The following is a 57,170-nucleotide window of genomic DNA, read 5'->3' on the forward strand; positions in this document are numbered from 1 at the left end:
ACGCTTCTCGAAGTAGCTGACCGCCTTACGGGTCAGCGGGGTGCCGGCGCGCCGGGACAACCGCACCTTCGGTCCGGTGTAGCGCATGCGAAGTCCTTTCAGGGTGAATCAGGGAATCCCAGGTAAGGCTGGCCTAGATCTGGGAGGCGCTCAGGGCGCCCGAGCCCCGGTGTCCCGCGGTGCGGGTCGGAGCGGGTTCCCCACCGCCGCGCGTGACCCGGCGCGAGCGGTTCGGGCGAATGACCCGGCACGCGTTTCGACGCACCGGGCGGGCACGGGAGTTCCCGTGCGGGTCACAGCCATCCACTTTACGGGCTCCGGGGTACCACCCCGACCAGAGCGCGTCCATTTGCGGCCGGGGCGGACACGGGTCACAGGAAGGGGCGGACCTCTGCGGCGGCCTCGGCACCGTAGGAGCGCTCCAGGCGCTCCAGCAGCGAGGCGCCGGTGAGCGTGTACTCCTGGGGCCCGTCGGCCTCCAGGCAGTGCACGGCGGTGGCGTTGCCGACCTGGGCCGCGCGCTCCAGGGGCAGGCCCCAGGAGTGGGCGGACAGGAAGCCCGCGCGGAAGGCGTCGCCCATGCCGGTGGGGTCGACGAGCTCGTCGACGGCGGCGGAGGGAACGTGGATGCTCGGCTCGTCCTTGCGGTCGATCCGGGCGCCCTTGGCCCCGAGGGTGGTGACGCGCGTCCCCACCCGGGACAGGACGTCGGCGTCGGACCAGCCGGTCTTCTGCTCGGCCAAGGCCTTCTCGTACTCGTTGGTGAACAGGAAGGCGGCGCCCTCGATCAGCGTGCGCACCTCCGGGCCCTCCATGCGGGCCAGCTGCTGGGAGGGGTCTGCGGCGAAGGGGATGGCGCGGGTGCGGCACTCCTCGCTGTGGCGGATCATGGCCGCGGGGTCGTCGGCGCCGATCAGGACGAGGTCGAGGCCGCCGACCCGCTCGGAGATCGGCTGGAGCTCGATGTTGCGGGCCTCGGCCATCGCGCCCGTGTAGAAGGACGCGATCTGGTTCTGGTCCAGGTCCGTGGTGCAGACGAACCGGGCGGTGTGGCGCAGCTCGGAGATGTGCACCGCCGAGGTGTCGACGCCGTGGCGGTCGAGCCAGGAACGGTACTCCTCGAAGTCCGCGCCGGCGGCACCGACCAGGACCGGGCTCAGACCGAAGCCGCCCATGCCGAAACAGATGTTGGCCGCGACGCCGCCACGGCGCACGTCCAGCTCGTCGATGAGGAAGGAGAGGGACAACTGCTGGATCTGCTCAGGGATGATCTGCTCGGCGAACCGACCCTGGAAGGTCATCAGGTGGTCTGTGGCGATGGATCCGGCAACCGCGATACGCACGGGACGTGGGCTCCTTGCTGGCGGGGTGGATCGCTCGAGGGCGATCCGACGAGCTGTTCAGGGCATGCGGGGGACGTGCCCGTTCGGACCAGCCAAGGGTACCCAGAGGGGGAGGGCGAACGCTCGTCCGCGTCCGCCCTCCCCCTGTGGTTCCGAGAACCTGAACGCTCCTCTGGGGAGCTCGGGACGCCTAGTTGAAGGAGTCACCGCAGGCGCAGGAGCCGGTCGCGTTGGGGTTGTCGATGGTGAACCCCTGCTTCTCGATGGTGTCCACGAAGTCGATGGTCGCGCCGATGAGGTAGGCGGCGCTGCGGCGGTCGGTGACGACCTCGACACCGTCGAAGTCGGCGACGACGTCGCCGTCGAGGTCGCGCTCGTCGAAGTAGAGCTGGTAACGCAGCCCCGAGCAACCACCGGGCTGAACGCCCACGCGCAGGCGCAGGTCGTCCCGGCCCTCCTGGTCAAGGAGCGCCCGAACCTTGTCGGCCGCACCATCGGTGAGGATGACTCCCTGCGCGGTGGCCTCGCTCTGAACCGTCATGTTGTAAAGCTCCTCTTGAAAGGGGTTGCGGCCGTCTGGCGACCCCGGTCGCTTACCGGATCGGCCCGCGTCGGCGGGTCCAGTCCTCTTCAACGGGTCCCAACGTCGGAGGCCGGTGTGGCATTCCGTCGCGTGGCCGCTGTGTTCGTGCTGGCACCCCGGCCGCACGGTGCACGTGTGGCTCAGGCGACGCACGGGTGTGCTCGTACCTCCAAGGGTAATTTGTCCGGGCCGAGGATGCCATCTCCGGACGGCCCCGCCTCACAGGCCCGGGGCGCCGTAGACCGGGAACCAGCGGGAGCGGTCCTTCTCCATCGGCAGGTCGTCCCCCACAGACGCCTCCACCTGGAGCTCCAGCGCGTTGTCGCGGCGCTGACCGCCCTCGGGGGCGAAGGGGTAGAAGGTGCCCCGCTTGTACAGGTAGACCAGGCCCACGGAACGGCCCCGCGTGTCGGTGAAGCCGACCAGCGAACACAGCAGGGAGGGTCCGTAGCCGTTGGCCTCCAGCGTCGAGTTGACCGCGTGCAGGTCGGTGACCAGGCCGGTGATGTCGGTGTCCACGAGCTCCCCGCCCGAGGGCTCGCCGCCGGTGGCGGCCCCCTGCGCGGCGCCCGGGCGCAGGACCAGCCAGGTGTAGCCGTAGTCGTCGGTGCTCTGCTCCACCGACGGCCCCTCCCCCGCGTTGAGCAGCTCGGTGACGTCGCGTTCGATGTCGGCGAAGGCGGCGCCCTCGGCTGCGCGGAAGGCCACCGACCCCGAACCCGTGGGGGTCAGGCCCACCCCGGCCCGCAGGGTGAGCGCGGCCGAGGGCAGGCCGAAGAGCGCGTCCAGGTCGGGCTTGGCCGGTTCCGAGCGGCCGAGCAGCGTGCGCCAGAAGCTCATGGTGGTGGGTTCCCCTCGTGGGTGGTTCGGTGGGGTCAGGCTCCGCGACCGAGCTGGCGGGAGATGTCGCCGAGCTGGGCCAGGCGCTGCTCGACCGGGGGGTGGGTGGCGATGAGCTGGTTCATGCTGAAGCCCTTCTTCGCGAAGGCCGGGGCGAAGAAGAACGCGTTGAACGGCTCGGCCTGGCGCAGGTCCCGGGTGGGGATCCGGGCCATGTCGCCGGTGATCTTGGACAGGGCGCTGCCCAGTACGGACGGCCGACCGGTCAGGTAGGCGGCGGCGCGGTCCGCGGCGAGCTCACGGTAGCGGGACAGGGCGCGGGTGAGCAGGAAGCTCAGGACCCAGGCGATGGCGCTGACCAGGACGACCAGGAGCGCGACGACCGCCGGGGCGGGGCCGTTGTTGTTGCCGCGTCCGCCGCCCGCTCCGGCGAACATGGCGAAGCGCAGACCGGCCTGGGTGAGGAATCCGGCGACGATGCCGAGGAACCCGGCGATCGTCATCACCATCACGTCGCGGTGGGCGATGTGCGAGAGCTCGTGGGCGACCACCGCCTCCAGCTCCGGGCCGTCCAGGCGGCGCGTCAGCCCGGTGGTGACGCAGATGACGGCCGACTTCTCGTTGTGTCCGGTGGCGAAGGCGTTGGGCACGTCGGTGTCGGCGATGCCCACGCGCGGCTTGGTCATGTCGGCCATGGCGCACAGGCGGTCGACGATGGCGTGCAGGTCGGGCGCCTGCTCGGGGGTGACCTCCTTGGCGCCCATCGCGAACATCGCGATCCTGTCGGAGGAGAAGTAGGAGAACAGGGCGAACGCCGCGACGAGGACCAGCACCAGCCAGACGTTGAGCCCCGCGAGGACCAACCCCACCACGAAGGCGACGTAGACCAGGAACAGCAGAACCATGGTCATGACCATCCGGGCCGTCAGCCCCCGGTCCGGACGGAACTTCGAACCAGCCACGCCGACTCCCTCCCCTGCGGATGTGTCGGAGTGTAGTTCGGGCAGGTGAGAAACGGGTTAAAGCGGGGCACCGAGTGTCCCCACAGCCGCATGACCCCGGACACACTCCGGCCGCCGTGACGAATCACGGCGGCCGGAGTGGAAGAACGCGCACGCGGGAACCGAGACGGGGAGGTCCCTAGCCCGGGATGAGCCCGTCGTCCTGGAGCATCTCCCGTACCTCGTCCATGCTGGCGTCGGCGGGGGGAAGGATGAACTGCGAGGGCTCCAGGGAGTCGGGAGGCAGCGGCTTGCTGTCCTCCCTGACCTTCGCCAGGAGGTCGTGCAGGGCCTTGCGGAACGTGGCCTCGTCACCGGACTCGATCGCTGCCTCCAGGGCGGCGTCGAAGTCGTTGAGCAGGCCCAGGTCTGCGTCGGTGAGGTCGAGCTGACCCTCACCCATGATGCGAACGATCACGAGCCCTCCCGGTTCCCGGCCCCGTTGCCGCCCTCGATCTGGGGGGTGGCGCCGCCACTGCCGCCGCCGAGTTCGAGCTTCATACGCTCCAGCTCGGCCTCGACACCGGTGGTGCTCGCCATCTGGTCGAGCTCGTACTGGATGTCGTCCTTCGGGCCGCTGCCCGTGACGTCGTCCAGCGCGCCGGAGGCGAGGAGCTCGTCCACCGCGCCCGCACGGGCCTGCATCTCGGCGGTCTTGTCCTCCGCCCGCTGCACGGCCATGCCGACGTCGCCCATCTCCTCGGAGATACCGGAGAAGGCCTCGCTGATCTGCGTCTGGGCCTGGGCGGCGGTGTAGGTCGCCTTGATGGTCTCCTTGCGCGTGCGGAAGGCGTCCACCTTCGCCTGCAGGCGCTGGGCGGCCATCGTGAGCTTCTGCTCTTCGTTCTGGAGGTTGGAGTGCTGCTCGCGCAGGCCCTCCATCTGGCTGGTGAGGCCGGAACGGCGGGTGAGCGCCTCGCGGGCGAGGTCCTCACGGCCCTGGGTCAGAGCGGCGCGGCTCTGGGTCTCCAGCTTGCCGGACTGCTGTTCGAGCTGCTGGATCTGGAGCTCTACCCGCTTGCGGGAGGTCGCGACGTCAGCGACACCGCGACGAACCTTCTGAAGCAGTTCGAGCTGTTTCTGGTACGAGTAGTCGAGGGTTTCCCTTGGGTCCTCGACAGAGTCCAGGGCCTTGTTGGCCTTGGACTTGAAGATCATCGAAAGTCGCTGAAACACGCTCATTGGCGTGGCCGTCCCCTTCTCGGTGCGTACATCGGCTGTTCCCAGCGGGCGCTTTGCCCAACCCTACGCGGTCTGGCCCGCGGTCGCCATAAAGCTATGACCGGCTACCCTGAGGGTGTGTTCCGACGTCGCTCCGCTTCCGCAGCCCCGGATTCGACCTCCGCCGAATCCGCCAGCCCTGAGGCCACTGAGGCCACCCAACCTAAGGGATATACGCCCAAGAAGGGTGTGCCCACCCCTAAGCGCAGGGAATCCGTAGGCACCCCGCGCCGACCGGTGAAGGCCCCTGAGACCCGCAAGGAGGCCTACCGCGCCTACCGGGACCGTCTCGAACGTCAACGCGGCACGACCGCCCGGCGTTCCGGTGCTCCCAAGGGAGACGAGAAGTACTTCCGGCAGCAGGACCTCGGCAAGGCCCGCGCGTACGCCCGGGACTTCATCGACTCGCGCCGCAGCGCGAGCGAGTTCTTCCTGCCGTTCTCGATCCTGATCATCGCGCTGCTGTTCATCAACAACCCGGTCTTCCAGGTGGGCGTCGCCTACGTGCTGTGGCCGCTGATGATGGTGACGATCATCGCCGAGGGCGTCATGATCGGCCGCACGGTCAAGCGCCGCGCCACCGAGTACTTCCCGGACGACCCGGCGATCAAGGGCATCGGCATGTACGCCGCGATGCGCCAGCTCCAGTTCCGGCGCCTGCGTCTGCCCAAGCCCCGTCTGAAGGTCGGCGACGACCCCACACCGAGCGGCGTCCGCTGAACCACCGGACGTCCCACATCCCCATCCCCGACGACGTGAGCGGGGCCGGTGACCGCACCGGCCCTTCACTTCGCTCCGAGCCCCGTAGCGCCGGCCGAGGCACCGCCAACTAGAGTGCTCGGCATGGAATTTCGGCATCTTGGCAACAGCGGTCTGATCATCAGCGAGATCGCCTACGGGAACTGGATCACCCACGGCTCCCAGGTCGAGGAGGACACGGCGGCCTCCTGCGTCCGCGCGGCGCTCGACGCGGGCATCACCACGTTCGACACCGCGGACGCCTACGCCCAGGGCAGGGCGGAGGAGGTGCTGGGCCGCGCGCTCAAGGGTCAGCGCCGAGACGGCCTGGAGATCTTCTCCAAGGTCTTCTGGCCGGTGGGCGAGGGCAGGAACGACCGGGGGCTGAACCGCAAGCACGTCATCCGCGGCTGCGAGGACTCCCTGCGCCGTCTGGGCACCGATTACCTGGACCTTTACCAGGCGCACCGTTACGACCACAGCACGCCGCTCGAAGAGACCATGCGGGCCTTCGAGGACCTGGTCCGTCAGGGCAAGGCCCTGTACATCGGCGTCTCCGAGTGGCGCGCCGACCAGATCGAGCGGGCGCTGAAGATCGCCGACGAGATGGGCTTCGACCGGATCGTCTCCAGCCAGCCGCAGTACAACATGATCTGGCGGGTCATCGAGTCCGAGGTCGTCCCGCTCTCCGAGCGCGAGGGCATCGGCCAGCTCGTCTGGTCGCCCATCGCGGGCGGTGTCCTCACCGGCAAGTACAAGCCGGGCCAGGAGCTCCCCAGCGGTTCGCGGGCCAGCGACCCCAAGAGCGAGCGCTTCCTGGCCGACAAGGTCGCGGACCAGGCCCTGCTGGAGCGGGTGCAGCGGCTGGAGCCGCTGGCGGCCGAGGCCGGGCTCACCCTGTCGCAGCTGGCCGTGGCCTGGGTCCTCCAGAACCCCAACGTGTCGGCCGCGATCATCGGCGCCTCCCGTCCCGAGCAGGTCGAGAGCAACGTGAAGGCAGCCGGGGTCAGGCTCGACGCCGCGCTGATGGCCCGGATCGACGAGGTCCTGGGCGACAGCGTGGAGCGCGACCCGGAGCTCACTAAGAGCCCGGACAACATCCGCGGCTAGTACCGCGTCACCGAGGGGCCCGGCGGCCGTGCGGACCGCCGGGCCCCTCGGCCGTCCCACGAACCGGACGCGGTCAGGCGGGTTGGCGCCGCGCGCGGCCGACCTACTCGGTGCCGAGGGGCATCGTGTAGACCTCGTGGTCCTCCTCCAGCAGGGCGACACTGGCCACGCCGCCCTCCGCGAGCTCCGCCCAGTTCTCACCGAGCCAGCTCTCGGCGTCGCCACGCGACGTGAACGACTCGGCCGGTAGTTCCTCCGCCCCCGTCCGGTCACCGTCGACCCCGATGTACCGCCACGTCCACGCCATCTTCGACCGCCCTTCGTCGCCGTTCCACGGTGGGTTCACCGCGATCCTGGTCCGAGCTTAACCAAGCCTTGGTCCACGATGCTGTTTACTTTTCTGGGTGCGTATCCGATTTCTGGGGACAGCGGGTCACACGGGCTGGCCAGCCCCGCAGTGCACCTGCTCGTCCTGCAACAAGGCCCATGCGGAACGCCGCCTACCGCTGCGGGTGACCGTCGACGACCGCTTCCGCCTACGTGAGGAGGGAGCGGTCGGACCGGTCCCGCCCGACTACACGGTGACGACCACACCGGACGGAGCCCTGGTGGAGGGAGCGGACGGCGGCCGTCTGCTGTTCGCCCGCTCCGGACCGGGTCCACTGCCGGGTGGACCGCCCGGCGACGGCCGTCCCTCGGGTTCGTCCGCGTACTCGTCAGCGCCGGCCCAACAGGTGGACATGGTGATCGTGGACGCCGCGCTGCGTCCGGAGGTCGTCGGTGAGCTGCGCCGGTCCGGGGTGATCGGGGTGACCACCGCCGTCGTGGCGGTCGGTGGCGACCACCGGATCCGGTCCCCCGAGGAGTTCGCCCGGCGGGCCCACCTGTGGGGCGTCATGGCCCCCGGGGACGGCACGGTCATGTCGTGTCCGCCCGCGGTCTGGCCGGAGTCCCGCCCGCACGGGCCGTACCGGACCCTGGTCACCGGCGGCGCCCGATCGGGCAAGTCCACCGAGGCCGAACTCCGTCTGCTGACCGAACCCCGGGTGGTCTACGCGGCCACGGGCCCCGTCCCCGACGAAGGGGACCCGGAGTGGGCCGAGCGGGTCGAGCGACACGCGCGTCGGCGCCCCTGGTGGTGGCGGACCGAGGAGACCACCGACCTCGCGTTGCTGCTCAGGCAGGCCAGGGGCGCGGTGCTGATCGACTGCCTGGGGACCTGGCTGACCTGGGTGATGGGCGAGTGCGGGCTCTGGGAGGACCAGCCGCCCGAGGACGCCGAGGAGCGACTGGAGACCGCGATCCACGAGCTGTTGGAGGCCTGGCGTTCGACGCGGGCCTACGTGGTGGCGGTGACCAACGAGGTGGGCTCGGGTGTGGTTCCGCCGACCCGCTCGGGCCGGATCTTCCGCGACCGGCTGGGCCTGTTGAACCAGTGGGTGGGCGCCGAGTCCGAAGCCGTGGTGCTGGCGACGGCGGGGCGCGTGGTGGAGCTCGGGTGAGCGGGGCCGACGCACTGGCCGGGGCGCGGATGGCCGTGGGCACCTTCACGGTGTGGCCGGTGCGTGTGGCGCGTGTGGACCGCGTGGTGGCCGGGTGGGCGATGGTCTGGGCACCCCTGTTGGGAGGGCTGCTCGGCGGGGTCGTCGGCGTCGTCGCGGTGGCGGGCGCGTTGTGGGGCTGGTCCGGGCCGTTGGCGGCGCTGCTCGCGGTGGGGCTGGGGGCACTGCTCACGCGGGGCCTGCACCTGGACGGGCTGGCCGACCTCGCCGACGGCCTGGGCAGCGGGCGCCCGGCGGAGGGCGCGCTGGAGGTGATGCGCCGCTCCGACATCGGCCCGTTCGGGGTGATCACCCTGCTGGTGGCGGTGGGCGCACAGGTCCTGGCGCTCGCGCAGCGGGTCGCGGCCTCGCCCTGGGCGGCCGTGGCCGGGGCCGTGGTCGCGGGCGCGACCGGACGGTTGGCGGTGACCCTGGCGTGCACGAGGACGCCCTCCGCGCGTCCCGACGGGCTGGGTGCGCTCGTGGCCGGGACGGTGCGTCCCCTGGGCGCGTCGGTGTGCGCGGCCGGGGTGCTGGCCGCGTGCCTGCTCGGGCTGGCGCACTCCCCCGGGTTCGCCGTGGCCTGCGCGGTGGGCGCGGTGGCCGGATTGGCGGCCGCCGGGGCTCTTCTGTTCCGGGCCGTCCGCCGGTTGGGCGGGGTGACCGGGGACGTCCTGGGCGCCCTGGTGGAGTCGGCCGTGACGGTGGTCCTGCTGGTGACGGCGGCGGCCGCGCGGGGCTGAGCCCTCGGTCAGAGTCCGCGCTGGCGGCGGTTCCACCGTTCCAGGCGGTCGCGCGCCTGTTCCGTGCGGTGGGCGGACGGAGAGGACGCCGTCGATGTCGTCCGCGCGTTGGTGGTCCTCCTTGAGCCGCTCGTACTCCCTCAGGTGGGTCTCGAACTCCGCCACGGGGTCGGTGACGGGCGCCTCGGCTTGGTGGTGACGCTCCCCGTGGCGGCGCGTTCCTCGGTGGCCACCACGTACAGGCCGGGTTCGCCGACGTCCAGCGCGGGTGTGCACGGCCCGCGGGGGCCACGCCTTCGAGGAGGGCGGCCGGGGCCGGGGTCGTGACGGAGACGGCGAACAGGGCCAACTCGACGGTGGCCAGACGGAAGGTCGAAGCGGCGGCGGGACGGAGGCGCCGGAATCCGGCATGTGTTCCTCCCGTGCAGGTCAAGGGCGAGTGAGGGCTCGCGGAAGCGGTCCTGGGACGGCACGGTCCCGCAGCGGCGGCCGGGGTGTCGGGCACTGGGTGGAGGGGCGGCGGCGCACCACTGTGAAGGGGCATGGGCTGCTTCACCTGCCGATTCGCGCGGTCTGGTAGTTTTCCGCGACGGCCGGATGTCGCCATCATCACATTTTTTCACACCGGGTTTCACGCGGTCAGGGCCGGGGAGAGCGCGTTCGGGCGCCGCCGACCGCGTGCGACACCTCCCACGAGGGACCAGAGCCCCCACATGGCGCGGACGGAGGCGCACCCACCCGGGGCCACCGGCGACACCGCGCGACGGCGGGGAGCGCCGCGTCAGGACCCCTGGGGCGTGGGACGCCGCGTCACCGTCGGGGGCGCGGGAGGACTAGCATCGAGGACGTGAGCACGACGTTGTCAGTAAACACGGAGTCCCCCAGTTCGCTCGACGCCGACGCGGTTGTCGTCGGTTACCACTCCGGAGGCGACGCCCCGGAGCCCGCATCGGGCGCTCATAGCGTCGAAGCCGCCTTCTCCGGCGGCCTCGGCTCGACCCTGTCGCTCCTGGGAGCGAGCGGCGCCCCTGAGGAGGTGCACACCATTGCCTCCCTCGGAGCCGTCAGCGCCCCGGTCGTCGTCGCGGTCGGGCTCGGCCCGGCGCCCGCCGACGGTGCCGTCGACCCCGACGTCCTCTCCCGCTCCGCCGGTGCCGCGCTGCGTGCGCTGAGCGCGCGCCCCGAGGGTGCGGGCCGCGTCGTCCTGGCCCTGCCCGCGACCACCGCCGAGCAGGCGGGTGCCGTCGCCCTGGGCGCCGAACTCGGCTGCTACAGCTTCGACCGCTACCGCACCGGCGAGAAGGCGCAGAAGAAGGCCGCGCGCGGCGCCGCCACCCTCACCGTGGTCAGCGAGGCCGACGGTGCCGCCGACGCCGTCGAGCGCGCCGCCGTCCTGGCCGAGGCCGTCTCCTTCACCCGCGACCTCGTCAACACCGCCCCCGCCGACCTCGTCCCCGAGGACCTGGCGTCGGCGGCCCAGGAGATCGCCCAGCAGGCCGAGCTGGAGATCGAGGTCCTGGACGAGCGCGCCCTGTCCGAGGGCGGCTACGGCGGCCTGACCGGCGTCGGTCAGGGCTCGGCCAACCCGCCCCGCCTGGTCCGTCTGGCCTACAGCCACCCCGAGGCCACCAGGAAGGTCGCCTTCGTCGGCAAGGGCATCACGTTCGACTCCGGCGGCCTCTCCCTCAAGCCCGCGGGCTCGATGGACTGGATGAAGTCCGACATGAGCGGCGCCGCCTCCGTGCTCGCCGCCATGCGCGCCATCTCCACCCTGGGCCTGAAGGTCAACGCGGTCGCCTACCTGACCGTGGCCGAGAACATGCCCAGCGGAACGGCCCAGCGCCCCTCCGACGTCCTGAGCATCTACGGCGGCCGGACCGTCGAGGTCCTCAACACCGACGCCGAGGGCCGCCTGGTCATGGCCGACGGCCTGGTCCGCGCCCACGAGGACGAGCCCGACCTCATCGTGGACATCGCCACGCTGACCGGCGCCCAGCTGGTCGCGCTCGGCACCCGCGTGTTCGCGGTCATGTCCAACGACGACGCCGTGCGTGACGAGATCGTCGCCGCCGCCACCGCCGAGGGCGAGGCCTCCTGGCCGATGCCGCTCCCGGCGGAGCTGCGCGCTGGGCTCGACTCCTCGGTGGCCGACATCGCCAACGTGGCGAGCGAGCGCTGGGGCGGCATGCTCTCCGCGGGCGTCTTCCTCCAGGAGTTCATCGAGGAGGGCACCAAGTGGGCCCACCTCGACATCGCCGGGCCCTCCTTCAACCAGGGCGGCCCGCACGGATACACCCCCAAGGGCGGCACGGGTGCGGGTACCCGCACCCTCGTCCGCATCGCCGAGGACTACGCCCGCAAGCAGTAGTCCGGAAGGGCGGGGTGGCGTTCCCGAGCCGGAGCGCCCCCGTCCCCGGCAGCCGGGGGTCCCCGATCGACACACCGCCAGCGGCGGCGGTGGGCCCACGGTCTTCCACCACCCATCACCAGCCACCACAACTAGGAGTTCGTTCCCGTGAGTGAGAGCGGCGGCACCTTCGACCTCGTCGTCCTTGGCGGCGGCAGCGGCGGCTACGCGGCGGCACTGCGCGCCGCGGAGCTGGACATGAGCGTCGTCCTGATCGAGAAGGACAAGCTCGGCGGCACCTGCCTGCACCGCGGCTGCATCCCCACCAAGGCCCTCCTGCACTCGGCCGAGGTGGCCGACACCGCCAAGGAGAGCGAGAACTTCGGTGTCCAGGCCACGTTCGAGGGCATCGACATCGACGCGGTGCACAAGTACAAGGACAAGGTGATCAACGGCCTGCACAAGGGCCTGAGCGGGCTGATCAAGTCCCGCAAGATCACCGTCGTCGAGGGTGAGGGCAAGCTCACCGGCAAGGACGAGGTCACGGTCGACGGCAAGGTCTACAAGGGGAAGAACATCCTCCTGGCGACCGGCTCCAAGCCCAAGACCCTGGGCCTGGAGATCGACGGCGACAAGGTCATGACCAGCGACCAGGCCCTGGGTCTGAACCGCGTCCCCGAGTCCGTCATCGTCCTGGGCGGCGGCGTGATCGGCGTGGAGTTCGCCAGCGTGTGGCGTTCCTACGGCGCCGACGTCACCATCGTCGAGGCCCTCAAGAACCTGGTCCCCGTCGAGGAGGAGTCCAGCTCCAAGCTGCTGGAGCGCGCCTTCCGCAAGCGGAAGATCAAGTCCGAGCTGGGCACCCCGTTCGAGTCGGTCAAGACCACCGACTCCGGCGTGGTCGTCACCCTCCAGGGCGGCAAGACCCTCGAGGCCGAGGTCCTGCTGGTCGCCATCGGCCGCGGCCCGGTCTCCGAGGGCCTGGGCTACGAGGAGCAGGGCGTCACCCTGGACCGCGGCTTCGTCAAGGTCGACGAGAACCTGCACACCGGCGTGGGCAACGTCTACGCGGTGGGCGACCTCATCCCGACCCTCCAGCTCGCGCACGTCGGGTTCGCCGAGGGCATCTTCGTCGCCGAGCACATCGCCGGGCAGAACCCGCCCGCGATCGACTACGACGGTGTTCCCCGTGTCACGTACTGTGAGCCTGAGGTCGCCTCCGTGGGTCTGACCACCAAGGTGGCCAAGGAGCGCGGTCACGACGTCGTCGAGATGAACTACAACCTGGCGGGCAACGGCAAGAGCCAGATCCTCCAGACCCAGGGCGCGGTCAAGGTCATCGCCGAGAAGGACGGCCCCGTGCTGGGCGTCCACATGGTCGGCAGCCGCGTCGGCGAGCTCATCGCCGAGGGCCAGCTGATCTACAACTGGGAGGCCCTGCCCTCCGAGGTGGCGCAGCTGATCCACCCGCACCCGAGCCAGTCGGAGGCGCTGGGCGAGGCGCACCTCGCGCTGGCGGGCAAGCCGCTGCACGTCCACGACTGACCGCTTCACCCCCGGGGGCGGGCCCTCACCGGCCCGCCCCCGCACACATCCGCGCTGCCCATCAAGGCCTGGGCAGGTACCGCGTCCAGATCCAACGAGGAATCCATGCCGACTTCCGTTTCCATGCCCGCCCTGGGTGAGAGCGTCACCGAGGGGACCGTCACCCAGTGGCTGAAGAACGTGGGCGACACCGTCGAGGTAGACGAGCCGCTCCTTGAGGTCTCCACCGACAAGGTGGACACCGAGATCCCGTCCCCGGTGGCCGGAGTGCTCACCAAGATCCTCGTCGACGAGGACGAGACCGTGGAGATCGGCGCGGAGATCGCGATCATCGGCGGCGACGGTGACGGCGCCGACGACGCGGCACCCGCGCCCGAGGCCGCTCAGCCCGAGGCCACCGAGCCTGAGCCTGAGCCCGCCGCCGAGGAGCCCGCCCCGGCTCCCGCCGCCGAGCCCGCCGCGCCGGCCGCCGACTCCGACGGCCCCGGCACCCCCGTGACCATCCCCGCCCTGGGTGAGAGCGTCACCGAGGGCACCATCACCCAGTGGCTGAAGAGCGTCGGCGACACCGTCGAGGAGGACGAGCCGCTCCTCGAGGTCTCCACCGACAAGGTGGACACCGAGATCCCGTCCCCGGTGGCCGGAGTGCTCACCAAGATCCTCGTCGACGAGGATCTTGGTGAGCACTCCGGCCACCGGGGACGGGATCTCGGTGTCCACCTTGTCGGTGGAGACCTCGAGGAGCGGCTCGTCCTCCTCGACGGTGTCGCCGACGCTCTTCAGCCACTGGGTGATGGTGCCCTCGGTGACGCTCTCACCCAGGGCGGGGATGGTCACGGGGGTGCCGGGGCCGTCGGAGTCGGCGGCCGGCGCGGCGGGCTCGGCGGCGGGAGCCGGGGCGGGCTCCTCGGCGGCGGGCTCAGGCTCAGGCTCGGTGGCCTCGGGCTGAGCGGCCTCGGGCGCGGGTGCCGCGTCGTCGGCGCCGTCACCGTCGCCGCCGATGATCGCGATCTCCGCGCCGATCTCCACGGTCTCGTCCTCGTCGACGAGGATCTTGGTGAGCACTCCGGCCACCGGGGACGGGATCTCGGTGTCCACCTTGTCGGTGGAGACCTCAAGGAGCGGCTCGTCTACCTCGACGGTGTCGCCCACGTTCTTCAGCCACTGGGTGACGGTCCCCTCGGTGACGCTCTCACCCAGGGCGGGCATGGAAACGGAAGTCGGCATGGATTCCTCGTTGGATCTGGACGCGGTACCTGCCCAGGCCTTGATGGGCAGCGCGGATGTGTGCGGGGGCGGGCCGGTGAGGGCCCGCCCCCGGGGGTGAAGCGGTCAGTCGTGGACGTGCAGCGGCTTGCCCGCCAGCGCGAGGTGCGCCTCGCCCAGCGCCTCCGACTGGCTCGGGTGCGGGTGGATCAGCTGCGCCACCTCGGAGGGCAGGGCCTCCCAGTTGTAGATCAGCTGGCCCTCGGCGATGAGCTCGCCGACGCGGCTGCCGACCATGTGGACGCCCAGCACGGGGCCGTCCTTCTCGGCGATGACCTTGACCGCGCCCTGGGTCTGGAGGATCTGGCTCTTGCCGTTGCCCGCCAGGTTGTAGTTCATCTCGACGACGTCGTGACCGCGCTCCTTGGCCACCTTGGTGGTCAGACCCACGGAGGCGACCTCAGGCTCACAGTACGTGACACGGGGAACACCGTCGTAGTCGATCGCGGGCGGGTTCTGCCCGGCGATGTGCTCGGCGACGAAGATGCCCTCGGCGAACCCGACGTGCGCGAGCTGGAGGGTCGGGATGAGGTCGCCCACCGCGTAGACGTTGCCCACGCCGGTGTGCAGGTTCTCGTCGACCTTGACGAAGCCGCGGTCCAGGGTGACGCCCTGCTCCTCGTAGCCCAGGCCCTCGGAGACCGGGCCGCGGCCGATGGCGACCAGCAGGACCTCGGCCTCGAGGGTCTTGCCGCCCTGGAGGGTGACGACCACGCCGGAGTCGGTGGTCTTGACCGACTCGAACGGGGTGCCCAGCTCGGACTTGATCTTCCGCTTGCGGAAGGCGCGCTCCAGCAGCTTGGAGCTGGACTCCTCCTCGACGGGGACCAGGTTCTTGAGGGCCTCGACGATGGTGACGTCGGCGCCGTAGGAACGCCACACGCTGGCGAACTCCACGCCGATCACGCCGCCGCCCAGGACGATGACGGACTCGGGGACGCGGTTCAGACCCAGGGCCTGGTCGCTGGTCATGACCTTGTCGCCGTCGATCTCCAGGCCCAGGGTCTTGGGCTTGGAGCCGGTCGCCAGGAGGATGTTCTTCCCCTTGTAGACCTTGCCGTCGACCGTGACCTCGTCCTTGCCGGTGAGCTTGCCCTCACCCTCGACGACGGTGATCTTGCGGGACTTGATCAGCCCGCTCAGGCCCTTGTGCAGGCCGTTGATCACCTTGTCCTTGTACTTGTGCACCGCGTCGATGTCGATGCCCTCGAACGTGGCCTGGACACCGAAGTTCTCGCTCTCCTTGGCGGTGTCGGCCACCTCGGCCGAGTGCAGGAGGGCCTTGGTGGGGATGCAGCCGCGGTGCAGGCAGGTGCCGCCGAGCTTGTCCTTCTCGATCAGGACGACGCTCATGTCCAGCTCCGCGGCGCGCAGTGCCGCCGCGTAGCCGCCGCTGCCGCCGCCAAGGACGACGAGGTCGAAGGTGCCGCCGCTCTCACTCACGGGAACGAACTCCTAGTTGTGGTGGCTGGTGATGGGTGGTGGAAGACCGTGGGCCCACCGCCGCCGCTGGCGGTGTGTCGATCGGGGACCCCCGGCTGCCGGGGACGGGGGCGCTCCGGCTCGGGAACGCCACCCCGCCCTTCCGGACTACTGCTTGCGGGCGTAGTCCTCGGCGATGCGGACGAGGGTGCGGGTACCCGCACCCGTGCCGCCCTTGGGGGTGTATCCGTGCGGGCCGCCCTGGTTGAAGGAGGGCCCGGCGATGTCGAGGTGGGCCCACTTGGTGCCCTCCTCGATGAACTCCTGGAGGAAGACGCCCGCGGAGAGCATGCCGCCCCAGCGCTCGCTCGCCACGTTGGCGATGTCGGCCACCGAGGAGTCGAGCCCAGCGCGCAGCTCCGCCGGGAGCGGCATCGGCCAGGAGGCCTCGCCCTCGGCGGTGGCGGCGGCGACGATCTCGTCACGCACGGCGTCGTCGTTGGACATGACCGCGAACACGCGGGTGCCGAGCGCGACCAGCTGGGCGCCGGTCAGCGTGGCGATGTCCACGATGAGGTCGGGCTCGTCCTCGTGGGCGCGGACCAGGCCGTCGGCCATGACCAGGCGGCCCTCGGCGTCGGTGTTGAGGACCTCGACGGTCCGGCCGCCGTAGATGCTCAGGACGTCGGAGGGGCGCTGGGCCGTTCCGCTGGGCATGTTCTCGGCCACGGTCAGGTAGGCGACCGCGTTGACCTTCAGGCCCAGGGTGGAGATGGCGCGCATGGCGGCGAGCACGGAGGCGGCGCCGCTCATGTCGGACTTCATCCAGTCCATCGAGCCCGCGGGCTTGAGGGAGAGGCCGCCGGAGTCGAACGTGATGCCCTTGCCGACGAAGGCGACCTTCCTGGTGGCCTCGGGGTGGCTGTAGGCCAGACGGACCAGGCGGGGCGGGTTGGCCGAGCCCTGACCGACGCCGGTCAGGCCGCCGTAGCCGCCCTCGGACAGGGCGCGCTCGTCCAGGACCTCGATCTCCAGCTCGGCCTGCTGGGCGATCTCCTGGGCCGCCGACGCCAGGTCCTCGGGGACGAGGTCGGCGGGGGCGGTGTTGACGAGGTCGCGGGTGAAGGAGACGGCCTCGGCCAGGACGGCGGCGCGCTCGACGGCGTCGGCGGCACCGTCGGCCTCGCTGACCACGGTGAGGGTGGCGGCGCCGCGCGCGGCCTTCTTCTGCGCCTTCTCGCCGGTGCGGTAGCGGTCGAAGCTGTAGCAGCCGAGTTCGGCGCCCAGGGCGACGGCACCCGCCTGCTCGGCGGTGGTCGCGGGCAGGGCCAGGACGACGCGGCCCGCACCCTCGGGGCGCGCGCTCAGCGCACGCAGCGCGGCACCGGCGGAGCGGGAGAGGACGTCGGGGTCGACGGCACCGTCGGCGGGCGCCGGGCCGAGCCCGACCGCGACGACGACCGGGGCGCTGACGGCTCCGAGGGAGGCAATGGTGTGCACCTCCTCAGGGGCGCCGCTCGCTCCCAGGAGCGACAGGGTCGAGCCGAGGCCGCCGGAGAAGGCGGCTTCGACGCTATGAGCGCCCGATGCGGGCTCCGGGGCGTCGCCTCCGGAGTGGTAACCGACGACAACCGCGTCGGCGTCGAGCGAACTGGGGGACTCCGTGTTTACTGACAACGTCGTGCTCACGTCCTCGATGCTAGTCCTCCCGCGCCCCCGACGGTGACGCGGCGTCCCACGCCCCAGGGGTCCTGACGCGGCGCTCCCCGCCGTCGCGCGGTGTCGCCGGTGGCCCCGGGTGGGTGCGCCTCCGTCCGCGCCATGTGGGGGCTCTGGTCCCTCGTGGGAGGTGTCGCACGCGGTCGGCGGCGCCCGAACGCGCTCTCCCCGGCCCTGACCGCGTGAAACCCGGTGTGAAAAAATGTGATGATGGCGACATCCGGCCGTCGCGGAAAACTACCAGACCGCGCGAATCGGCAGGTGAAGCAGCCCATGCCCCTTCACAGTGGTGCGCCGCCGCCCCTCCACCCAGTGCCCGACACCCCGGCCGCCGCTGCGGGACCGTGCCGTCCCAGGACCGCTTCCGCGAGCCCTCACTCGCCCTTGACCTGCACGGGAGGAACACATGCCGGATTCCGGCGCCTCCGTCCCGCCGCCGCTTCGACCTTCCGTCTGGCCACCGTCGAGTTGGCCCTGTTCGCCGTCTCCGTCACGACCCCGGCCCCGGCCGCCCTCCTCGAAGGCGTGGCCCCCGCGGGCCGTGCACACCCGCGCTGGACGTCGGCGAACCCGGCCTGTACGTGGTGGCCACCGAGGAACGCGCCGCCACGGGGAGCGTCACCACCAAGCCGAGGCGCCCGTCACCGACCCCGTGGCGGAGTTCGAGACCCACCTGAGGGAGTACGAGCGGCTCAAGGAGGACCACCAACGCGCGGACGACATCGACGGCGTCCTCTCCGTCCGCCCACCGCACGGAACAGGCGCGCGACCGCCTGGAACGGTGGAACCGCCGCCAGCGCGGACTCTGACCGAGGGCTCAGCCCCGCGCGGCCGCCGCCGTCACCAGCAGGACCACCGTCACGGCCGACTCCACCAGGGCGCCCAGGACGTCCCCGGTCACCCCGCCCAACCGGCGGACGGCCCGGAACAGAAGAGCCCCGGCGGCCGCCAATCCGGCCACCGCGCCCACCGCGCAGGCCACGGCGAACCCGGGGGAGTGCGCCAGCCCGAGCAGGCACGCGGCCAGCACCCCGGCCGCGCACACCGACGCGCCCAGGGGACGCACCGTCCCGGCCACGAGCGCACCCAGCCCGTCGGGACGCGCGGAGGGCGTCCTCGTGCACGCCAGGGTCACCGCCAACCGTCCGGTCGCGCCCGCGACCACGGCCCCGGCCACGGCCGCCCAGGGCGAGGCCGCGACCAGCTGCGCGAGCGCCAGGACGTGTGCGCCCACCGCCACCAGCAGGGTGATCACCCCGAACGGGCCGATGTCGGAGCGGCGCATCACCTCCAGCGCGCCCTCCGCCGGGCGCCCGCTGCCCAGGCCGTCGGCGAGGTCGGCCAGCCCGTCCAGGTGCAGGCCCCGCGTGAGCAGTGCCCCCAGCCCCACCGCGAGCAGCGCCGCCAACGGCCCGGACCAGCCCCACAACGCGCCCGCCACCGCGACGACGCCGACGACCCCGCCGAGCAGCCCTCCCAACAGGGGTGCCCAGACCATCGCCCACCCGGCCACCACGCGGTCCACACGCGCCACACGCACCGGCCACACCGTGAAGGTGCCCACGGCCATCCGCGCCCCGGCCAGTGCGTCGGCCCCGCTCACCCGAGCTCCACCACGCGCCCCGCCGTCGCCAGCACCACGGCTTCGGACTCGGCGCCCACCCACTGGTTCAACAGGCCCAGCCGGTCGCGGAAGATCCGGCCCGAGCGGGTCGGCGGAACCACACCCGAGCCCACCTCGTTGGTCACCGCCACCACGTAGGCCCGCGTCGAACGCCAGGCCTCCAACAGCTCGTGGATCGCGGTCTCCAGTCGCTCCTCGGCGTCCTCGGGCGGCTGGTCCTCCCAGAGCCCGCACTCGCCCATCACCCAGGTCAGCCAGGTCCCCAGGCAGTCGATCAGCACCGCGCCCCTGGCCTGCCTGAGCAGCAACGCGAGGTCGGTGGTCTCCTCGGTCCGCCACCACCAGGGGCGCCGACGCGCGTGTCGCTCGACCCGCTCGGCCCACTCCGGGTCCCCTTCGTCGGGGACGGGGCCCGTGGCCGCGTAGACCACCCGGGGTTCGGTCAGCAGACGGAGTTCGGCCTCGGTGGACTTGCCCGATCGGGCGCCGCCGGTGACCAGGGTCCGGTACGGCCCGTGCGGGCGGGACTCCGGCCAGACCGCGGGCGGACACGACATGACCGTGCCGTCCCCGGGGGCCATGACGCCCCACAGGTGGGCCCGCCGGGCGAACTCCTCGGGGGACCGGATCCGGTGGTCGCCACCGACCGCCACGACGGCGGTGGTCACCCCGATCACCCCGGACCGGCGCAGCTCACCGACGACCTCCGGACGCAGCGCGGCGTCCACGATCACCATGTCCACCTGTTGGGCCGGCGCTGACGAGTACGCGGACGAACCCGAGGGACGGCCGTCGCCGGGCGGTCCACCCGGCAGTGGACCCGGTCCGGAGCGGGCGAACAGCAGACGGCCGCCGTCCGCTCCCTCCACCAGGGCTCCGTCCGGTGTGGTCGTCACCGTGTAGTCGGGCGGGACCGGTCCGACCGCTCCCTCCTCACGTAGGCGGAAGCGGTCGTCGACGGTCACCCGCAGCGGTAGGCGGCGTTCCGCATGGGCCTTGTTGCAGGACGAGCAGGTGCACTGCGGGGCTGGCCAGCCCGTGTGACCCGCTGTCCCCAGAAATCGGATACGCACCCAGAAAAGTAAACAGCATCGTGGACCAAGGCTTGGTTAAGCTCGGACCAGGATCGCGGTGAACCCACCGTGGAACGGCGACGAAGGGCGGTCGAAGATGGCGTGGACGTGGCGGTACATCGGGGTCGACGGTGACCGGACGGGGGCGGAGGAACTACCGGCCGAGTCGTTCACGTCGCGTGGCGACGCCGAGAGCTGGCTCGGTGAGAACTGGGCGGAGCTCGCGGAGGGCGGCGTGGCCAGTGTCGCCCTGCTGGAGGAGGACCACGAGGTCTACACGATGCCCCTCGGCACCGAGTAGGTCGGCCGCGCGCGGCGCCAACCCGCCTGACCGCGTCCGGTTCGTGGGACGGCCGAGGGGCCCGGCGGTCCGCACGGCCGCCGGGCCCCTCGGTGACGCGGTACTAGCCGCGGATGTTGTCCGGGCTCTTAGTGAGCTCCGGGTCGCGCTCCACGCTGTCGCCCAGGACCTCGTCGATCCGGGCCATCAGCGCGGCGTCGAGCCTGACCCCGGCTGCCTTCACGTTGCTCTCGACCTGCTCGGGACGGGAGGCGCCGATGATCGCGGCCGACACGTTGGGGTTCTGGAGGACCCAGGCCACGGCCAGCTGCGACAGGGTGAGCCCGGCCTCGGCCGCCAGCGGCTCCAGCCGCTGCACCCGCTCCAGCAGGGCCTGGTCCGCGACCTTGTCGGCCAGGAAGCGCTCGCTCTTGGGGTCGCTGGCCCGCGAACCGCTGGGGAGCTCCTGGCCCGGCTTGTACTTGCCGGTGAGGACACCGCCCGCGATGGGCGACCAGACGAGCTGGCCGATGCCCTCGCGCTCGGAGAGCGGGACGACCTCGGACTCGATGACCCGCCAGATCATGTTGTACTGCGGCTGGCTGGAGACGATCCGGTCGAAGCCCATCTCGTCGGCGATCTTCAGCGCCCGCTCGATCTGGTCGGCGCGCCACTCGGAGACGCCGATGTACAGGGCCTTGCCCTGACGGACCAGGTCCTCGAAGGCCCGCATGGTCTCTTCGAGCGGCGTGCTGTGGTCGTAACGGTGCGCCTGGTAAAGGTCCAGGTAATCGGTGCCCAGACGGCGCAGGGAGTCCTCGCAGCCGCGGATGACGTGCTTGCGGTTCAGCCCCCGGTCGTTCCTGCCCTCGCCCACCGGCCAGAAGACCTTGGAGAAGATCTCCAGGCCGTCTCGGCGCTGACCCTTGAGCGCGCGGCCCAGCACCTCCTCCGCCCTGCCCTGGGCGTAGGCGTCCGCGGTGTCGAACGTGGTGATGCCCGCGTCGAGCGCCGCGCGGACGCAGGAGGCCGCCGTGTCCTCCTCGACCTGGGAGCCGTGGGTGATCCAGTTCCCGTAGGCGATCTCGCTGATGATCAGACCGCTGTTGCCAAGATGCCGAAATTCCATGCCGAGCACTCTAGTTGGCGGTGCCTCGGCCGGCGCTACGGGGCTCGGAGCGAAGTGAAGGGCCGGTGCGGTCACCGGCCCCGCTCACGTCGTCGGGGATGGGGATGTGGGACGTCCGGTGGTTCAGCGGACGCCGCTCGGTGTGGGGTCGTCGCCGACCTTCAGACGGGGCTTGGGCAGACGCAGGCGCCGGAACTGGAGCTGGCGCATCGCGGCGTACATGCCGATGCCCTTGATCGCCGGGTCGTCCGGGAAGTACTCGGTGGCGCGGCGCTTGACCGTGCGGCCGATCATGACGCCCTCGGCGATGATCGTCACCATCATCAGCGGCCACAGCACGTAGGCGACGCCCACCTGGAAGACCGGGTTGTTGATGAACAGCAGCGCGATGATCAGGATCGAGAACGGCAGGAAGAACTCGCTCGCGCTGCGGCGCGAGTCGATGAAGTCCCGGGCGTACGCGCGGGCCTTGCCGAGGTCCTGCTGCCGGAAGTACTTCTCGTCTCCCTTGGGAGCACCGGAACGCCGGGCGGTCGTGCCGCGTTGACGTTCGAGACGGTCCCGGTAGGCGCGGTAGGCCTCCTTGCGGGTCTCAGGGGCCTTCACCGGTCGGCGCGGGGTGCCTACGGATTCCCTGCGCTTAGGGGTGGGCACACCCTTCTTGGGCGTATATCCCTTAGGTTGGGTGGCCTCAGTGGCCTCAGGGCTGGCGGATTCGGCGGAGGTCGAATCCGGGGCTGCGGAAGCGGAGCGACGTCGGAACACACCCTCAGGGTAGCCGGTCATAGCTTTATGGCGACCGCGGGCCAGACCGCGTAGGGTTGGGCAAAGCGCCCGCTGGGAACAGCCGATGTACGCACCGAGAAGGGGACGGCCACGCCAATGAGCGTGTTTCAGCGACTTTCGATGATCTTCAAGTCCAAGGCCAACAAGGCCCTGGACTCTGTCGAGGACCCAAGGGAAACCCTCGACTACTCGTACCAGAAACAGCTCGAACTGCTTCAGAAGGTTCGTCGCGGTGTCGCTGACGTCGCGACCTCCCGCAAGCGGGTAGAGCTCCAGATCCAGCAGCTCGAACAGCAGTCCGGCAAGCTGGAGACCCAGAGCCGCGCCGCTCTGACCCAGGGCCGTGAGGACCTCGCCCGCGAGGCGCTCACCCGCCGTTCCGGCCTCACCAGCCAGATGGAGGGCCTGCGCGAGCAGCACTCCAACCTCCAGAACGAAGAGCAGAAGCTCACGATGGCCGCCCAGCGCCTGCAGGCGAAGGTGGACGCCTTCCGCACGCGCAAGGAGACCATCAAGGCGACCTACACCGCCGCCCAGGCCCAGACGCAGATCAGCGAGGCCTTCTCCGGTATCTCCGAGGAGATGGGCGACGTCGGCATGGCCGTGCAGCGGGCGGAGGACAAGACCGCCGAGATGCAGGCCCGTGCGGGCGCGGTGGACGAGCTCCTCGCCTCCGGCGCGCTGGACGACGTCACGGGCAGCGGCCCGAAGGACGACATCCAGTACGAGCTCGACCAGATGGCGAGCACCACCGGTGTCGAGGCCGAGCTGGAGCGTATGAAGCTCGAACTCGGCGGCGGCAGTGGCGGCGCCACCCCCCAGATCGAGGGCGGCAACGGGGCCGGGAACCGGGAGGGCTCGTGATCGTTCGCATCATGGGTGAGGGTCAGCTCGACCTCACCGACGCAGACCTGGGCCTGCTCAACGACTTCGACGCCGCCCTGGAGGCAGCGATCGAGTCCGGTGACGAGGCCACGTTCCGCAAGGCCCTGCACGACCTCCTGGCGAAGGTCAGGGAGGACAGCAAGCCGCTGCCTCCCGACTCCCTGGAGCCCTCGCAGTTCATCCTTCCCCCCGCCGACGCCAGCATGGACGAGGTACGGGAGATGCTCCAGGACGACGGGCTCATCCCGGGCTAGGGACCTCCCCGTCTCGGTTCCCGCGTGCGCGTTCTTCCACTCCGGCCGCCGTGATTCGTCACGGCGGCCGGAGTGTGTCCGGGGTCATGCGGCTGTGGGGACACTCGGTGCCCCGCTTTAACCCGTTTCTCACCTGCCCGAACTACACTCCGACACATCCGCAGGGGAGGGAGTCGGCGTGGCTGGTTCGAAGTTCCGTCCGGACCGGGGGCTGACGGCCCGGATGGTCATGACCATGGTTCTGCTGTTCCTGGTCTACGTCGCCTTCGTGGTGGGGTTGGTCCTCGCGGGGCTCAACGTCTGGCTGGTGCTGGTCCTCGTCGCGGCGTTCGCCCTGTTCTCCTACTTCTCCTCCGACAGGATCGCGATGTTCGCGATGGGCGCCAAGGAGGTCACCCCCGAGCAGGCGCCCGACCTGCACGCCATCGTCGACCGCCTGTGCGCCATGGCCGACATGACCAAGCCGCGCGTGGGCATCGCCGACACCGACGTGCCCAACGCCTTCGCCACCGGACACAACGAGAAGTCGGCCGTCATCTGCGTCACCACCGGGCTGACGCGCCGCCTGGACGGCCCGGAGCTGGAGGCGGTGGTCGCCCACGAGCTCTCGCACATCGCCCACCGCGACGTGATGGTGATGACGATCGCCGGGTTCCTCGGCATCGTCGCCGGATTCCTCACCCAGGCCGGTCTGCGCTTCGCCATGTTCGCCGGAGCGGGCGGCGGACGCGGCAACAACAACGGCCCCGCCCCGGCGGTCGTCGCGCTCCTGGTCGTCCTGGTCAGCGCCATCGCCTGGGTCCTGAGCTTCCTGCTCACCCGCGCCCTGTCCCGCTACCGTGAGCTCGCCGCGGACCGCGCCGCCGCCTACCTGACCGGTCGGCCGTCCGTACTGGGCAGCGCCCTGTCCAAGATCACCGGCGACATGGCCCGGATCCCCACCCGGGACCTGCGCCAGGCCGAGCCGTTCAACGCGTTCTTCTTCGCCCCGGCCTTCGCGAAGAAGGGCTTCAGCATGAACCAGCTCATCGCCACCCACCCCCCGGTCGAGCAGCGCCTGGCCCAGCTCGGCGACATCTCCCGCCAGCTCGGTCGCGGAGCCTGACCCCACCGAACCACCCACGAGGGGAACCCACCACCATGAGCTTCTGGCGCACGCTGCTCGGCCGCTCGGAACCGGCCAAGCCCGACCTGGACGCGCTCTTCGGCCTGCCCTCGGCCGCGCTCACCCTGCGGGCCGGGGTGGGCCTGACCCCCACGGGTTCGGGGTCGGTGGCCTTCCGCGCAGCCGAGGGCGCCGCCTTCGCCGACATCGAACGCGACGTCACCGAGCTGCTCAACGCGGGGGAGGGGCCGTCGGTGGAGCAGAGCACCGACGACTACGGCTACACCTGGCTGGTCCTGCGCCCGGGCGCCGCGCAGGGGGCCGCCACCGGCGGCGAGCCCTCGGGCGGGGAGCTCGTGGACACCGACATCACCGGCCTGGTCACCGACCTGCACGCGGTCAACTCGACGCTGGAGGCCAACGGCTACGGACCCTCCCTGCTGTGTTCGCTGGTCGGCTTCACCGACACGCGGGGCCGTTCCGTGGGCCTGGTCTACCTGTACAAGCGGGGCACCTTCTACCCCTTCGCCCCCGAGGGCGGTCAGCGCCGCGACAACGCGCTGGAGCTCCAGGTGGAGGCGTCTGTGGGGGACGACCTGCCGATGGAGAAGGACCGCTCCCGCTGGTTCCCGGTCTACGGCGCCCCGGGCCTGTGAGGCGGGGCCGTCCGGAGATGGCATCCTCGGCCCGGACAAATTACCCTTGGAGGTACGAGCACACCCGTGCGTCGCCTGAGCCACACGTGCACCGTGCGGCCGGGGTGCCAGCACGAACACAGCGGCCACGCGACGGAATGCCACACCGGCCTCCGACGTTGGGACCCGTTGAAGAGGACTGGACCCGCCGACGCGGGCCGATCCGGTAAGCGACCGGGGTCGCCAGACGGCCGCAACCCCTTTCAAGAGGAGCTTTACAACATGACGGTTCAGAGCGAGGCCACCGCGCAGGGAGTCATCCTCACCGATGGTGCGGCCGACAAGGTTCGGGCGCTCCTTGACCAGGAGGGCCGGGACGACCTGCGCCTGCGCGTGGGCGTTCAGCCCGGTGGTTGCTCGGGGCTGCGTTACCAGCTCTACTTCGACGAGCGCGACCTCGACGGCGACGTCGTCGCCGACTTCGACGGTGTCGAGGTCGTCACCGACCGCCGCAGCGCCGCCTACCTCATCGGCGCGACCATCGACTTCGTGGACACCATCGAGAAGCAGGGGTTCACCATCGACAACCCCAACGCGACCGGCTCCTGCGCCTGCGGTGACTCCTTCAACTAGGCGTCCCGAGCTCCCCAGAGGAGCGTTCAGGTTCTCGGAACCACAGGGGGAGGGCGGACGCGGACGAGCGTTCGCCCTCCCCCTCTGGGTACCCTTGGCTGGTCCGAACGGGCACGTCCCCCGCATGCCCTGAACAGCTCGTCGGATCGCCCTCGAGCGATCCACCCCGCCAGCAAGGAGCCCACGTCCCGTGCGTATCGCGGTTGCCGGATCCATCGCCACAGACCACCTGATGACCTTCCAGGGTCGGTTCGCCGAGCAGATCATCCCTGAGCAGATCCAGCAGTTGTCCCTCTCCTTCCTCATCGACGAGCTGGACGTGCGCCGTGGCGGCGTCGCGGCCAACATCTGTTTCGGCATGGGCGGCTTCGGTCTGAGCCCGGTCCTGGTCGGTGCCGCCGGCGCGGACTTCGAGGAGTACCGTTCCTGGCTCGACCGCCACGGCGTCGACACCTCGGCGGTGCACATCTCCGAGCTGCGCCACACCGCCCGGTTCGTCTGCACCACGGACCTGGACCAGAACCAGATCGCGTCCTTCTACACGGGCGCGATGGCCGAGGCCCGCAACATCGAGCTCCAGCCGATCTCCGAGCGGGTCGGCGGCCTCGACCTCGTCCTGATCGGCGCCGACGACCCCGCGGCCATGATCCGCCACAGCGAGGAGTGCCGCACCCGCGCCATCCCCTTCGCCGCAGACCCCTCCCAGCAGCTGGCCCGCATGGAGGGCCCGGAGGTGCGCACGCTGATCGAGGGCGCCGCCTTCCTGTTCACCAACGAGTACGAGAAGGCCTTGGCCGAGCAGAAGACCGGCTGGTCCGACGCCGACGTCCTGTCCCGGGTGGGGACGCGCGTCACCACCCTCGGGGCCAAGGGCGCCCGGATCGACCGCAAGGACGAGCCGAGCATCCACGTTCCCTCCGCCGCCGTCGACGAGCTCGTCGACCCCACCGGCATGGGCGACGCCTTCCGCGCGGGCTTCCTGTCCGCCCACTCCTGGGGCCTGCCCCTGGAGCGCGCGGCCCAGGTCGGCAACGCCACCGCCGTGCACTGCCTGGAGGCCGACGGGCCCCAGGAGTACACGCTCACCGGCGCCTCGCTGCTGGAGCGCCTGGAGCGCTCCTACGGTGCCGAGGCCGCCGCAGAGGTCCGCCCCTTCCTGTGACCCGTGTCCGCCCCGGCCGCAAATGGACGCGCTCTGGTCGGGGTGGTACCCCGGAGCCCGTAAAGTGGATGGCTGTGACCCGCACGGGAACTCCCGTGCCCGCCCGGTGCGTCGAAACGCGTGCCGGGTCATTCGCCCGAACCGCTCGCGCCGGGTCACGCGCGGCGGTGGGGAACCCGCTCCGACCCGCACCGCGGGACACCGGGGCTCGGGCGCCCTGAGCGCCTCCCAGATCTAGGCCAGCCTTACCTGGGATTCCCTGATTCACCCTGAAAGGACTTCGCATGCGCTACACCGGACCGAAGGTGCGGTTGTCCCGGCGCGCCGGCACCCCGCTGACCCGTAAGGCGGTCAGCTACTTCGAGAAGCGTCCGTACCCGCCCGGCGAGCACGGTCGTCGCGTCCGCCGCAACAGCAGCGACTACGCCGTTCGTATGGCGGAGAAGCAGAAGGTGCGCTGGTACTACGACCTGACCGAGAAGCAGCTGGTCAGGATCTACGAGAACGCCAAGAAGCGTCCCGGCCGTACCGGTGAGGAGATGCTCGGCGAGCTGGAGCTGCGTCTGGCCACGGTCGTGCTGCGCGCCGGTCTGGCCGCCTCGATCTACGCCGCGCGTCAGTTCATCAACCACGGTCACATCACCGTGGACGGCAAGAAGGTCGACATCCCGTCGTACCAGGTCAAGCCGGGCCAGATCATCAGCGTTCGGGAGAAGTCCCGCTCGATGGTCCCGTTTGTCGAGGCCACCGAGGGCATCCACGCCGACGACAAGATCGCCGGTTACCTCGCCGTGAGCCACAAGGACCTGCGCATCGCGGTCGTCGACCGCCCCAAGCGTGAGCAGATCCCCGTGCCCTTCGACGAGCAGCTCGTCGTCGAGTACTACGCTCGCTAGACGGTTCCCGCGGTCGCGGTTCCCTTCCTCGGGGGCGGAACCGCAGTGTGGGAGAGGCCGCGTGGACCCCGTGTCCGCGCGGCCTTCGCCTTGTCCGGTACCTCCCTCCCTCCGCCCGGTCGGGGCTTCGGGAGGGGGATCGGGAGCTTCACACCGTCCCCGGAAACTGGACGGCGTGAATCGTTATCGCAACGGGACCGAAAGCCCGGCCCGTCGTTCCGGTGGCGTCGTCGGCGGTCAGTACATCCGGCGGATGTGAAAAGCGCTACCCCGCGCCAGCGGCCGCTCGACGACGAACTCGTGCATCTTCATCCGGCACCAGGACGGTATGTCCGCGCTCGCCGCGGGATCGTCCGCGGTGACCGCGATGACCGCCCCGATAGGCACTTCGCGCAGTCGGGCGGCCAGCATGATGATCGGGATCGGGCACTTGAGACCCACCGCCTCCACGGTGACCAGCGGCTGCTGCGAAGTCGGTCGCTCGGGCACGTCCACCCCCAGTTGGTTGTCGTCCTGTGGCCCAATCTTGACCCGGTGCGCCTCAAAAGGCGCACCCGGTTAAGGGTGTCGTAAACCCAGCGATACGCTCGCCTTGGTCTCGCGTCGCGAACGCGCACACCACCGCCTCGAGCGGAGATGTGGACGGGAGCGGCCAAGGGCCCGGGGGATCGCCGGGCCGCGCCTCGTAGCCAGCCGGGAGGACTACCCTCGGGGGCGACCTGGCCCGGCTCCGTGGGGCCGCCGAACGTTTCGAGAGGGCGCGTCTGGCAACACGCTGACCAGGCAAGCCCATGAACGGCACGCTGGGCGGTTCGCGATAATGTTTCCCCCTGACAAGCTTTGGATACTTAGGCCGCCCGTGGAGAATCCACGGGCTTCACCGCTGGGAAGGCAATCCGTGAGTCCGACCCGCCAAAAAAATCGGCGCTCAACTCTGCGCCGATGGGCACCACGCGGCGCCGCGCTCGCCGTGTTGGGGCTGGCCGCGACCGGCTGCGCGTCGAACGATCTCACTCGTTTGGGCATGCCGGAGCCGATCACCGAGCAGGCCGAGCGTGTTATCTCGCTCTGGCAGGGCTCGTGGGTGGCGGCTTTCGCGGTCGGCGTCCTTGTGTGGGGACTGTTCATCTGGACAATCCTCTTCCACCGCAAGCGCTCTGAGCAGTTGCCGCCGCAGGTGCGGTACAACATGCCCATCGAAGCGCTGTACACCGTTCTGCCGATCGTCGTCATCTCGGTGCTCTTCTTCTTCACCGCGCGAGACCAGGCCTACCTGCTCGACACAGAAGAGCCCGCCGACGTCCATGTAGAGGTCGTGGCCTTCCAATGGGCCTGGCAGTTCAACTACATGGACGACACCAAGGAGAACGGTGGCGACGTGCTCTTCTCCGAGGTTGGTATCCCCAACCCGGACGGCACCGCCAACCGTGACACCCAGACGACCCTCGTCCTTCCCGAGGGCGCGGTCGTCCACTTCGACCTCCACTCTCCCGACGTCATCCACTCGTTCTGGATCCCGGCCTTCGGCTTCAAGATGGACGTCGTCCCGGGCCGGGACAACTCCTTCCAGGTCAACCTCATGGAAGGTTCCGAGGGCGAGTACGTCGGTCGTTGCGCCGAGCTGTGCGGTGTGGACCACACCCGCATGCTCTTCAACGTCGAGGTCCTTCCGCAGGACGAGTACGACGCCTGGGCCGCAGAGCAGGAAGCCAACGCGACCGAGGCCGCAGAGGCCGCCGAGGCCGCTGCCGCTGAGTCCGAGGCCGCAGAGGCCGCCGAGACCGACGACGCCGAGGGCACGGGTGCTGACGGCACCGACGCTGAGGGCACGGGAGCCGAGGCGACCGAGTCCGAGGAGAATGACGAGTAAATGACCACGACGGCAACCGAACCCCGCACTGACGGTCAGGCACCGTCACGCAAGGGGTCGATCATCGTCAACTGGCTGACGTCGACCGACCACAAGGTCATCGGGTACATGTACCTGATCACCTCCTTCGCGTTCTTCCTCTTCGGAGGCGTGCTGGCGCTCCTCATGCGCCTGGAGCTGTTCCAGCCGGGCATGCAGTACATGTCCAACGAGCAGTTCAACCAGCTCTTCACGATGCACGGCACGATCATGCTGCTGATGTTCGCGACCCCGCTCTTCGTCGGGTTCTCGAACATCCTCATGCCGTTGCAGATCGGCGCCCCCGATGTGGCCTTCCCCAGGATCAACCTGTTCGGCTACTACCTGTTCCTCTTCGGTAGCCTCATCGCGATCAGCGGCTTCCTGACCCCGGGCGGCGCGGCCAGCTTCGGCTGGTTCGCCTACACCCCGCTCTCCGACGCGGTCCGCTCGCCGGGTCTCGGCGGCGACCTGTGGATCCTGGGCCTGGCCGTCTCCGGTCTGGGCACGATCCTCGGTGCGGTCAACTTCATCACCACCGGCCTGTGCATGCGCGCGCCCGGTATGACGATGTTCCGCATGCCGATCTTCACCTGGAACACCCTGCTCACCAGTGTCCTGGTGCTCATCGCGTTCCCGGTTCTGACCGCGGCCCTGATCGCTCTGGGCGCCGACCGCATGGTCGGCACCCAGGTCTTCAACGCCGAGCACGGTGGCGCCATCCTGTGGCAGCACCTGTTCTGGTTCTTCGGCCACCCGGAGGTCTACATCATCGCGCTGCCGTTCTTCGGTATCGCGACCGAGATCCTCCCGGTCTTCAGCCGCAAGCCGATCTTCGGCTACAAGAGCCTGGTGGCGGCGACCATCGCCATCGCCGGCCTGTCCGTGACCGTGTGGGCCCACCACATGTTCCCGACCGGCGCGGTGCTCCTGCCGTTCTTCTCGTTCATGACGTTCCTCATCGCGGTTCCGACCGGTGTGAAGTTCTTCAACTGGATCGGGACGATGTGGCGCGGACAGCTCACGTTCGAGACGCCGATGCTGTTCACGATCGGCTTCCTGGTCACCTTCCTCTTCGGTGGTCTGACCGGTGTGCTGCTCGCCTCGCCGCCCATCGACTTCCACGTCACCGACTCCTACTTCGTGGTGGCGCACTTCCACTACGTGGTGTTCGGCACCGTGGTGTTCGCGATGTTCGCGGGCTTCTACTTCTGGTGGCCCAAGTTCACCGGGCGGATGCTCAACGAGAAGCTGGGCAAGTTCCACTTCTGGCTGCTCTTCCTGGGCTTCCACGGCACGTTCCTGGTGCAGCACTGGCTGGGCGCCATGGGCTTCCCGCGCCGTTACGCGGACTACCTGGCCACTGACGGCTTCACGCAGCTGAACCAGATCTCCTCGGTCTCCTCGTTCGTGCTCGCGGCCTCGACGCTGATCTTCTTCTGGAACATCTACGTCACCGCGAAGAGGGCGCCGCTGGTCACCGTGGACGACCCGTGGGGCTACGGCTGCTCGCTGGAGTGGGCCACCTCGTGCCCGCCGCCGCGACACAACTTCACGTCGCTGCCCCGGATCCGGTCCGAGCGTCCGGCCTTCGACCTCAACCACCCGCACGCGGCCGCACCCGGTGCCGTCGCCGCCGGTGCCGAGAAGAAGTAGGGGGTAGAGCACATGAAGATGCAGGCCTACCTGTTCATGGGTATCTCGACCTTCTTCGGTCTTGCTGCCGCGCTGTACATCTACTGGTCGCTCCAGGACACCGGTCAGATCGAGTGGGCGGGTACCACCGCCCTGGTGGTCTCCATCGGTTTCGGCTGGATGATCGGTTTCTGGCTCTGGCAGTCGGCTCGCCACAGTGAGCACCACCACGGCCTGCCGGCCGAGGAACGGCTCGACGGCGAGATCGCCGAGAACGCCGGTGAGTACGGCTTCTTCAGCCCGCACAGCTGGTGGCCGATGTTCGTCGCGATGGCCGTCGCCTTCACGGCGGTCGGCGTGGCGATCGGCTGGTGGATGGTGATCACCGGTTTCTTCGCCGTCATCCTCACCTCGCTGGGCTGGGTCTTCGAGTACTACCGCAAGGAGTTCCAGCACTGACGTGCACACCCCGCGCGTTTGTCACTCTATGAGTGCTTTCGGCTACGCAGGGTAGGATGTGAGTGTCACCGCCCCGGTGACCGGACGAGTCGTCCCAGACGACCTCCGGCCACCGGGGTGCTCTTTTTCGGTGGCCCACGTGACGCTGCCTTCGCAGGTCACGCCGCATCCAGGCCCTGTCGGCGTCACGCCGGTGCGCACGCTCCGCGCACGCCTCGGGCCGCGTACGGACGCTGGAGGTCCTTGGCGTGAAGCGACGAATCGCCTCTTCCCGAACGGCCGCGGCAGCGGCAGCCCTGGTGCTCCTCGCGGCGGCGTGCACCCCCGAGGGCGGGGACGGCCCCGGGGGCACCGCGGCCCCCGGCGAGAGCGAGCCGGGGCCGGAGGTGGAGGTCACCCCGGAACCGGGCGCCACGGAGATTCCTCCCAACACCCCCATCCGGGTCGAGGCCGTGGACGGCACCCTCACCGACGTGTGGGTCCAGCAGGACACCGAGGGCGAGGTCGCCTCCGGCGACGCGAAGGAGGTGGCCGACACCGGAGCCCAGGGTGAGGAGGAGGACCCCTTCACCGTCACCGGCACACTCAACGAGGCCGGGAACGCCTGGGTCAGTGACTGGAACCTGCGTCCCGGGTCCTCCGTCAGAGTGTTCGTGACCGCGGCCGACCAGGAGGGCGAGGAGACCGAGGTGGTCTCGGAGTTCACCACCATGGACGCGGCGGCCGACCAACGCCTCGAACTCGTCTCCAACTTCCCGAGCAACGGGGACGTGGTCGGAGTGGGCATGCCCGTCATCGTCAACTTCGACCGGGCGGTCACCAACAAGGAACAGGTGGAGAACTCCATCCAGGTCACGGCCGAGGAGGAGACCGAGGGCGCCTGGAACTGGGTCACCGACGAGATGGCGGTCTTCCGGCCCAAGGAGTACTGGGATCCCTACCAGGAGGTCACCGTGGATCTCAGGCTGGCCGGGGTCGAGTCCTCCGAGGGCGTCTACGGAGCGGAGGACCACCGCGTCCGGTTCGAGGTCGGACGCGAGCTGGTGTCCACGATGCACGTGCCCGACCACGAGATGTCCGTGTCCATCGACGGCGAGACCGTCCGCACCATCCCGGTCAGCAACGGATCCGCCGAGGAGCGCTTCAACACCACCACCTCCGGTGTCCACCTCACCATGGAGAAGTACCAGGCCCTGGTCATGGACTCCGCGACCGTCGGCATCCCGGAGGGGTCGCCCGGCTACTACCGGCTGGACGTGGACTGGGCGGTCCGCACCTCCAACAGCGGCGAGTTCACCCACGCGGCTCCGTGGAACGCGGGGAACATCGGCAGCGCCAACACCTCCAACGGGTGCACGAACATGACCATGGAGGACGCCCGCTGGTTCCACAACCAGGCCCTTATGGGGGACATCCTGGAGACCACCGGCACCGAACGCGACCTGGAGTGGGACAACGGCTGGGGCTTCTACCAGCGATCCTGGGAGGAGTGGCTGGCCAACAGCGTCACCGGGCAGCCCCAGAGCACCGACGGCTCGGGCACGCCCGGCTCCGTCCACGGCGACGACCTCTAGGTCGTGTTTTTTGGATCATTCCGCGCTCGCGACCACCAGGCTGCCTCTCGCCGCGCCGATGAAGCTCGGACAGCCAAACCCGGGCTGACCTTCGCTCCACGGCTTGCGAGAGATTGCCTGGACGCCGCTCGCATCGATGGCGGCTCCGCCGCCACCGGCGAAAGCATCCAAAATACACGCCCTAGGGCGTCGGCTCCACGCCCCTGAGAAGGTCGTCCAGGCGCCGGAGGGTGCGCTCCCAGGTCCACTCTGCGGTCACCCACTCCCGGCCGCGTGCGCCCATCTGGGCGGCGCGGCCGGGGTCCTTCAGGAGTCGGATGAGCGCGCGGGCGGTCGGACCGGGCATCGACCCGTCGACCACGTGTCCGGTCTCGCCCTCCAGGACCGCGTCCGGGGCGCCGCCCGAGGCCCCGGCGACCACCGGCAGCCCGGTGGCGGACGCCTCCAGGTAGACCATGCCGAGGCCCTCCACGTCCAGGCCGCCCCGCCGGGTGCGGCACGGCATGGCGAAGACGTCACCGGCGTCGTAGTGGGCGGGGAGCCGTTCGGCGGGGACCGGTCCGGTGAAGCGCACCGAGTCCGTCCCCTGCGCGGCCGAGCGGAGCCGGGGTGCGAGGGGGCCGTCCCCGACGAACAGCAGGACCGCGTCGGGCACGTCGGCCAGCACGCGCGGCCAGGCCCGGAGCAGGGTGTCCTGACCCTTGCGGGCCACCATCCGGGAGACGCACACGACCACCGGACGCGAGCCCAGACCCAGCTCCCGTCGGACCTCCTCGCCGCCCGAACCGGGTCGGAAGCGCTCGGTGTCCACCCCGGGGGCGAGGCGGCGCATCCGTTCCGTGGCGGGGGCGGACAGTGAGCGGGACAACCGTCGACGGGTGTACTCGCCCAGGTAGGTGACGGTGTCGACGCCGTCACCGATCCGCCGTAGCGCCGAACTCGCCCCGGGGACCACCGTCCAACCGGTCTCGTGCCCGTGGGTGAGCGCCACCTGGCGCCGCACCCGCGAGCGCATACCGGCGGCGAGGAGCCCCAGAGGAGCGGCGGCCCCGTAGAGCACGGAGTCGCACCCCTCCATTTCGGCGATGGCCCGGGCCCGCCGTGCCACCCCCGGCGTGGGGAGCAGCACCGGCCCGGTCTCACGCACGATGGGGAACGGCTGGTGCAGGTCGAAGTACGGGTCGGCGCGGTGGTCCTCCGCCGTGGGGGAGGAGCAGTAGACCAGCACGGACCCAGGGGGGCGGCGCCGGGCCAGCTCGTGCACGAAGGACTCGATCCCGCCCGCGCGCGGAGGGAAGTCGTTGGTGATGATCAGGGTTCGCGACACCTGAGCGAGTCTAGGCGCCCGGACACGGAGAGGGCCCCTGGGAAACGGTGGTTTCCCAGGGACCCTCTCGCTGGTTCCTCGGTCGTGGGTCGTCCGGCTGCCTAGGGGCGGACCGCCGCGACGAAGTTGGAGCGGTAGTAGTCGCTCAGCTGGACCGTGCCGATGGGTCGGGAGGACGTGGAGGCGTGCACCATCACGCCGTCACCCGCGTACAGACCGACGTGGCTCGGGTTGGGCCCGTAGAAGAAGATCAGGTCACCGGGCTGCATGTTCTCCCAGGAGACGCGCTGGCCCGCGTTGATCTGGTCGTAGGTGGTGCGCGGCAGGTTCACGCCGGCCTGGCCCCAGGCGGCCTGGGTGAGACCGGAGCAGTCGTAGCCGTTGGGTCCGGTGCCGCCCCAGACGTAGGGCTTGCCGACCTGCTGGTAGGCGAAGTTCAGCACGGTCTGGGCGTTGCCGGTGGCCGGACCGGTGTAGTTGGCGCCACCACCACCGCCCCCTCCGCCGCCGCTGTTCTCGCTGCCCCCGCTGGCGTCGCTGCTGACGTTCTCGGTGGCGGCGGCCTGTTCCTCGGCGGTCAGCTCGGAGAGGATCTCCTCCTGCTCGCTGATCGCCTCCTCCGCAGCCTCGGTGGCCTCCTCGGCCTCCTCCAGGGAGTCGGCCGCGGCCTCCTCCGTGGACTCGGCCTCGCCGCGCAGGCCCTCCAGGTGCTCGAGCTCCTCCATGTACTGGGAGAGGCTCTCGTGCTGCTGCTCGGAGAGGTAGGTGAGGTCCGCCTGGTGCTCCAGGGCCTCCTCGGGACCGGTGGCCCCGATCAGCTGGGCGGGAGAGGTCAGGTCCACGCCCGTGTAGGTGGTGTTGGCCAGGGCGCGAACGCCGCTGCTGAGCGAGTCGACCTTCTTCTCGGCGGTCTCGACGTCGGCGAGGATGCCCTCGAGCTTCTCCTCGGCCGCCTCGTGGGCCTCCTTGGCCTCGTTGTAGGTCGCGTTGAGCTCGATGAACTCCTCTTCGAGGCGTTCGATCTCCTCCTGGACCTCCTCGGACGTGGGCTCGGCGTGGGCCACGGCGGCGGGGAGGAGGAAGGCTCCGATGGCGAGGGAGGCGATGACCGCTGTACGGCGTTGGCGTTCGCCACGGGATGCAGACACTGAAGCACCTTTCTCCCCTTGTCCCAGGCGATACGGGGAACAAGGGACTGCACCGGGTGGGGAACCTCGGGCCAGAGAGGGTGGCCGAAACGGTGTGGGGGTGTGCCCGACCCGGGCGCGGCTGTCACCACCGGGGGGTGGTGAATGAGGAGCAACCGCGCTCGGCGATGAACACTAGTGCATTCGTCAGGAAGCTCTCAACTGTTTCGTGACATTCTGCTGGAAGACGAGGAGTGTCCGAAAACCGGGTGCCTGTCCCAAAAAGCCGCTTGGCGGAGGGAGCGATCCCCTCCACGCGAGAGGCCGCCGTCCCGGTGCGGGACGGCGGCCTCAGGTGAGACTGCAGGATCAGGGGCGCACGGCGAACTGGAACTGACCGCCCCAGTAGGCGGCCAGGCCGACGACCTCGATGTTGCGGCCGCTGCTCGGGGCGTGGACCATCTGCCCGTTGCCCGCGTACAGACCGTTGTGTCCCAGGTCGCCGAAGAAGAACAGGATGTCACCCGGCTGGACGGCGCTCATGTCGTAGATACGGGTACCCACGTCGGCCTGCCCGTAGGTGGTACGGGGCAGGTCCACCCCGGCCGCGCGCCAGGACGCCTGGACCAGGCCGGAGCAGTCGTAGCCGTTGGGCCCGGTGCCGCCCCACACGTAGGGGAGGCCGACCTTCCCGTAGGCGAAGTCCAGGGCCGACGAGGCGTTGCCGCTGCCGCCGTGGCTCTGCCCGCCGCTGTCGTCGCCGCCCTCGGCCGAGGCGTCGGAGTCGGGGAACTGGGCCAGGATCTCCTGCTGCTCCTCGATGGCCTCCTCGACCTCGTCCTTGGCCTCCTCGGCCTCGTCCTTGGCCTTCTCGGCCTCCTCGAGGGCCTTCTCCGCCTCGTCCTTGAGCGCGAACAGGCGCTCGGCGGACTCGCCGAAGTCGTCCAGCTGGGTCTGCTGGGTGTCCGACAGGTAGTTGAGGTCCGCGTTCTGCTCCAGCAGCGCCTCGGGACCGTCGGAGGTCAGGACGTTGGCGGTGGAGTTGAGCTCGCCGCCCTGGTAGGTGGCGCTGGCGAACTGCTGGACCTTCTCCCGCAGATCGTCGTAGCGCTCCTGCTCGTCACCGACCTGGCCGTCGAGTTCGTCGAAGGCGGCCTTGGCCGCCTCGTAGTCCTCTTCGGCCTGGTTGAAGTTCTCGACCGCGGTGGAAGCCTCTTGGTTCAGCTCCTCGATCCGGTCCTCGACCTCGTCCTGGGTCGGCTCGGCGTGTGCGATGCCGGGGGCGATGAAGGTACCGGCGGCGACCACACCGAGACCGGTCGTAGCGATTCGGCGAGCCGTACGCCGACCACCGGAGTTCTTCATGGCGGTCCACGCTCCTTGAGGTAGAAAAGTCCGCATGGGGTGCTGGGAGACGGAAGGAAATCGGGGGGAACCCGTGTGTGGGCACGGGCCTCACGAGAGTGTGCGGGTCCCGGTCGGCCTGGGGAGGCACAAGGGCGGCCTTCTATCCGACAGGGCACTCACGTTCCTGGAAGAACCTAGCGGAACGGCCTGCGCGCCTCAACCACGGCACCCGCGAGACCCCGCCCCGGACACCGTGCTTTCCGGCGCGCGAGGCGCGGACCGACCAGGTGGGAGGGGAGGGTCGACGGGCCCGGCGCGCCCACGCGCGTGGTGAGACTCTCAGCCGAGACGACGCGGCCGAGGACACGCACCGGACCCGGGGGCGCTCAGGAGTGCGACTCCAGGTGGCGCAGGAAGACCGTGGACGGCACCGCGCGCGCCCCCACCCGCCTGACCGCCGAGACGATCTCCTTGTCGGAGGTGACCACCGCGATCGGTCGGCCGGGCGGTTCGGCCCGCACCAGCCGCACGATCAGCGTGTCGGCGATCTCCCCGGGCGCGCTGAAGAGCACCCGCACCCGGCGGCTGGGCGTCACCGGTGGGGCCTCCACGTCGGCGCCGTCGAACACACAGGTGATCTCCGCCTTGGTCCGGCTCGCCAACCCCTCCAGCGACGAGAGCAGCCGCGTGCGCTGGTCAGCCAGCGGCAGGGTCCCGTAGCCGGTCTTGGTGACGTTGTAGCCGTCCAGCAGCAGGTGTACCCGAGGAACCGTCAGCAGGCGCTCCAGCAGACCGGGGGCGTCGTCGGGCAGGCCGCCCAGCGACACCCGGCGGTGCTCCTCCTGGGCCTCCGCCACCAGATCGGCCGGGCTGTCCAGGGACGTGGGCAGCGCCAGCTCGCGTCGCAGACCGTGTGAGGCGTCCACCAGCACGTCCAGCAGCACGCGCAGCCGGGCCTCGTCGGCGTTGCGGCCGGTGCGCACCGCGCGGCGGGCGTTCTCCACCTGGGCCTCAGCGTCCGCGAGGCGGGACCGCAACCTGCGGTTCTCCACCTCCAGGGCACTGACCTGGCTCTCGTTCTCGTGTCGCCGGTCGGTCGTCTCCGACACCACCCGCTCCGCCTCGTCCACCGCCCGCCTGGCGCGCTGGCGCTCGTTGTGCACCTTGCGGCGCAGTTCGGCGATCTCGGTGCGCTGCTCGCCGATCTGTCCGCGCAGGCGCTCCAGCTCCGCCTGGTGTCCCTGCTGCGTCTCCTCCAGGCGTCGCCGGACGTCGTCGAGGGCCTCCGCGGCCTCGTCCACCTCCCGAGCGCTGGTCTGACGCTCCAGCTCCTCGTGGACGCCCTCGATGATCTCCGGCCACCCCTTGGGACGCAGGAGGTAGGCGCTGGCCGCCACCGCCACCGGGTCGGCGGCGGGCGGGACGACCCCCGCGCGCATGCCCTCGGCCAGCTCGGGCCAGACCTGCTCCACTCGGGCGGCGACCTTGCCACGGAAACCGTGGTCGTTCTCCAACTGCGCGGCTATCTGCGGACCGGCCAGTCGCGCCCGGCGGCGGGGCTCGAACTTGGCGACCCGGCGCAGAACCGGGGGCAGGTCGGAGGAACGCATCCCGCCGAGCACGTCGGAGCCGTACTCGACGACACGGGCGCGCACCGGCTCGGGCAGGGGACGGCGCAGCCGCTCCCCGCCCTCCTCCGAGGGCACCGACTCCTCGTTCTCCTCGTGGTTCACCGCCCCGGGGGTGCGGTCGCCGTCGTCACCACCGGAGCCGCCCGTCTCCGGGCGGGCGCTCATGCCCGACCCGTCGGGCTCTCCGCCGATGCGTCGGAGACCGACGAGTCAGCGTCGGGGCGGGGGACGATCTCCACACTGTCGGTGGCGCCGCACCAGCGGCACTTCACCCGCTCGACCGTCTCGGAGAGCACCGTGCGCTCCTCGACCGCTCCGACACCGGACAACTCCTGGTGCACGAAGTCCTGCGAACGGACCGTCCGGGTCACGTCGAACCGCGTGAGGTTCCCGCACCCGGTGCATCGCCAACGCTCACTGTCACCCGGCATCGCGATCCCCACGGTTCCTCCTTGCGTCGTCCTCTTCACGGGGCGGCGGCCTCTGCCGTCCCGTCACCCACATCTTTCCATGTCGGGCGCGCCTGACCGTAGTCCGGAAGTGTTTGGTCGTGGGCCCCGACTAACCTGACCGCGTGGTTCGACAGTCCGTGGCGCCCCAGGGCGTCCAAACCAGCATCGGGGACCTGGGCACACCGCTGGCCGGGGTGTCCTTCGTCGTCGTTGACCTGGAGACCACCGGCACCAGTGCCTCCCGGTCCCGGATCACCGAGATCGGCGCGGTCAGGGTCCGCGACGGCCGGGTGACCGGCGAGTTCACGACCCTGGTCGACCCCGGCATGCTCATCCCGGCCAACATCACCCTGCTGACCGGTATCACCCAGTCGATGGTGGCCACCGCCCCGCCCATCACCCGGGCGCTGCCGGACCTGCTGGCCTTCCTGGACGCCGAACCCGACACCGTCCTGGTGGCCCACAACGCGCCCTTCGACACCGGATTCCTCAAGGCCGCCTGCGAACGCGAGGGCATCGAGTGGCCCGGCTACCCGGTCGTGGACACCCTGCGGCTGGCCCGTGCGGTCCTGCTCCGGCCCGAGGTCCACAACCACCGCCTGGGCACCCTCATCGCCTACTTCGGCGCCCCCACCACCCCCAACCACCGGGCCCTGGACGACGCCCGCGCGACCGTCGACGTGCTCAACGGCCTCCTGACCCGCCTCGCGCCCATGGGGGTGACCAGCCTGGAGGAGCTGCGGGCGGTCAACAAACCCGCCAGCCGCGCCCAGCGGGCCCGCCGCCACCTGGCCGAGGACCTGCCCGAACGCCCCGGCGTCTACGTGTTCACCGACGCCCGGGGCGAGAGCCTCTACGTCGGCAAGAGCAACAACCTGCGGCGCCGGGTCGCCACCTACTTCACCGCCGCCGAGTCCCGAAGACGCATCCGGGAGATGGCCGGCCTGGTCGAGGGCGTCACCCCCATCGTGTGCACCACCGAGCTGGAGGCCTCGGTCCGCGAGCTGCGCATCATCGCCGAGCGCAAACCGCCGTTCAACCGCCGCTCCCGCAACCCCGAGCGCGCCTCCTGGGTCACGCTCACCCCCGGGGCGCTGCCGCGCCTGTCCGTGGTCCGCGTCATCAAGGACGACGGCGCCCCCTACATCGGCCCCTACCCCTCGCCCCGGGCAGCCGAGGAGGCCAGGGAAGCGATCCTGCACGCCCTCCCGCTGCGCCAGTGCACGCACACCTTCAGCGTCGAGGTGCCGAAGGAACGTGAACACGGCGCGGGCGACACCCGACCACGGGTGGTCCCGAACGGAGTGAAACCGTGCGTCCTCGCCCAGCTGGGACGCTGCGGCGCCCCCTGCGACGGCACGGAGTCGCTGACCGACTACACCGCGCACGCCGACGCCGCCCGCACCGCGATGACCGGCGACCCCGCCGTGGTCGTGGACGCGCTCACGGGTCGCATCCGGGAGCTCTCGGCCGAACTCCGCTACGAGGAGGCGGCTGCCCTGCGCGACCGCCTCACCGCCTTCCTGCGCGGGGCACGGCGCGCCCAGCGGCTCAGCGCGATCGCCGCCGTCCCGCACCTGGTCGCGACCGGCCCCGGAGCCACCGGCTGGGAGACCGCGGTGGTCCGCCACGGCCGCCTGGCGGCCAGCGCCGTCCTGCGGCCCGGTACCGATCCCACCGCCTTCCTGCAGTCCCTCACCGCCACCGCCGAGCGGGTCCCGCCGGGGTCCGGTCCGGTCCCCAACGCCACGGCGGGGGAGACCGAACTGCTCCTGGACTGGCTCGAACGCCCCGGGACCCGCCTGGTGGAGATGGAAGGTGAGTGGACATGCCCGTTGCGGAGCGCCGAAGCCCACACCGGGATGACACACTGGGCGCATGGCCGCGCTTCCGCTCAATGACGACTACCCCGTCCGACGCGCGCCCGTCATCGCCTTCGGACTGATCGCGGTCAACGTCCTCGTCTACCTCGTCTCGCCCCAGTCGGCCACCGCCGTCTGGTATCCGGCGGACGCGGTCGGGCGCTACTGCGCGATCGACGACTACTTCATGCGCTGGGGCGCCATCCCCGACGAACTGCTGGGCCGGGTGGACCTGGCCGGACCGCTGAGCCCCACCTGCGAGGGAATCACGGGCAAGTCCGTCTGGTTCTCCGTGTTCAGCTCGATGTTCCTGCACGCGGGCGCCATGCACCTGCTCGGGAACATGGTCTACCTGTTCGTGTTCGGCCCGGTCGTCGAGGACCGCATCGGCAAGCTCCGCTTCCTCGCCCTCTACCTGGGCACCGGGGTCGTGGCCGCCTTCGGCTTCGCCCTGGTCGACACCGACGGGACCGTTCCCATGGTCGGCGCCTCCGGCGCGATCTCGGGGGTCCTCGGCGCCTACCTCGTGGTGCAGTTCCGCAGCAGGGTCACCACACTGGTGTTCGGCGTCATCCCGATGCGTCTGCCCGGGTGGGCCGTGGTGGGAAGCTACTTCGCACTTCAGTATCTTCTCTACGTCACATCCTCGACCGCCCCTGGCGCTGGCACCAACGTGGCCTACGCGGCACACGTCTACGGGTTCATCGCGGGGGTGATCGCGGGGCTGGTGGTCCACCGGCTGCGCTGGCGCTCGGGGACCAGGCTCTCCGACGCCCACTAGCGCGCCCCGGCCCGGCGCCGCCCCGCACAGAACCGCCCAGGAGGCACAGTGATCACCGCGATCGTCATGATCAAGGCCGACGTCCACCGCATCCCCGAGGTCGCCGAGGCGATCGCCGAGATCGAGGGAGTCAGCGAGGTCTACTCCGTCACCGGCGGGGTCGACCTCATCGCCATGGTGCGGGTGCGCCGCCACGAGGACCTCGCCGACGTGATCCCCAACCACGTCAACAAGGTCCCCGGCGTGATCTCCTCCGACACCCACATCTCGTTCCAGACCTACTCCAAGCACGACCTGGAGTCGGCCTTCGCGATCGGCTGGTAAGCCCCAGTCGGGCACCGCCGCCGTAAGGGCGGGCCCGGCGGGCCCCGGCGGGGCCCTACAGGGCCTTGGCCAGCCCCTGGCTGGTCTCCACCCAGGAGGCCAGCCGGCGCTCGGCCGCGCCGCTGTCCACCGCCTCCGCGGCCCGGGCGTACCCGGCGCGTACCGCGTCGGTCAGGGAGCCGTCCACACCGTCCACGGCGGCCAGCGCGGCACCGGCGTTGAGCAGCACGGCGTCACGCACCGGCCCCGGACGTCCGGCGACCAGGTCCCGCACGGCCTGGGCGTTGAACTCCACGTCGCCGCCGCGCAGGGCGTCCGGCCCCGAGCGCTCGATACCGAGGTCGGCCGGGTCCAGGCGCTCACGGCGAGCCCGGCCGTCCTCGACCACCCAGACCGTGGACGTGGTGGCCGTGGTCAGCTCGTCCAGGCCGTCGTCCCCCCGGAACACCAGCGCGGAGGAGCCCCGGCGCGCGAACACCCCGGCGATCACCTCGCACATGCGCTCGTCGAAGACCCCGATGGCCGAGGCGGTCGGCTGGGCGGGATTGGTCAACGGCCCCAGGAAGTTGAACACGGTGGGGACCGCCAGTTCGCGGCGCGGCTTGGCCGCGTACCGCAGCGAGGGGTGGAACAGCGGGGCGAAGCAGAAGGTGACGCCCGCTTCCCGGGCCACCCTCACGGTCAGCTCCGGCGGAAGGTCCAGGACCACACCGAGGCGCTCCAGAACGTCGGCCGTGCCGCAGGAGGAGGAAGCCGCCCGGTTGCCGTGCTTGACCACACGCGCCCCCGCGGCCGAGGCCACGATCGCCGCCATGGTGGACACGTTCACAGTGTGGGCCCGGTCGCCGCCGGTACCGACGATGTCCAGGGTGGGGCCGTCGACGCTGATCCGGATCGCGTTGTCGAGCATGCCCTGCGCCAGTCCGGTCACCTCGGACACGCTCTCGCCCTTGGCGCGCAGGGCGATCGCGAAGCCCGCGATCTGCGCGTCGGTCGCCGAGCCCGACATGATCTCGTTCATCGCCCACGCCGTGTCGGCGCTGCTGAGGGTGACCCCGCCCAGCAGGGCGGTGATCAGGTGGGACCAGGTCCGCTCCTCGACGGCGGAGGCCCTCTGGTCCTGTTCGGGTGTGGCGGGGACGTTCATCTACTTCGACTCCTGGGAGAACGGGCAGGTGGAGCCGGGGCGGGCGCACGGGCCCGCCCCTCAACGGCTCCGGTGGACAGGGAGGGACGGGTCGGAGCGACGCCATCGCCCGATGTCGGCGCCGTGGTTGAGGGCTCCGCCCACCACGACGCGACGGCGCAGATCCCTGTCACCGTTCATCCTGTCGGTCATCTCGTCACACCCCACGGCTCAGCCGCTGAGCGCCGCGACGCGTTGACGCATGAGCTCGGCCAGCGACTCGGCGAGCGCGACCGGGTCGATCGGGTGGCTCACCACCTGGTCGGCCTGCGACCAGGTCGCCAGCCAGCCGTCGTCGCGCCGACCCACCAGCAGGAGCACCGGCGGGCAGCGGAAGATCTCGTCCTTGACCTGGCGGCACAGGCCCATCCCACCGGTGGGCGCGGACTCACCGTCGAAGATGGCCACGTCGATCCGCTCGGCCGGGTCCTTGGACTCCAGCTTGCGCAGGACGCCGGGCGCCGTCGCGCACTCGACGAACTCGACCTTGGGCACATCGGTGGCGGGGCGGCGGCCGATGGCCGTCCGCACCTGCTCACGGGTGTCCGCCTTGTCGCTGTAGACCAGCACGCGCATCCTGGCACCCGTGTCCGTACCGCTGACCACCATCGCGCAACCGTCCCATCGCGTCTGACCGCGGCCGCCGCCGTGGGGGGTGCGACCGTGGCGTTCGTTGGCTCTTTCCGCCTATGACTGTATTGCCTCGGGGCCGTCCGGCACCGGGGGGAGCCGACGGACCGGTGAAGGAGTTGAGACCTTCGACACCACAGGATGCCAGGGACACACGGGACCGCGCTAACCCGCCCTGGGCGCGGCGTTGTCCAACGGTGATCGTTTCGATACCTTGGCGTTGGTTGGGAGAGGTTGAAGCGCCTTCCGGCCGGGTACGGATCGCCTCAACCGCGCCGGATCGCGCTTTCGTGCGCTGGCGGGCGCGTCGGAGGCGGACAACGGGTGCACGAGCGGCTACAGTAACGCCCGAGTCACGGTGGGAGCGCCGTGCCGGCCCCCGAGACCGGTCGATACCGGGACCGATCCGTCTGCTTACGGGGGGTCGAGTACGGACCTGCGCGAGAAGCCGTAATAATGCTCCCGTGGCGACAGCAACCGCGAACCCAAAAACAGCAACCGCATCAGCTCATGGTGTGGCAAAGCGTCCTGACCTGGTGAGTGTTGGCACCATCGTGTGGCTGGCCAACGAACTCATGTTCTTCGCTGCGCTGTTCGCGATGTACTTCACCATCCGATCGGTGACCAACGGGAACCCCGAGCTCGGCGAGTGGGCGGACGTCCACCTCAACGTGCCGTGGGCTTCCACGATCACCATTGTCCTGGTGGCCTCCAGCTTCACCGCGCAGTTCGGCGTCTGGGCCGCTGAGCGCGGCGACGTCAAGAAGCTGCGCATGTGGTTCTTCATCACGTTCTTCATGGGCCTGTTCTTCATCCTTGGACAGGCGTATGAGTACTACGAGCTCATCGTCCACGAGGGCCTGACTCTCCAGTCGAGCGCCTACGGGTCGATGTTCTACCTGACCACGGGCTTCCACGGACTCCACGTCATCGGTGGTTTGATCGCGTTCCTCATCATGCTGGGACGCACGTACGCCGCGAAGCGCTTCACTCACCAGCAGGCGACCAGTGCGATCGTCGTGTCCTACTACTGGCACTTCGTCGACGTCGTCTGGGTCGCTTTGTTCGTAACCATCTACTTCATCCAGTAACCCGAAACGGGGAAACCGTGAAATGGATTACCGCGCGGCGACGGCATCCCCTGGCGGGGTATGTCGTCGTCATCCTCGCGCTAGCCCTGTTCGGGGTGGGGTACGCCGGACTGGCCCCCACCTCGGACCAGGCGCAGGCGCAGACCCTTGCCGCTGAGGCGCCGTCCGCGGACGACGTGGACATCGCCCAGGGCAAGACCATCTTCGACCAGACCTGTGCCTCCTGCCACGGACTGGACGGTTCGGGTTCCGACCTGAACGGTCCCGACCTGCGCGAGGTCGGCCCCGCCGCCCTCGACTTCCAGGTCAGCACCGGTCGTATGCCGTCGATGGACCCGGACAGCCAGATGCCGCGCAAGCCGATGGCCGTGTCCGAGCAGGATCTGGCGGACCTGATCGCGTACTACAACGCGCAGATCAGGACCAACGGTGCCGGAGCCGACGTGCCCTACGAGGTGCCCGACGCCGGTCCGCAGCGTGCCGACTTCGACGAGGAGGAGGCCTACGAAGAGGCCCTCTCCGAGTACGAGGCCGAGTACGACGCCTACATCGAGGGCGCCAGCAACACCGACATGGGCATGAAGCTCTACCTGACCAACTGTGCGCACTGCCACAGCTGGTCCGGTGGCGGCGGCGCCCTCACCGACGGCCGTTGGGCCCCCGAGATCCATGACTCGTCTCCGCGTGAGATCTACGAGGCCATGGTCAGCGGACCCGGCGCCATGCCGATGTTCAGCGACGGCGTCGTCACCCCCGAGGAGAAGCAGGAACTCATCTCCTACGTCAAGACGCTCCAGGCGGAGCCGAACGCCGGTGGCATCTTCGACCTGGACCGAGTCGGCCAGGTCGCCGAGGGCTTCATCGGGTGGACCGTCGGTCTCTCCCTGATCATCGCCTGCGCGATCTGGATCACCGCGAAGCAGCGTGCCCATGACTGAGAACAACAACGACAACAACACGGGGGACGACGCCAATGAGCGCGTCGTCGGCACCCCGACGGACACCACCGACGTGGTGACCGAGACCTCCGCCAAGGCTGAGAGCGAGCACAACGGGCCGTACCTGGCCTCGGAGACTCACCAGCACTCGGAGGAGAAGCAGGTCCGCGGCGAGAAGCTCGCCTCGGTGTGGTTCATCATCGCCTTCCTCGGCGGTGTGGGATTCATCGTCTCGTACTTCCTGTTCCCGCCCACGGCTGCGGGGCCCGCGATCGCCGACCCCCAGATCGGCCAGTACTCGAACGCGCTGCTTGGTGGAACGCTCACCATCGCCATGTTCGGTATCGGTGCCGGTATGACGGTCTGGGCGCGCAACGTGATGCCGCACTACGAGGTGGCGTCGCCGTACGAGGAGCTTCCCTCCAGCCCGGAGGAGAAGGGCTCGTTCAGCGATTTCTTCATGAAGAGCGCGGACGAGAGCGGCTTCACCAAGCGGCCGCTCATGCGCCGTACGCTCATCGCGGCCATGCTCCCGCTGGGCATCGCGCCCATCGTCCTGCTGCGCGACACCGGCCCTCTGCCGGGCGAGCAGATGAAGGTGACCCCGTGGGTCGACGGCATGCACATGTACGTCGAGGGCACCCACCGCAAGATCAGGGCGGAGGACCTGGAGAACGACCCGTACGGGATGATCTCCGCTCTCCCCGCCCTGGACGACGACCGGTACCCGCACGGGATCAGCCTCACCGACCAGGCCAAGTCCGTCATCCTGCTCATCAAGATGCCGGAGGACGACTGGAAGGGCGGGATGAACGACGCGGTCCGCGAGGGCAGCGACCAGACCCGCCTCAACTGGACCCACGAGGGCATCGTGGCGTACTCGAAGATCTGCACGCACGTCGGTTGCCCCGCCGCGCTCTACGAGCGCACCACGCACCGGATTCTGTGCCCGTGCCACCAGTCGACGTTCGACGCCTCGGACGGCGCCAAGGTGGTCTTCGGTCCCGCGCACCGTCCCCTGCCCCAGCTGCCGATCGGCGTCGACGACGAGGGCTACCTCATCGCCAAGGGCGACTTCAACGAGCCGACCGGGCCGACGTTCTGGGAATACAGGAAGGACTAGTCGATGAGTAAGACCACGCAAGCTCCCAAGGCGCTGCGCGGCGTCGGAAACTTCATCGACGACCGCTTCCACCTTGCCAAGACCGGCGAGAAGAACCTTCGCAAGGTCTTCCCGAACCACTGGTCGTTCATGCTGGGCGAGATCGCGCTGTACTCGTTCATCATCCTGCTCGTCAGCGGTGTGTTCCTCACGCTGTGGTTCAAGCCGAGCATGCTCGAGGTCGTCTACGACGGCTCCTACGAGCGCCTTCAGGGCGTTCCCATGAGTGAGGCGTTCGCCTCGACCCTCTACATCGACTTCGACGTCCGTGGCGGGTTCCTCGTTCGGCAGATCCACCACTGGGCCGCGCTGATCTTCGTGGCCTCGCTGGTGGTGCACGCGCTCCGGGTGTTCTTCACCGGGGCGTTCCGCAAGCCGCGCGAGATCAACTGGCTCATCGGCGTCGCCATCTTCACCCTGGCCATGCTCGAGGGCCTCTTCGGCTACTCGCTGCCGGACGACCTGCCCTCGGGTATGGGTGTCCGCATCCTCCAGGGCGTGATGCTGGCGCTGCCGCTGGTCGGCTCGTACGTGTCGATGTTCCTCTTCGGCGGGGAGTTCCCCGGCGAGGACATCATCACGCGTCTGTACATGTTGCACGTGCTGCTGATCCCCGCGCTGCTGCTGGGGCTCATCGTCGCGCACTTCATGATCCTCTGGCACCAGAAGCACACGCAGTATCCGGGTCAGGGACGAACAGACAAGACCGTGGTGGGAACACCCATGTTCCCGGCGTTCGCGGTCAAGGCGGGCGGGTTCTTCTTCTTCACGTTCGCCGTGATCGCCGGTCTGAGCGCGTTCGTACAGATCAACCCGATCCACCTGTTCGGTCCGTTCACTCCGACGTCCATCACCTCCGGTCTCCAGCCGGACTGGTACATGGGCTTCATGGAGGGTTCGCTGCGGATCTTCCCGAACACCCTGGACTTCACGATCCCGATCGGCGCCGGCTACCCGATCATGACCGCGGTCCTGGTGCCGGGTCTGGTGGTGCCGGGCCTGATCTTCGGCGCCCTGGGCGCCTGGCCGTTCGTGGAGCAGTGGATCACCGGCGACAAGCGGGCCCACAACGTCGCGGACCGTCCTCGCAACGCCCCGGTCCGTACCGGTCTGGGTGTCGCGGGCATCGTCTTCTACGGTGTGCTCTGGCTCGCGGGGTCGAACGACATCCTGTCGGAGACCTTCTCGATCGACCTGTACCTGACCACGTACATCTTCCGTGTTCTGGTCATCGCCGGTCCGATCGTGGGCTACATCGTCGCCAAGCGGATCTGCCTGGGGCTCCAGCGCCGTGACCGGGAGACCCTGGAGCACGGTTACGAGAGCGGCATCGTCCAGCAGCTGCCCAGCGGTGAGTTCATCGAGGTTCACAAGGAGAACTCCGACGAGACCACCCACGTGCTGGAGAGCAAGCCGGTCATCACCTCGACCGCCCTGGAAGAGGACGCGACCGACGACAACGGTGTGGAGAACCCGGCGGCCCGCAAGCCCATGGGCAAGCTCCGCCGTGCGCTCGCCCACTGGTACACGAAGGACAACGTGTCCTTCGAGGGCGTGGAGGCCCACAGCGGCCACCACCTGCACCACTCCTCTCATGGAGACGACAAGGGCCACTAGGGTCCACCTGTCGTGACGACGGACCCGGCCGCATCGCGCGGCCGGGTCCGTCGTGTGTCCGCCGGAGGAGCGCCCGGGGCCCCTGGCGTCGCTGAGAGGTGCGCTACGGGGCGCGCGGGTCCGGGCGCACACCCTTGGGTGGGCGCGGGGCTCCGGGGCCGTCAGCGCACGGAGAAGGGGGCCGACCGCCCGTGGCGGTCGGCCCCCTCAGTCATGGGGAGCGTCGGGCTCAGCCCGCGTAGATGTCGTCGATCTCCTTGCTCCACTGCTTGCTGACGACGTGGCGCTTGACCTTCAGGGAGGCGGTCATCTGGCCGTCCTCCTCGGTGAAGTCGCTGGGCAGGATCCTGAACTTCTTGATGCCCTCGGCCTTGGAGACCGCGTTGTTGGCGTCGTCCACGGCGCCCTGGATGGCCGCGATGAGGTCGGCGTCACCGGTCAGGTCGGCGATCTCGCCCGTCTTGTTGTTCGAGGTCTTCCACAGCTCGAAGGACTCGGGGTCGATCGTGACCAGGGCCGCGATGAACTTGCGGTTGTCACCGACCACCATGCACTGGCTGACCAGGGCGTGGGAGCGGATGCGGTCCTCCAGGACGGCCGGGGCGACGTTCTTGCCGCCCGCCGTCACGATGATCTCCTTCTTGCGGCCGGTGATGCTGAGGAAGCCGTCCGCGTCGAGGGAGCCGAGGTCGCCGGTGCGGTAGAAGCCGTCCTCGTACGCCTCCTTGGTGGCCTTCTCGTTCTGCCAGTAGCCGACCATGATGTGGTCGCCCTTGAGCAGGATCTCGCCGTCGTCCGCGATGCGCACGGTCGTGCCGGGCATGGGCTGGCCGACGGTCCCGATCTTGTTGAAGCCGGGGCTGTTGACCGAGGTCGGGGCGGTGGTCTCGGTGAGGCCGTAGCCCTCGACGATGGTCAGGCCGACGCCGCGGAAGAAGTGCCCGAGACGGTCGCCGAGGGCGGAGCCGCCGGAGACCGCGTAGTTGGCCTCGCCGCCGAGGCGGGCGGTGATCTTCCCGTAGACCAGCTTCTTGAACAGACCGTGCTTGAGCTTGAGGGTGAAGGGCACGTTCCCCGTGGCCAGCGCCTTGCTGTACTCGATGGCGGTGTCGGCGGCGGCGTTGAAGATCTTGCCCTTGCCCTCGCCCTCGGCCTTCTGCTGGGCCTTGGTGAAGACCTTCTCGAAGACGCGGGGGACCGCGAGGAGGAACGTGGGCCTGAAGACCGAGAACTGGTCGATCAGGTCCGGGCCGGTGCTGGGGTAGTGGCCCAGCACGGCCTTGCCCTCGATGACCATGACCTGGACGAAGCGCGCGAAGACGTGCGCCAGGGGGAGGAAGAGCAGAGTGGAGGGAACGCCCTCGTGGTCCAGGATGATCGGCTTGGCCGGGCCCTCGAGCGCGGAGCGGGCGATGAAGAGGAAGTTGCGGTGGGTGAGCTCGCAACCCTTGGGGCGGCCGGTGGTGCCGGAGGTGTAGATGAGGGTGGCGAGGTCGTCGGCGCCCACCGCGGTGCGGCGGGTCTCGAGGTCCTCGTCGGAGACGTCGGTACCGGTGGCGGTGAGGGTCGTGAGGTCGTCGCCGTCGAACCGCCACAGGTGGGCCAGCTCGGGGGTGGTGGCCCGGATGCCCTCGACGCGCTTGGCGTGGTCCTCGGTCTCCACGAACGCGGCCTTGGCGCCGGAGTCGGAGAGGATCCACTCGATCTGCTCGGCGGAGGAGGTCTCGTAGATGGGTACGGTGACGGCGCCGACCGACCAGACCGCGTAGTCGACCGCGGTCCACTCGTAGCGGGTACGCGACATGAGGGCGACGCGGTCGCCCTGCCCGATGCCCGCGTGGATCAGGGCCTTGGCGTATCCGACGATGTCGCCGTGCAGCTGCTCGACGGTCACGTCGCGCCACTGGCCGGCCCCGGCCTCCTCCTGACGGCGGGCGGCGACGGCGTTCGGCTCGCTGGCCGCGCGCGCAAAGAGCGTGTCGGTCAGCCGCGCGTCATCGGAGATCTCAGCCTTCGCGGGAGAGCTGTATTCGCGCACGTGATGCTCCTGGACGTGTACGGGTTCTGGGTGGTGGGGACGTGACGACCGTAACAACACCATCCTACTCGTGAGTAGAACAGGTTGCCGTTCGGTATCCAACGGTGATCCTGGCCCGACGCGTCTCGCGGGGCGAACACGCTGCTCGTCGTGTGTCCGCCGGCGGTCGCACGTGGTCGGGTCGGCCTTCTCCTGTGATGTTGTCGGCGTGGTCGTGGCCGCCGGGGAGCGGGTCGCCCCCTGTCGGTCCGTCCGGGAACGCGCAGGTCAAGCGGGTGATCCCGGTTGCTGCTCGCGCGGAGCCGAGACTATCGCGCGCCGCGTTCTTCGTGCACATCCAGTGAGGTTCGCGTCGTTTCCGCCTAAAGCGGACGGGTGTCCGTTTCAGGCGCCGTTCCCAGGGCGCGGTCCCTCCTCCCGGTCTCCGTAACGTGACGGACCCCCGGGGTCATCCCCGGTCAGGCCCTCGGGGGTCCCTGGCTCTTCCCTGAACCTCCCCGGCCGTGCCTGTCGGCGCCGGGTCGGGGCGGTTAACGTGATGCCAGACGCACCTACAGGAGGCTCACGGACATGACCGACAACAACACCGGGCGCTCGGAGCGGTCGGGCGGCGGACGTCCCGACAACCCCGACCTCGTCGACGACGCGCTGCGCCTGGTCGACACCCTCCAGCGCAGGCTCCTGGTCGCCGGGGTCAAACGCGGCGTCAGCGCCGTCACCAACCCCCCTGCCAAGGGTGATGTGTGGGAGGAGGCGATCCGTGTGGAGACGCAGGAGCAGCGCCCCCCGCTGGAGGAGTTCGTCGAGATCGTGCGCAGGAGCGCGCCGGAGGTCGCCGGGCACCTCGGGCGGGCCGGTCTGTCCTTCGCGGACGCCGTGGGGCGCACCTGGGGGGTCGTGGAGCGCTCCTTCGAGCAGGGGCGGGAGGAGGCCGCCCGGGCGCGCGAGGAGCAGGAGGATCGTGATCGCGAGGACCGCGAGCGGGACGCGCGTGCCCGCCGTGACTCGCCGGAGGGTCCGGAGGGGAATTCCCGGCCTGGTGGGCAGGCCAAGGGAGGTGCGGATCCGCAGGTCACAGCGGGGGATTAGGGCAAAGAGGACAGTGGTCGCTCTCGGGGTGTGCCCCGCCGCCCGAGCCTGGTTTAATCGAATGGTTTACACCATTTGAAAACCATCTGCCATGAACCTTGAGACTTATGTCAGAGTTCGGGCGTAAGTAGAAGGAGCTGCCCCCATGCTGACCATTGGCGTAGACATTGGCGGAACCAAGGTCGCCGCCGGCGTCGTCGACCACGACGGGCAGATCCTGGACAAGGTCAAGTACCCCACCCCGGCCAACGACCCGCGCGCCCTGGCCGAGGTCGTGGGCCGGGCCGTACGGGAGCTCCGCGAGCGCCGACCCGAACGCGGGGTCAGCGCGGTGGGCGTGGGCGTGGCCGGGTTCGTGGACGAGGACCGCGCCACCGTCCAGATCGCCGTCAACCTCGGTCTGCACGACGAACCCCTCAAGGAACGCGTGCAGCGGCACGTCGACCTCCCCGTGGTCATCGAGAACGACGCCAACGCCGCAGCCTGGGCCGAGGCCCGGTTCGGAGCGGGGCGCGGCAGCGACCACATCGTCTGCGTGACCCTTGGCACGGGGATCGGTGGCGGCCTCGTCCTCGGCGGCGCCCTGCACCGGGGCCGCCACGGCGTCGCCGCCGAGGTCGGCCACTACCGGATGGTCCCGCACGGCCGCCGCTGCGCCTGTGGGAACCACGGCTGCTGGGAGCAGTACGCCAGTGGCCGCGCGCTGGTGGCCGAGGGACAGGACCTGGCCCGCACGGACCCCGAGAGGGGCGAGCGCATGCTCAAGCTCGCGGACGGCCACGTGGAGCGGATCGAGGGCGAGGTCATCACCCGCGCCGCGATGGAGGGCGACCCGGCCGCGCTGGAGTGCTTCCGGATCGTGGGGGACTGGGCCGGGCTCGGCCTGGCCGACCTCGCCGCGATCCTGGACCCCGAGTGCTTCGTGCTCGGTGGCGGGGTCTCCGACGCGGGGGACATCATCCTCGACCCGGTGCGCTCCTCGTTCGCGCGGCACGTCTCCGGACGTCCCGACCGCCGTCTGGCCGAGGTGCGCGTCGCCGAGCTCGGCGGCGAGGCGGGCATCGTCGGCGCGGGCGACCTCGCCCGGCACTGAGCGACCGCGTCGAGCACCGAGCCCAGCCGACGTGAAGGGGGCGGTCACCGGGAATCCCGGTGACCGCCCCCTCGTGTCCTGTGCGGTGCGACGCTACGCGTCGTCGTCCCGCTTCCCCTCGGCCTGCTCGGCGTCGGCCCGCTCCGCGGCCTTCCGGGCGCGCTTCTCCTCGCGAGCGGCCTCCTTGCGGGCCTTGCGGTCGGTCCGGCGCTCGGCGCGGCGGGTCCGGCGCTCGTCCTTGGCACTGGCCTGCTGCTCGCGCCGGGCCTCCTTCTCCTCGGCCTCGATCTCGGCCTTGACCGCCTGCGCGTAACGGTCCACGTACTCCTGGCCGGAGAGTTCCATGAGCGCGTACATGATCTCGTCGGTGATCGCCCGCAGGACCCGCTGGTCCTTCTCCATCCCGTGGTAGCGGGAGAAGTCGAGCGGCTTGCCGAAGACCACCTTGGGGCGCACACCCAGCTTGGGAACGGTGCGGCCGGGAGGCATGATCTTCTCCAGGTTGATCATCGCCATCGGCACGACCGGGGCCTTCGCCTCCAGGGCCAGACGGGCCACACCGGTGCGACCCCGGTACAGCTTCCCGTCGGGGGAGCGGGTGCCCTCGGGGTAGATGCCGAGCAGCTCCCCGCGCTTGAGCACGCGCAGGCCGGTGCGCAGGGCCGCCTCACTCGCCTTGCCGCCGGAACGGTCGATCGGGATCTGCCCGACACCGGTGAAGAACGCCCGGCTGACGAATCCCTTCACGCCGGTGCCGGTGAAGTACTCGGACTTCGCGAGGAAGGTGATCCTGCGCGGGAGCGGCAGCGGACCGAAGAAGTGGTCGGAGAACGACAGGTGGTTGCTGACCATGATGGCCGGACCGCGCCGCGGCACGTTCTCCACGCCCTCCGCGCGGGGTTGCCACAACACGGCCAGAACCGGCCCCAGGATCGCTTTGACCACCCAGTAGAACATCGCTTCAGATCACCCCTGCACACGCGGGGAGCACTGGGCAGGGCCTGCCACGTCTCACTGTCCCGCTCGGCTGACATTGTCCGGAAGGCCCCCACCGCGGACACGGGGAGGCTGACGAGCGCCATCTTCCCACCACGTGCGGGTCTCCACCAAAAGCGTCCAGAACGGACCCATACCGTTCTTCGCGGGTCAGGAGCAGAACGCGCCGCGGGGCACTGTCGAGGATACTCACGACCGGTGGGGGTCTCGCGGCAGGTCCACCCCGGGACACCCGGGAACACGCCGGGCGCTCCCGGGGTTCGGGCAGGAGAACGCTACCGTTCACTCGATGACAAACGCTCACCCGAGCGACTAGCCTCACGGCTGGGGCCGCCGTCCCGACCGGTTCCCCGCCGAACGATCCCGGGAGCAGATCTGTGAGACCGACCAGCGCCATCCCCCTCATCCCGGGGGCGGACCCCTACAGCCACACGGGTTCGGGCGTCGGAGTCCTGCTCTGCCACGGGTTCACCGGGTCGCCGTACTCGATGCGCCCCTGGGCCGAGTACCTGGCGCGGGCGGGACTCACGGTGGAACTCCCGCGCCTGCCCGGGCACGGCACCACCTGGCAGGACATGGCCACCACCACCAGCGACGACTGGTACGCGGAGGTGGAGGCGGCCCTGCTCGACCTCGCGCACAGATGCGACGAGGTCTACGTCATGGGCCTGTCCATGGGTGGCGCGCTCACCCTGCGCCTGGCCCAGGAACACCCCGACATCGTCCGGGGGGTGGTCGTGGTCAACCCCTCCCTGACCGTGGAGGACCACAGGCTCCCGATCATCGCCCCGATCCGCCACCTCGCCGCCCGCCTGATGCCCTCCACTCCGGGCCTGTCCAGCGACGTCGCGCTGGAGACCGCCACCGAGGGCGGGTACGACCGGGTGCCCACCGCGGCCGCCGCGACACTCCCGAAGCTGTGGCGCGCGGTTCAGGACGGCATGTCCGGTTTGCGGGCGCCTGTTCTGGCCTACCGGAGCCCCCAGGACCACGTCGTCGGACCGGACAGTCTGCGTATCCTCGCTAAGAGGGCGGTCAACACCCGGCTGACGATCCACCTGCTCCACGACAGTTACCACGTCGCGACTCTCGACCACGACGCCGCCACCATCTTCGAAGGAAGCCTCGCGTTCGTGCGCGAGCGCAGTAGAAGCGGGGAAGGAACCGACCGATGACGCAACGTCGGGGCAACGGCCTGCTCGCCGACGCCTACGTTCCGCTGATCCTTCTCGCGCCCTCCCACGCGGACCTCATGCTGGAGGCGCTCCGGCGCAGCGGGATCGCCGCCTACGCGGTCCCCTTGGCGGAGGACGTCCTGGAGCCGACCGGCGGCCAGGTCGAGGACCCACCCACCGACCACCTCTACGTCGACGCCGAGGAACGCGGCGCCGCGGAACGGGTGCTCGGCTCCGAACTGCCCGACCTGAGCGAGAACGGAGCCGGGCCCGACCTGCTGGCCCCGCGCGCCGAGGTCAGACCCGAGGCCGAGGGCGAGGAGGCCCAGGAGGCCTCCGCCGGGCACGAGGGCAACGACGCACCCGTCGGCGGCGACCTCCTGGACGGCCCCCCGGCCAACGCCGAAGCCGAGGCCTCCCGGGCGCGCGCCAACGACGAGGACGACGTCTGGAACGATCTGGTCGCCCGCTTCTACGACGACTCCGAGGGTTCCAGCGAACAGCGGGACCGGGTCGCCTGGCCCGACGTCGAGAACCTCAGCGCCCCCGACGAGCACCAGACGCGGCTCGGGGACATTCTCGCCAACCTGCCCAGGGACTCGGGCGAGGACGACGAGGAGTCCCGCGAGGAGGACCGCCGCCGGGCCGAGGCGGAGCTGGAGGGCCACTACGAGCCCCCGCCCCCGCCGCCCCTGCTCCAGGGCGACCGGGTGGGCATCGCCGCCTGGTTCGGACTCCTGGGTGGTCCGGTGCTGCTGTTCGGCGCTGCCTTCATGGGTATCGCGCTACCCAACTGGGTCATGTTCCTGGCCGTCGCGGCCTTCCTGACCAGCTTCGTCGTGCTCATCCTGCGCATGACCGACTCCAGGCCGCCCGGTGACAACGGTCCCGACAACGGGGCGGTGGTCTGACCCCTGGGCTTCGACGTCCCCCTCTGGCGCGCCTTCGCCCTCTTCCGCGCCGTCGCCCTGGTCTACGCCCTGGTGCCGCTCGCCCAGCACCACGAGTACCTGACCAGGCCCTGGCTCGCGTGGGCGGTGCTGGTCGTCATGGCCTGCTGGACCGTGGTGACGACCTACGCCTATGCCCACCCGGCCTGGCGGACGTCGCGCCTGCTGGTCGCCGACCTCGCCGTGGCCTTCGGCTGCATGTTCGCCACCGGTCTGGCGGCCATGCCCCACTACCTCACCCAGGCGCCCCCGCTGAGCTCCTACTGGTTCGCCGGGGCCGCGCTGTCGGCCAGCGTCATCTGGGGTCGCCGAGGCGCGGCCACGGTCGCCCTGGCCTACGGCTTCGCCGACATCACCCTGCGTGTGCTGATGGACGCCAAGATCACCGCCGCCACCGTGCGCGGGGTGGCACTGCTCCTGCTGGCCTGCCTGGCCGTGGGCTACATGGCACGGGTCGCCGAGCAGGCCGAGCGGCGCTTCGCCCAGGCGGTGACCCTGGAGGCGCGCATCCGCGAACGCGAGCAGCTCGCCCGTTCCATCCACGACTCGGTCCTCCAGGTCCTGGCCCTGGTGCGCCGTCGAGGCGACGAGATCGGCGGCCAGGCCGCCGAACTGGGCCGGATGGCCGGTGAGCAGGAGGTGCGGCTGCGGTCCCTGCTCACCGACGGACTGGACGCGGCGGCGTCGGTGCCGACCGAGCCCGGGGCCGAGGCGGCCCCGGACTCCCCGGCGGACCTCAGGGAGGCGCTGCGCCGCCTGGAGTCCGTGCGGGTCTCGGTGTCGGCCCCGGCCACCCCGGTGCTCCTGCCGGGGAACACCGCGGCCGAACTCGCCGCCGCCGTGGCCGCCGCGCTGGACAACGTGGAACGGCACTGCCCGCCCGGGACCCGGGTGTGGGTCCTGCTGGAGGACGAGGG

At 70.2% G+C, this 57,170-nt stretch carries 55 protein-coding genes and 2 pseudogenes (2 of these 57 running past the window's edge); 31 read left to right on the forward strand and 26 right to left on the reverse strand.

Going from position 1 to position 57,170, the window contains the following annotated elements; genetic code table 11:
- The 7 genes from rpsD (ADX84_RS00250) to ADX84_RS00280 form a co-directional block, all read right to left on the reverse strand.
- Positions 1–87, reverse strand: partial view of a 30S ribosomal protein S4 gene (rpsD, locus tag ADX84_RS00250; protein WP_049565612.1) — the start only. 525 nt of this gene lie to the left of the window's left edge; 87 of the gene's 612 nt are visible here — the first part of the coding sequence; the start codon lies at positions 85–87; its stop codon lies beyond the left edge, outside the window.
- Between the two features lie 284 nt (positions 88–371).
- A complete protein-coding gene (locus ADX84_RS00255; RefSeq protein WP_049565615.1) occupies positions 372–1,343 on the reverse strand; it encodes a carbohydrate kinase family protein in 972 nt (323 codons plus the stop codon).
- 190 nt (positions 1,344–1,533) lie between these two features.
- Complete coding sequence (locus ADX84_RS00260) at positions 1,534–1,884, reverse strand: iron-sulfur cluster assembly accessory protein (RefSeq protein WP_049565618.1); 351 nt, start codon at positions 1,882–1,884, stop codon at positions 1,534–1,536.
- Positions 1,885–2,145: 261 nt separating this feature from the next.
- Complete coding sequence (locus ADX84_RS00265) at positions 2,146–2,766, reverse strand: hypothetical protein (protein ID WP_049565621.1); 621 nt, start codon at positions 2,764–2,766, stop codon at positions 2,146–2,148.
- A gap of 35 nt (positions 2,767–2,801) precedes the next feature.
- Complete coding sequence (htpX, locus tag ADX84_RS00270; protein WP_049565624.1) at positions 2,802–3,728, reverse strand: zinc metalloprotease HtpX; 927 nt, start codon at positions 3,726–3,728, stop codon at positions 2,802–2,804.
- 178 nt (positions 3,729–3,906) lie between these two features.
- Positions 3,907–4,185, reverse strand: a complete 279-nt coding sequence (locus tag ADX84_RS00275) for a hypothetical protein (protein WP_049565627.1) — start codon at positions 4,183–4,185, stop codon at positions 3,907–3,909.
- Positions 4,182–4,949 carry a PspA/IM30 family protein gene (locus ADX84_RS00280; protein WP_082206223.1) on the reverse strand — a complete coding sequence of 256 codons (768 nt, stop codon included), beginning with the start codon at positions 4,947–4,949 and terminating at the stop codon, positions 4,182–4,184. Before ADX84_RS00280 ends, ADX84_RS00275 begins: the two co-directional genes overlap by 4 nt.
- A gap of 96 nt (positions 4,950–5,045) precedes the next feature.
- Here ADX84_RS00280 and ADX84_RS00285 point away from each other — a divergent pair, with 96 nt between their 5' ends.
- Positions 5,046–5,708: a DUF3043 domain-containing protein gene (locus ADX84_RS00285; protein ID WP_049565634.1), complete on the forward strand. Its 663-nt coding sequence runs from the start codon at positions 5,046–5,048 to the stop codon at positions 5,706–5,708.
- A 123-nt stretch (positions 5,709–5,831) separates the two neighbouring features.
- Positions 5,832–6,836, forward strand: a complete 1,005-nt coding sequence (locus tag ADX84_RS00290; protein WP_049565637.1) for an aldo/keto reductase family protein — start codon at positions 5,832–5,834, stop codon at positions 6,834–6,836.
- A gap of 103 nt (positions 6,837–6,939) precedes the next feature.
- Here the strand turns inward: ADX84_RS00290 and ADX84_RS00295 are convergent, their stop codons facing one another.
- A complete protein-coding gene (locus ADX84_RS00295; RefSeq protein ID WP_049565640.1) occupies positions 6,940–7,143 on the reverse strand; it encodes a hypothetical protein in 204 nt (67 codons plus the stop codon).
- 205 nt (positions 7,144–7,348) lie between these two features.
- Between ADX84_RS00295 and ADX84_RS00300 the strand changes: the two genes are divergently transcribed.
- The 5 genes and pseudogenes from ADX84_RS00300 to ADX84_RS25150 all read left to right on the forward strand — a co-directional run.
- Complete coding sequence (locus tag ADX84_RS00300) at positions 7,349–8,338, forward strand: bifunctional adenosylcobinamide kinase/adenosylcobinamide-phosphate guanylyltransferase (RefSeq protein ID WP_049565643.1); 990 nt, start codon at positions 7,349–7,351, stop codon at positions 8,336–8,338.
- The gene (locus ADX84_RS00305; RefSeq protein ID WP_049565646.1) at positions 8,335–9,120 is read left to right on the forward strand and encodes an adenosylcobinamide-GDP ribazoletransferase; all 786 of its coding nucleotides are present in this window, start codon (positions 8,335–8,337) and stop codon (positions 9,118–9,120) included. The genes ADX84_RS00300 and ADX84_RS00305 overlap by 4 nt, the downstream gene beginning before the upstream one ends.
- 847 nt (positions 9,121–9,967) lie before the next feature.
- On the forward strand, positions 9,968–11,488 hold the full coding sequence (locus ADX84_RS00310; protein ID WP_082206224.1) for a leucyl aminopeptidase: 1,521 nt from the start codon (positions 9,968–9,970) through the stop codon (positions 11,486–11,488).
- 147 nt (positions 11,489–11,635) lie between these two features.
- Positions 11,636–13,012, forward strand: a complete 1,377-nt coding sequence (gene lpdA, locus ADX84_RS00315; RefSeq protein ID WP_049565652.1) for a dihydrolipoyl dehydrogenase — start codon at positions 11,636–11,638, stop codon at positions 13,010–13,012.
- Between the two features lie 123 nt (positions 13,013–13,135).
- Positions 13,136–13,687 (forward strand): annotated as a pseudogene (locus tag ADX84_RS25150) (biotin/lipoyl-containing protein); the annotation flags it as partial.
- Between the two features lie 42 nt (positions 13,688–13,729).
- Here ADX84_RS25150 and ADX84_RS25155 read toward each other — a convergent pair.
- From ADX84_RS25155 to ADX84_RS00355, 5 genes and pseudogenes are all read right to left on the reverse strand, one after another.
- Positions 13,730–14,239: pseudogene (locus ADX84_RS25155) on the reverse strand (biotin/lipoyl-containing protein); the annotation flags it as partial.
- A gap of 105 nt (positions 14,240–14,344) precedes the next feature.
- On the reverse strand, positions 14,345–15,721 hold the full coding sequence (lpdA, locus tag ADX84_RS00340) for a dihydrolipoyl dehydrogenase (protein ID WP_049565652.1): 1,377 nt from the start codon (positions 15,719–15,721) through the stop codon (positions 14,345–14,347).
- 147 nt (positions 15,722–15,868) lie between these two features.
- Positions 15,869–17,389, reverse strand: coding sequence for a leucyl aminopeptidase (locus ADX84_RS00345; RefSeq protein WP_082206224.1), 1,521 nt, complete (start codon positions 17,387–17,389; stop codon positions 15,869–15,871).
- Positions 17,390–18,236: 847 nt separating this feature from the next.
- Positions 18,237–19,022, reverse strand: a complete 786-nt coding sequence (locus ADX84_RS00350) for an adenosylcobinamide-GDP ribazoletransferase (protein WP_049565661.1) — start codon at positions 19,020–19,022, stop codon at positions 18,237–18,239.
- Positions 19,019–20,008: a bifunctional adenosylcobinamide kinase/adenosylcobinamide-phosphate guanylyltransferase gene (locus ADX84_RS00355; protein ID WP_049565643.1), complete on the reverse strand. Its 990-nt coding sequence runs from the start codon at positions 20,006–20,008 to the stop codon at positions 19,019–19,021. Before ADX84_RS00355 ends, ADX84_RS00350 begins: the two co-directional genes overlap by 4 nt.
- Positions 20,009–20,213: 205 nt before the next feature.
- Here ADX84_RS00355 and ADX84_RS00360 point away from each other — a divergent pair, with 205 nt between their 5' ends.
- Positions 20,214–20,417, forward strand: a complete 204-nt coding sequence (locus ADX84_RS00360; protein ID WP_049565640.1) for a hypothetical protein — start codon at positions 20,214–20,216, stop codon at positions 20,415–20,417.
- Between the two features lie 103 nt (positions 20,418–20,520).
- Here the strand turns inward: ADX84_RS00360 and ADX84_RS00365 are convergent, their stop codons facing one another.
- Together ADX84_RS00365 and ADX84_RS00370 are read right to left on the reverse strand one after the other, a co-directional pair.
- Positions 20,521–21,525, reverse strand: a complete 1,005-nt coding sequence (locus ADX84_RS00365; protein WP_049565637.1) for an aldo/keto reductase family protein — start codon at positions 21,523–21,525, stop codon at positions 20,521–20,523.
- 123 nt (positions 21,526–21,648) lie between these two features.
- On the reverse strand, positions 21,649–22,311 hold the full coding sequence (locus tag ADX84_RS00370; protein WP_049565634.1) for a DUF3043 domain-containing protein: 663 nt from the start codon (positions 22,309–22,311) through the stop codon (positions 21,649–21,651).
- Positions 22,312–22,407: 96 nt separating this feature from the next.
- Between ADX84_RS00370 and ADX84_RS00375 the strand changes: the two genes are divergently transcribed.
- The 7 genes from ADX84_RS00375 to rpsD (ADX84_RS00405) all read left to right on the forward strand — a co-directional run bounded on the left by ADX84_RS00375 (position 22,408) and on the right by rpsD (ADX84_RS00405) (position 27,881).
- Entirely contained in the window at positions 22,408–23,175 is a 768-nt protein-coding gene (locus ADX84_RS00375; RefSeq protein WP_082206223.1) for a PspA/IM30 family protein, read from the forward strand.
- Positions 23,172–23,450 carry a hypothetical protein gene (locus ADX84_RS00380; protein WP_049565627.1) on the forward strand — a complete coding sequence of 93 codons (279 nt, stop codon included), beginning with the start codon at positions 23,172–23,174 and terminating at the stop codon, positions 23,448–23,450. The genes ADX84_RS00375 and ADX84_RS00380 overlap by 4 nt, the downstream gene beginning before the upstream one ends.
- Positions 23,451–23,628: 178 nt before the next feature.
- A complete protein-coding gene (gene htpX, locus ADX84_RS00385) occupies positions 23,629–24,555 on the forward strand; it encodes a zinc metalloprotease HtpX (RefSeq protein ID WP_049565624.1) in 927 nt (308 codons plus the stop codon).
- Between the two features lie 35 nt (positions 24,556–24,590).
- Positions 24,591–25,211: a hypothetical protein gene (locus ADX84_RS00390; protein WP_049565621.1), complete on the forward strand. Its 621-nt coding sequence runs from the start codon at positions 24,591–24,593 to the stop codon at positions 25,209–25,211.
- A 261-nt stretch (positions 25,212–25,472) separates the two neighbouring features.
- Positions 25,473–25,823, forward strand: coding sequence for an iron-sulfur cluster assembly accessory protein (locus ADX84_RS00395; protein ID WP_049565618.1), 351 nt, complete (start codon positions 25,473–25,475; stop codon positions 25,821–25,823).
- Between the two features lie 190 nt (positions 25,824–26,013).
- A complete protein-coding gene (locus tag ADX84_RS00400) occupies positions 26,014–26,985 on the forward strand; it encodes a carbohydrate kinase family protein (RefSeq protein ID WP_049565615.1) in 972 nt (323 codons plus the stop codon).
- Between the two features lie 284 nt (positions 26,986–27,269).
- Positions 27,270–27,881, forward strand: coding sequence for a 30S ribosomal protein S4 (rpsD, locus tag ADX84_RS00405; protein ID WP_049565612.1), 612 nt, complete (start codon positions 27,270–27,272; stop codon positions 27,879–27,881).
- Between the two features lie 237 nt (positions 27,882–28,118).
- Here the strand turns inward: rpsD (ADX84_RS00405) and ADX84_RS00410 are convergent, their stop codons facing one another.
- The gene (locus ADX84_RS00410) at positions 28,119–28,376 is read right to left on the reverse strand and encodes a sulfurtransferase TusA family protein (RefSeq protein ID WP_017546512.1); all 258 of its coding nucleotides are present in this window, start codon (positions 28,374–28,376) and stop codon (positions 28,119–28,121) included.
- A gap of 529 nt (positions 28,377–28,905) precedes the next feature.
- On the opposite strand from ADX84_RS00410, the gene coxB reads away from it, so the two are divergent.
- The 4 genes from coxB (at position 28,906) to ADX84_RS00430 (ending at position 33,437) form a co-directional block, all read left to right on the forward strand.
- Positions 28,906–29,751 (forward strand): cytochrome c oxidase subunit II, encoded by an 846-nt coding sequence (gene coxB, locus ADX84_RS00415; protein WP_049565609.1) that lies wholly within the window; start codon positions 28,906–28,908, stop codon positions 29,749–29,751.
- On the forward strand, positions 29,752–31,425 hold the full coding sequence (ctaD, locus tag ADX84_RS00420; protein ID WP_049565606.1) for a cytochrome c oxidase subunit I: 1,674 nt from the start codon (positions 29,752–29,754) through the stop codon (positions 31,423–31,425).
- Positions 31,426–31,437: 12 nt separating this feature from the next.
- Complete coding sequence (locus ADX84_RS00425) at positions 31,438–31,863, forward strand: cytochrome c oxidase subunit 4 (RefSeq protein ID WP_049565603.1); 426 nt, start codon at positions 31,438–31,440, stop codon at positions 31,861–31,863.
- 248 nt (positions 31,864–32,111) lie between these two features.
- On the forward strand, positions 32,112–33,437 hold the full coding sequence (locus ADX84_RS00430) for an Ig-like domain-containing protein (RefSeq protein WP_049565600.1): 1,326 nt from the start codon (positions 32,112–32,114) through the stop codon (positions 33,435–33,437).
- A 181-nt stretch (positions 33,438–33,618) separates the two neighbouring features.
- On the opposite strand, the gene ADX84_RS00435 is transcribed toward ADX84_RS00430, so the two are convergent.
- The 5 genes from ADX84_RS00435 to ADX84_RS00455 all read right to left on the reverse strand — a co-directional run bounded on the left by ADX84_RS00435 (position 33,619) and on the right by ADX84_RS00455 (position 39,312).
- Positions 33,619–34,764, reverse strand: a complete 1,146-nt coding sequence (locus ADX84_RS00435) for a glycosyltransferase family 4 protein (RefSeq protein WP_049565598.1) — start codon at positions 34,762–34,764, stop codon at positions 33,619–33,621.
- Between the two features lie 101 nt (positions 34,765–34,865).
- A complete protein-coding gene (locus ADX84_RS00440) occupies positions 34,866–35,912 on the reverse strand; it encodes a C40 family peptidase (protein WP_049565595.1) in 1,047 nt (348 codons plus the stop codon).
- A gap of 348 nt (positions 35,913–36,260) precedes the next feature.
- Positions 36,261–37,256: a C40 family peptidase gene (locus tag ADX84_RS00445; protein WP_082206222.1), complete on the reverse strand. Its 996-nt coding sequence runs from the start codon at positions 37,254–37,256 to the stop codon at positions 36,261–36,263.
- 368 nt (positions 37,257–37,624) lie between these two features.
- Positions 37,625–39,034 (reverse strand): NYN domain-containing protein, encoded by a 1,410-nt coding sequence (locus ADX84_RS00450; RefSeq protein WP_049565578.1) that lies wholly within the window; start codon positions 39,032–39,034, stop codon positions 37,625–37,627.
- On the reverse strand, positions 39,031–39,312 hold the full coding sequence (locus ADX84_RS00455) for a hypothetical protein (protein WP_017546521.1): 282 nt from the start codon (positions 39,310–39,312) through the stop codon (positions 39,031–39,033). Before ADX84_RS00455 ends, ADX84_RS00450 begins: the two co-directional genes overlap by 4 nt.
- A gap of 131 nt (positions 39,313–39,443) precedes the next feature.
- On the opposite strand from ADX84_RS00455, the gene ADX84_RS00460 reads away from it, so the two are divergent.
- From ADX84_RS00460 to ADX84_RS00470, 3 genes are read left to right on the forward strand one after another with little or no spacing between them, the layout of a single operon-like run.
- Positions 39,444–41,222, forward strand: a complete 1,779-nt coding sequence (locus ADX84_RS00460; protein ID WP_049565575.1) for a DEDD exonuclease domain-containing protein — start codon at positions 39,444–39,446, stop codon at positions 41,220–41,222.
- Positions 41,200–41,964, forward strand: a complete 765-nt coding sequence (locus tag ADX84_RS00465) for a rhomboid family intramembrane serine protease (protein ID WP_049565572.1) — start codon at positions 41,200–41,202, stop codon at positions 41,962–41,964. Before ADX84_RS00460 ends, ADX84_RS00465 begins: the two co-directional genes overlap by 23 nt.
- A 48-nt stretch (positions 41,965–42,012) precedes the next feature.
- Positions 42,013–42,288 (forward strand): Lrp/AsnC family transcriptional regulator, encoded by a 276-nt coding sequence (locus ADX84_RS00470; RefSeq protein WP_017546524.1) that lies wholly within the window; start codon positions 42,013–42,015, stop codon positions 42,286–42,288.
- A gap of 55 nt (positions 42,289–42,343) precedes the next feature.
- On the opposite strand, the gene trpD is transcribed toward ADX84_RS00470, so the two are convergent.
- Genes trpD through ADX84_RS00480 form a run of 3 tightly spaced genes read right to left on the reverse strand, consistent with a single transcriptional unit; the run spans position 42,344 to position 44,083 of the window.
- Complete coding sequence (trpD, locus tag ADX84_RS00475; protein WP_049565569.1) at positions 42,344–43,435, reverse strand: anthranilate phosphoribosyltransferase; 1,092 nt, start codon at positions 43,433–43,435, stop codon at positions 42,344–42,346.
- A gap of 60 nt (positions 43,436–43,495) precedes the next feature.
- Positions 43,496–43,627 (reverse strand): hypothetical protein, encoded by a 132-nt coding sequence (locus tag ADX84_RS26930; protein ID WP_255352538.1) that lies wholly within the window; start codon positions 43,625–43,627, stop codon positions 43,496–43,498.
- Between the two features lie 18 nt (positions 43,628–43,645).
- Entirely contained in the window at positions 43,646–44,083 is a 438-nt protein-coding gene (locus ADX84_RS00480; RefSeq protein WP_049565566.1) for a hypothetical protein, read from the reverse strand.
- A gap of 536 nt (positions 44,084–44,619) precedes the next feature.
- On the opposite strand from ADX84_RS00480, the gene ADX84_RS00485 reads away from it, so the two are divergent.
- From ADX84_RS00485 to ADX84_RS00500, 4 genes are all read left to right on the forward strand, one after another.
- Positions 44,620–45,195: a heme-copper oxidase subunit III gene (locus ADX84_RS00485; protein ID WP_369801034.1), complete on the forward strand. Its 576-nt coding sequence runs from the start codon at positions 44,620–44,622 to the stop codon at positions 45,193–45,195.
- A gap of 95 nt (positions 45,196–45,290) precedes the next feature.
- The gene (locus ADX84_RS00490; protein WP_234003808.1) at positions 45,291–46,133 is read left to right on the forward strand and encodes a cytochrome c; all 843 of its coding nucleotides are present in this window, start codon (positions 45,291–45,293) and stop codon (positions 46,131–46,133) included.
- A complete protein-coding gene (locus tag ADX84_RS00495) occupies positions 46,126–47,256 on the forward strand; it encodes a ubiquinol-cytochrome c reductase iron-sulfur subunit (RefSeq protein WP_049565562.1) in 1,131 nt (376 codons plus the stop codon). Before ADX84_RS00490 ends, ADX84_RS00495 begins: the two co-directional genes overlap by 8 nt.
- A gap of 3 nt (positions 47,257–47,259) precedes the next feature.
- A complete protein-coding gene (locus tag ADX84_RS00500; protein WP_049565559.1) occupies positions 47,260–48,912 on the forward strand; it encodes a cytochrome bc complex cytochrome b subunit in 1,653 nt (550 codons plus the stop codon).
- A 229-nt stretch (positions 48,913–49,141) separates the two neighbouring features.
- On the opposite strand, the gene ADX84_RS00505 is transcribed toward ADX84_RS00500, so the two are convergent.
- On the reverse strand, positions 49,142–50,950 hold the full coding sequence (locus tag ADX84_RS00505; RefSeq protein WP_049565557.1) for a long-chain fatty acid--CoA ligase: 1,809 nt from the start codon (positions 50,948–50,950) through the stop codon (positions 49,142–49,144).
- A gap of 570 nt (positions 50,951–51,520) precedes the next feature.
- On the opposite strand from ADX84_RS00505, the gene ADX84_RS00510 reads away from it, so the two are divergent.
- Both ADX84_RS00510 and ADX84_RS00515 read left to right on the forward strand, forming a co-directional pair.
- Positions 51,521–52,039: a hypothetical protein gene (locus tag ADX84_RS00510; RefSeq protein WP_049565552.1), complete on the forward strand. Its 519-nt coding sequence runs from the start codon at positions 51,521–51,523 to the stop codon at positions 52,037–52,039.
- A 145-nt stretch (positions 52,040–52,184) separates the two neighbouring features.
- Positions 52,185–53,132: an ROK family glucokinase gene (locus tag ADX84_RS00515; protein WP_049565549.1), complete on the forward strand. Its 948-nt coding sequence runs from the start codon at positions 52,185–52,187 to the stop codon at positions 53,130–53,132.
- Positions 53,133–53,225: 93 nt separating this feature from the next.
- Here ADX84_RS00515 and ADX84_RS00520 read toward each other — a convergent pair whose 3' ends face one another.
- Positions 53,226–54,089, reverse strand: a complete 864-nt coding sequence (locus ADX84_RS00520; RefSeq protein ID WP_049565546.1) for a 1-acyl-sn-glycerol-3-phosphate acyltransferase — start codon at positions 54,087–54,089, stop codon at positions 53,226–53,228.
- A gap of 416 nt (positions 54,090–54,505) precedes the next feature.
- Here ADX84_RS00520 and ADX84_RS00525 point away from each other — a divergent pair, with 416 nt between their 5' ends.
- From ADX84_RS00525 to macS, 3 genes are all read left to right on the forward strand, one after another.
- Complete coding sequence (locus ADX84_RS00525; RefSeq protein ID WP_049565543.1) at positions 54,506–55,303, forward strand: carboxylesterase; 798 nt, start codon at positions 54,506–54,508, stop codon at positions 55,301–55,303.
- A complete protein-coding gene (locus ADX84_RS00530; protein WP_049565540.1) occupies positions 55,300–56,214 on the forward strand; it encodes a hypothetical protein in 915 nt (304 codons plus the stop codon). The genes ADX84_RS00525 and ADX84_RS00530 overlap by 4 nt, the downstream gene beginning before the upstream one ends.
- Before the next feature lie 72 nt (positions 56,215–56,286).
- Positions 56,287–57,170, forward strand: partial view of a MacS family sensor histidine kinase gene (gene macS / locus ADX84_RS00535; protein ID WP_082206219.1) — the 5' portion only. Its footprint extends 196 nt past the window's final position; 884 of the gene's 1,080 nt are visible here — the first part of the coding sequence; the start codon lies at positions 56,287–56,289; its stop codon lies off the right edge, out of view.

Source organism: Nocardiopsis sp. SBT366 (assembly GCF_001083815.1).
Classification (GTDB): domain Bacteria; phylum Actinomycetota; class Actinomycetes; order Streptosporangiales; family Streptosporangiaceae; genus Nocardiopsis; species Nocardiopsis prasina.

Coding starts and splice junctions, on each gene's coding strand:
- ADX84_RS00395 (WP_049565618.1), top strand. CDS start 25,473: ATGACGGTTCAGAGCGAGGCCACCGCGCAGGGAGTCATCCTCACCGAT.
- ADX84_RS00530 (WP_049565540.1), top strand. CDS start 55,300: ATGACGCAACGTCGGGGCAACGGCCTGCTCGCCGACGCCTACGTTCCG.
- rpsD (WP_049565612.1), top strand. CDS start 27,270: ATGCGCTACACCGGACCGAAGGTGCGGTTGTCCCGGCGCGCCGGCACC.
- ADX84_RS00365 (WP_049565637.1), bottom strand. CDS start 21,525: ATGGAATTTCGGCATCTTGGCAACAGCGGTCTGATCATCAGCGAGATC.
- ADX84_RS00495 (WP_049565562.1), top strand. CDS start 46,126: ATGACTGAGAACAACAACGACAACAACACGGGGGACGACGCCAATGAG.
- trpD (WP_049565569.1), bottom strand. CDS start 43,435: ATGAACGTCCCCGCCACACCCGAACAGGACCAGAGGGCCTCCGCCGTC.
- ADX84_RS00285 (WP_049565634.1), top strand. CDS start 5,046: ATGACCGGCTACCCTGAGGGTGTGTTCCGACGTCGCTCCGCTTCCGCA.
- ADX84_RS00370 (WP_049565634.1), bottom strand. CDS start 22,311: ATGACCGGCTACCCTGAGGGTGTGTTCCGACGTCGCTCCGCTTCCGCA.
- ADX84_RS00265 (WP_049565621.1), bottom strand. CDS start 2,766: ATGAGCTTCTGGCGCACGCTGCTCGGCCGCTCGGAACCGGCCAAGCCC.
- ADX84_RS00445 (WP_082206222.1), bottom strand. CDS start 37,256: ATGAAGAACTCCGGTGGTCGGCGTACGGCTCGCCGAATCGCTACGACC.
- ADX84_RS26930 (WP_255352538.1), bottom strand. CDS start 43,627: ATGACCGACAGGATGAACGGTGACAGGGATCTGCGCCGTCGCGTCGTG.
- ADX84_RS00480 (WP_049565566.1), bottom strand. CDS start 44,083: ATGGTGGTCAGCGGTACGGACACGGGTGCCAGGATGCGCGTGCTGGTC.
- ADX84_RS00290 (WP_049565637.1), top strand. CDS start 5,832: ATGGAATTTCGGCATCTTGGCAACAGCGGTCTGATCATCAGCGAGATC.
- ADX84_RS00375 (WP_082206223.1), top strand. CDS start 22,408: ATGAGCGTGTTTCAGCGACTTTCGATGATCTTCAAGTCCAAGGCCAAC.
- ADX84_RS00280 (WP_082206223.1), bottom strand. CDS start 4,949: ATGAGCGTGTTTCAGCGACTTTCGATGATCTTCAAGTCCAAGGCCAAC.
- ADX84_RS00515 (WP_049565549.1), top strand. CDS start 52,185: ATGCTGACCATTGGCGTAGACATTGGCGGAACCAAGGTCGCCGCCGGC.
- ADX84_RS00510 (WP_049565552.1), top strand. CDS start 51,521: ATGACCGACAACAACACCGGGCGCTCGGAGCGGTCGGGCGGCGGACGT.
- ADX84_RS00425 (WP_049565603.1), top strand. CDS start 31,438: ATGAAGATGCAGGCCTACCTGTTCATGGGTATCTCGACCTTCTTCGGT.
- ADX84_RS00500 (WP_049565559.1), top strand. CDS start 47,260: ATGAGTAAGACCACGCAAGCTCCCAAGGCGCTGCGCGGCGTCGGAAAC.
- ctaD (WP_049565606.1), top strand. CDS start 29,752: ATGACCACGACGGCAACCGAACCCCGCACTGACGGTCAGGCACCGTCA.
- ADX84_RS00450 (WP_049565578.1), bottom strand. CDS start 39,034: ATGAGCGCCCGCCCGGAGACGGGCGGCTCCGGTGGTGACGACGGCGAC.
- coxB (WP_049565609.1), top strand. CDS start 28,906: ATGCCGGAGCCGATCACCGAGCAGGCCGAGCGTGTTATCTCGCTCTGG.
- ADX84_RS00520 (WP_049565546.1), bottom strand. CDS start 54,089: ATGTTCTACTGGGTGGTCAAAGCGATCCTGGGGCCGGTTCTGGCCGTG.
- ADX84_RS00260 (WP_049565618.1), bottom strand. CDS start 1,884: ATGACGGTTCAGAGCGAGGCCACCGCGCAGGGAGTCATCCTCACCGAT.
- ADX84_RS00360 (WP_049565640.1), top strand. CDS start 20,214: ATGGCGTGGACGTGGCGGTACATCGGGGTCGACGGTGACCGGACGGGG.
- ADX84_RS00465 (WP_049565572.1), top strand. CDS start 41,200: ATGGCCGCGCTTCCGCTCAATGACGACTACCCCGTCCGACGCGCGCCC.
- ADX84_RS00295 (WP_049565640.1), bottom strand. CDS start 7,143: ATGGCGTGGACGTGGCGGTACATCGGGGTCGACGGTGACCGGACGGGG.
- ADX84_RS00390 (WP_049565621.1), top strand. CDS start 24,591: ATGAGCTTCTGGCGCACGCTGCTCGGCCGCTCGGAACCGGCCAAGCCC.